This window comes from uncultured Roseovarius sp., assembly GCF_913057115.1.
In the GTDB taxonomy this organism is placed as follows: Bacteria; Pseudomonadota; Alphaproteobacteria; order Rhodobacterales; family Rhodobacteraceae; genus Roseovarius.
Map to the genome: position 1 here is coordinate 1 of NZ_CAJXNN010000029.1, position 44,733 is coordinate 44,733.

General features: G+C 60.6%; 46 protein-coding genes and 2 tRNA genes. 28 read left to right on the forward strand and 20 right to left on the reverse strand.

What is annotated here, in order from left to right:
• Positions 1 to 111: 111 nt before the first annotated feature.
• The 3 genes from QZ498_RS12355 to QZ498_RS12365 are packed head-to-tail and all read right to left on the reverse strand — an operon-like array spanning position 112 to position 3,670.
• Positions 112 to 1,506: a HAMP domain-containing sensor histidine kinase gene (locus QZ498_RS12355; protein WP_294622669.1), complete on the reverse strand. Its 1,395-nt coding sequence runs from the start codon at positions 1,504 to 1,506 to the stop codon at positions 112 to 114.
• 12 nt (positions 1,507 to 1,518) lie between these two features.
• Complete coding sequence (locus QZ498_RS12360) at positions 1,519 to 2,937, reverse strand: FAD-dependent oxidoreductase (protein WP_294622671.1); 1,419 nt, start codon at positions 2,935 to 2,937, stop codon at positions 1,519 to 1,521.
• Between the two features lies 1 nt (position 2,938).
• Positions 2,939 to 3,670 (reverse strand): TVP38/TMEM64 family protein, encoded by a 732-nt coding sequence (locus QZ498_RS12365; RefSeq protein ID WP_294622672.1) that lies wholly within the window; start codon positions 3,668 to 3,670, stop codon positions 2,939 to 2,941.
• 283 nt (positions 3,671 to 3,953) lie between these two features.
• Here QZ498_RS12365 and rpmH point away from each other — a divergent pair, with 283 nt between their 5' ends.
• The 6 genes from rpmH (at position 3,954) to QZ498_RS12395 (ending at position 8,318) form a co-directional block, all read left to right on the forward strand.
• The gene (gene rpmH, locus QZ498_RS12370; RefSeq protein ID WP_005980833.1) at positions 3,954 to 4,088 is read left to right on the forward strand and encodes a 50S ribosomal protein L34; all 135 of its coding nucleotides are present in this window, start codon (positions 3,954 to 3,956) and stop codon (positions 4,086 to 4,088) included.
• 26 nt (positions 4,089 to 4,114) lie between these two features.
• Positions 4,115 to 4,516 (forward strand): ribonuclease P protein component, encoded by a 402-nt coding sequence (gene rnpA, locus QZ498_RS12375; protein ID WP_294622675.1) that lies wholly within the window; start codon positions 4,115 to 4,117, stop codon positions 4,514 to 4,516.
• Positions 4,513 to 4,746, forward strand: a complete 234-nt coding sequence (yidD, locus tag QZ498_RS12380) for a membrane protein insertion efficiency factor YidD (RefSeq protein ID WP_294622677.1) — start codon at positions 4,513 to 4,515, stop codon at positions 4,744 to 4,746. Before rnpA ends, yidD begins: the two co-directional genes overlap by 4 nt.
• A 148-nt stretch (positions 4,747 to 4,894) precedes the next feature.
• The gene (locus QZ498_RS12385; protein ID WP_294622755.1) at positions 4,895 to 5,641 is read left to right on the forward strand and encodes an RNA methyltransferase; all 747 of its coding nucleotides are present in this window, start codon (positions 4,895 to 4,897) and stop codon (positions 5,639 to 5,641) included.
• 63 nt (positions 5,642 to 5,704) lie between these two features.
• Positions 5,705 to 6,844, forward strand: a complete 1,140-nt coding sequence (gene ctaA / locus QZ498_RS12390) for a heme A synthase (protein ID WP_294622679.1) — start codon at positions 5,705 to 5,707, stop codon at positions 6,842 to 6,844.
• 4 nt (positions 6,845 to 6,848) lie between these two features.
• Complete coding sequence (locus QZ498_RS12395) at positions 6,849 to 8,318, forward strand: carboxypeptidase M32 (protein ID WP_294622681.1); 1,470 nt, start codon at positions 6,849 to 6,851, stop codon at positions 8,316 to 8,318.
• Between the two features lies 1 nt (position 8,319).
• On the opposite strand, the gene QZ498_RS12400 is transcribed toward QZ498_RS12395, so the two are convergent.
• On the reverse strand, positions 8,320 to 10,368 hold the full coding sequence (locus QZ498_RS12400; RefSeq protein ID WP_294622683.1) for a nucleoside-diphosphate sugar epimerase/dehydratase: 2,049 nt from the start codon (positions 10,366 to 10,368) through the stop codon (positions 8,320 to 8,322).
• A 182-nt stretch (positions 10,369 to 10,550) separates the two neighbouring features.
• On the opposite strand from QZ498_RS12400, the gene QZ498_RS12405 reads away from it, so the two are divergent.
• A complete protein-coding gene (locus QZ498_RS12405; protein ID WP_294622685.1) occupies positions 10,551 to 11,672 on the forward strand; it encodes a polysaccharide biosynthesis/export family protein in 1,122 nt (373 codons plus the stop codon).
• Positions 11,673 to 11,693: 21 nt separating this feature from the next.
• On the opposite strand, the gene QZ498_RS12410 is transcribed toward QZ498_RS12405, so the two are convergent.
• Complete coding sequence (locus QZ498_RS12410; protein ID WP_294622687.1) at positions 11,694 to 12,416, reverse strand: hypothetical protein; 723 nt, start codon at positions 12,414 to 12,416, stop codon at positions 11,694 to 11,696.
• A gap of 187 nt (positions 12,417 to 12,603) precedes the next feature.
• Complete coding sequence (gene gyrA / locus QZ498_RS12415; RefSeq protein WP_294622756.1) at positions 12,604 to 15,327, reverse strand: DNA gyrase subunit A; 2,724 nt, start codon at positions 15,325 to 15,327, stop codon at positions 12,604 to 12,606.
• Positions 15,328 to 15,572: 245 nt separating this feature from the next.
• Between gyrA and QZ498_RS12420 the strand changes: the two genes are divergently transcribed.
• A complete protein-coding gene (locus QZ498_RS12420) occupies positions 15,573 to 15,842 on the forward strand; it encodes an usg protein (protein ID WP_294622689.1) in 270 nt (89 codons plus the stop codon).
• A 137-nt stretch (positions 15,843 to 15,979) separates the two neighbouring features.
• Here the strand turns inward: QZ498_RS12420 and QZ498_RS12425 are convergent, their stop codons facing one another.
• Both QZ498_RS12425 and hemB read right to left on the reverse strand, forming a co-directional pair.
• Positions 15,980 to 16,540 carry a YSC84-related protein gene (locus QZ498_RS12425; RefSeq protein ID WP_294622691.1) on the reverse strand — a complete coding sequence of 187 codons (561 nt, stop codon included), beginning with the start codon at positions 16,538 to 16,540 and terminating at the stop codon, positions 15,980 to 15,982.
• A 128-nt stretch (positions 16,541 to 16,668) separates the two neighbouring features.
• Positions 16,669 to 17,667 (reverse strand): porphobilinogen synthase, encoded by a 999-nt coding sequence (hemB, locus tag QZ498_RS12430; protein ID WP_294622693.1) that lies wholly within the window; start codon positions 17,665 to 17,667, stop codon positions 16,669 to 16,671.
• Between the two features lie 125 nt (positions 17,668 to 17,792).
• On the opposite strand from hemB, the gene QZ498_RS12435 reads away from it, so the two are divergent.
• From QZ498_RS12435 to QZ498_RS12465, 7 genes are all read left to right on the forward strand, one after another.
• Complete coding sequence (locus QZ498_RS12435; RefSeq protein WP_294622695.1) at positions 17,793 to 18,326, forward strand: component of SufBCD complex; 534 nt, start codon at positions 17,793 to 17,795, stop codon at positions 18,324 to 18,326.
• A 45-nt stretch (positions 18,327 to 18,371) separates the two neighbouring features.
• On the forward strand, positions 18,372 to 21,833 hold the full coding sequence (gene mfd / locus QZ498_RS12440; protein ID WP_294622697.1) for a transcription-repair coupling factor: 3,462 nt from the start codon (positions 18,372 to 18,374) through the stop codon (positions 21,831 to 21,833).
• The gene (locus QZ498_RS12445) at positions 21,826 to 22,416 is read left to right on the forward strand and encodes a GNAT family N-acetyltransferase (protein WP_294622699.1); all 591 of its coding nucleotides are present in this window, start codon (positions 21,826 to 21,828) and stop codon (positions 22,414 to 22,416) included. Before mfd ends, QZ498_RS12445 begins: the two co-directional genes overlap by 8 nt.
• Positions 22,417 to 22,799: 383 nt before the next feature.
• Positions 22,800 to 23,849, forward strand: a complete 1,050-nt coding sequence (locus QZ498_RS12450) for a phage minor head protein (protein WP_294622701.1) — start codon at positions 22,800 to 22,802, stop codon at positions 23,847 to 23,849.
• A gap of 1 nt (position 23,850) precedes the next feature.
• Positions 23,851 to 24,153, forward strand: coding sequence for a hypothetical protein (locus QZ498_RS12455; RefSeq protein WP_294622703.1), 303 nt, complete (start codon positions 23,851 to 23,853; stop codon positions 24,151 to 24,153).
• Positions 24,154 to 24,653: 500 nt separating this feature from the next.
• Entirely contained in the window at positions 24,654 to 25,454 is an 801-nt protein-coding gene (locus QZ498_RS12460) for a phosphodiesterase (protein ID WP_294622705.1), read from the forward strand.
• A gap of 344 nt (positions 25,455 to 25,798) precedes the next feature.
• Positions 25,799 to 26,398 carry an outer membrane beta-barrel protein gene (locus tag QZ498_RS12465; RefSeq protein WP_294622707.1) on the forward strand — a complete coding sequence of 200 codons (600 nt, stop codon included), beginning with the start codon at positions 25,799 to 25,801 and terminating at the stop codon, positions 26,396 to 26,398.
• Between the two features lie 42 nt (positions 26,399 to 26,440).
• Here QZ498_RS12465 and hisG read toward each other — a convergent pair whose 3' ends face one another.
• From hisG to hisS, 3 genes are read right to left on the reverse strand one after another with little or no spacing between them, the layout of a single operon-like run.
• Positions 26,441 to 27,136 carry an ATP phosphoribosyltransferase gene (hisG, locus tag QZ498_RS12470; protein WP_294622709.1) on the reverse strand — a complete coding sequence of 232 codons (696 nt, stop codon included), beginning with the start codon at positions 27,134 to 27,136 and terminating at the stop codon, positions 26,441 to 26,443.
• Positions 27,133 to 28,218, reverse strand: coding sequence for an ATP phosphoribosyltransferase regulatory subunit (locus tag QZ498_RS12475; protein WP_294622711.1), 1,086 nt, complete (start codon positions 28,216 to 28,218; stop codon positions 27,133 to 27,135). Before QZ498_RS12475 ends, hisG begins: the two co-directional genes overlap by 4 nt.
• Complete coding sequence (hisS, locus tag QZ498_RS12480) at positions 28,215 to 29,705, reverse strand: histidine--tRNA ligase (protein WP_294622713.1); 1,491 nt, start codon at positions 29,703 to 29,705, stop codon at positions 28,215 to 28,217. The genes QZ498_RS12475 and hisS overlap by 4 nt, the downstream gene beginning before the upstream one ends.
• A 146-nt stretch (positions 29,706 to 29,851) precedes the next feature.
• On the opposite strand from hisS, the gene QZ498_RS12485 reads away from it, so the two are divergent.
• Complete coding sequence (locus QZ498_RS12485; RefSeq protein ID WP_294622715.1) at positions 29,852 to 30,046, forward strand: SlyX family protein; 195 nt, start codon at positions 29,852 to 29,854, stop codon at positions 30,044 to 30,046.
• 3 nt (positions 30,047 to 30,049) lie between these two features.
• Here QZ498_RS12485 and QZ498_RS12490 read toward each other — a convergent pair whose 3' ends face one another.
• On the reverse strand, positions 30,050 to 30,943 hold the full coding sequence (locus tag QZ498_RS12490) for a hypothetical protein (RefSeq protein ID WP_294622717.1): 894 nt from the start codon (positions 30,941 to 30,943) through the stop codon (positions 30,050 to 30,052).
• Positions 30,944 to 31,143: 200 nt separating this feature from the next.
• Between QZ498_RS12490 and QZ498_RS12495 the strand changes: the two genes are divergently transcribed.
• From QZ498_RS12495 to hisH, 3 genes are all read left to right on the forward strand, one after another.
• Positions 31,144 to 31,218 (forward strand) — tRNA-Gly (locus QZ498_RS12495).
• 144 nt (positions 31,219 to 31,362) lie between these two features.
• Entirely contained in the window at positions 31,363 to 31,950 is a 588-nt protein-coding gene (gene hisB / locus QZ498_RS12500; protein WP_294622719.1) for an imidazoleglycerol-phosphate dehydratase HisB, read from the forward strand.
• 6 nt (positions 31,951 to 31,956) lie between these two features.
• Positions 31,957 to 32,595 carry an imidazole glycerol phosphate synthase subunit HisH gene (gene hisH, locus QZ498_RS12505; protein ID WP_294622721.1) on the forward strand — a complete coding sequence of 213 codons (639 nt, stop codon included), beginning with the start codon at positions 31,957 to 31,959 and terminating at the stop codon, positions 32,593 to 32,595.
• 183 nt (positions 32,596 to 32,778) lie between these two features.
• Here hisH and QZ498_RS12510 read toward each other — a convergent pair whose 3' ends face one another.
• Positions 32,779 to 33,165 carry a DUF2147 domain-containing protein gene (locus QZ498_RS12510; RefSeq protein ID WP_294622723.1) on the reverse strand — a complete coding sequence of 129 codons (387 nt, stop codon included), beginning with the start codon at positions 33,163 to 33,165 and terminating at the stop codon, positions 32,779 to 32,781.
• 138 nt (positions 33,166 to 33,303) lie between these two features.
• Between QZ498_RS12510 and hisA the strand changes: the two genes are divergently transcribed.
• Positions 33,304 to 34,026: a 1-(5-phosphoribosyl)-5-[(5-phosphoribosylamino)methylideneamino]imidazole-4-carboxamide isomerase gene (hisA, locus tag QZ498_RS12515; protein WP_294622725.1), complete on the forward strand. Its 723-nt coding sequence runs from the start codon at positions 33,304 to 33,306 to the stop codon at positions 34,024 to 34,026.
• Between the two features lie 7 nt (positions 34,027 to 34,033).
• On the opposite strand, the gene QZ498_RS12520 is transcribed toward hisA, so the two are convergent.
• On the reverse strand, positions 34,034 to 34,489 hold the full coding sequence (locus tag QZ498_RS12520) for a DUF302 domain-containing protein (RefSeq protein ID WP_294622727.1): 456 nt from the start codon (positions 34,487 to 34,489) through the stop codon (positions 34,034 to 34,036).
• Positions 34,490 to 34,589: 100 nt separating this feature from the next.
• On the opposite strand from QZ498_RS12520, the gene QZ498_RS12525 reads away from it, so the two are divergent.
• From QZ498_RS12525 to QZ498_RS12540, 4 genes are read left to right on the forward strand one after another with little or no spacing between them, the layout of a single operon-like run.
• Positions 34,590 to 35,459 (forward strand): DMT family transporter, encoded by an 870-nt coding sequence (locus QZ498_RS12525; protein ID WP_294622729.1) that lies wholly within the window; start codon positions 34,590 to 34,592, stop codon positions 35,457 to 35,459.
• A 58-nt stretch (positions 35,460 to 35,517) separates the two neighbouring features.
• Positions 35,518 to 36,282, forward strand: a complete 765-nt coding sequence (hisF, locus tag QZ498_RS12530; protein ID WP_294622731.1) for an imidazole glycerol phosphate synthase subunit HisF — start codon at positions 35,518 to 35,520, stop codon at positions 36,280 to 36,282.
• Positions 36,279 to 36,590, forward strand: coding sequence for a phosphoribosyl-ATP diphosphatase (locus QZ498_RS12535; protein WP_294622733.1), 312 nt, complete (start codon positions 36,279 to 36,281; stop codon positions 36,588 to 36,590). The genes hisF and QZ498_RS12535 overlap by 4 nt, the downstream gene beginning before the upstream one ends.
• Positions 36,587 to 36,877 (forward strand): Dabb family protein, encoded by a 291-nt coding sequence (locus QZ498_RS12540; protein ID WP_294622735.1) that lies wholly within the window; start codon positions 36,587 to 36,589, stop codon positions 36,875 to 36,877. Before QZ498_RS12535 ends, QZ498_RS12540 begins: the two co-directional genes overlap by 4 nt.
• A 12-nt stretch (positions 36,878 to 36,889) precedes the next feature.
• On the opposite strand, the gene QZ498_RS12545 is transcribed toward QZ498_RS12540, so the two are convergent.
• The gene (locus QZ498_RS12545; protein ID WP_294622737.1) at positions 36,890 to 37,363 is read right to left on the reverse strand and encodes a CoA-binding protein; all 474 of its coding nucleotides are present in this window, start codon (positions 37,361 to 37,363) and stop codon (positions 36,890 to 36,892) included.
• 200 nt (positions 37,364 to 37,563) lie between these two features.
• A complete protein-coding gene (locus QZ498_RS12550) occupies positions 37,564 to 37,902 on the reverse strand; it encodes a hypothetical protein (RefSeq protein ID WP_294622739.1) in 339 nt (112 codons plus the stop codon).
• Between the two features lie 129 nt (positions 37,903 to 38,031).
• On the opposite strand from QZ498_RS12550, the gene QZ498_RS12555 reads away from it, so the two are divergent.
• Entirely contained in the window at positions 38,032 to 38,904 is an 873-nt protein-coding gene (locus QZ498_RS12555) for a hypothetical protein (RefSeq protein WP_294622741.1), read from the forward strand.
• Here the strand turns inward: QZ498_RS12555 and rlmB are convergent.
• A complete protein-coding gene (gene rlmB, locus QZ498_RS12560; RefSeq protein WP_294622743.1) occupies positions 38,901 to 39,683 on the reverse strand; it encodes a 23S rRNA (guanosine(2251)-2'-O)-methyltransferase RlmB in 783 nt (260 codons plus the stop codon). The genes QZ498_RS12555 and rlmB overlap by 4 nt on opposite strands.
• A 131-nt stretch (positions 39,684 to 39,814) precedes the next feature.
• Between rlmB and QZ498_RS12565 the strand changes: the two genes are divergently transcribed.
• Positions 39,815 to 39,898, forward strand: a tRNA-Tyr gene (locus QZ498_RS12565).
• A 15-nt stretch (positions 39,899 to 39,913) separates the two neighbouring features.
• Here QZ498_RS12565 and QZ498_RS12570 read toward each other — a convergent pair.
• Complete coding sequence (locus QZ498_RS12570) at positions 39,914 to 40,636, reverse strand: DUF3307 domain-containing protein (protein ID WP_294622745.1); 723 nt, start codon at positions 40,634 to 40,636, stop codon at positions 39,914 to 39,916.
• A 31-nt stretch (positions 40,637 to 40,667) separates the two neighbouring features.
• The gene (locus QZ498_RS12575) at positions 40,668 to 41,285 is read right to left on the reverse strand and encodes a MarR family transcriptional regulator (RefSeq protein ID WP_294622747.1); all 618 of its coding nucleotides are present in this window, start codon (positions 41,283 to 41,285) and stop codon (positions 40,668 to 40,670) included.
• 137 nt (positions 41,286 to 41,422) lie between these two features.
• Between QZ498_RS12575 and QZ498_RS12580 the strand changes: the two genes are divergently transcribed.
• Together QZ498_RS12580 and QZ498_RS12585 are read left to right on the forward strand one after the other, a co-directional pair.
• Positions 41,423 to 42,436, forward strand: a complete 1,014-nt coding sequence (locus tag QZ498_RS12580; protein WP_294622749.1) for a hypothetical protein — start codon at positions 41,423 to 41,425, stop codon at positions 42,434 to 42,436.
• Between the two features lie 166 nt (positions 42,437 to 42,602).
• On the forward strand, positions 42,603 to 43,883 hold the full coding sequence (locus QZ498_RS12585) for an O-acetylhomoserine aminocarboxypropyltransferase/cysteine synthase family protein (protein ID WP_294622751.1): 1,281 nt from the start codon (positions 42,603 to 42,605) through the stop codon (positions 43,881 to 43,883).
• Between the two features lie 217 nt (positions 43,884 to 44,100).
• On the opposite strand, the gene QZ498_RS12590 is transcribed toward QZ498_RS12585, so the two are convergent.
• Positions 44,101 to 44,733 (reverse strand): tetratricopeptide repeat protein (locus QZ498_RS12590; protein ID WP_294622753.1); only part of this gene is annotated, 633 nt, incomplete at its 5' end.

Sequence of the window (44,733 nt, forward strand, 5' to 3'; positions counted from 1 at the left end):
CCCCCGACCCCCTGATTCGTAGTCAGGTACTCTATCCAGCTGAGCTATCGGTCCGTGAGGGCGGGATTTAGACCTTGCGGGCGGGTAGCGCAAGGGGGGCTTTGCAAAAAATCACGCTTTTTCAACGCCACCTCTTGGAAGTTCGATCCGGAAGCTGGTGCCGCTGTCATCACTGTCGTCCAGCGTCAGCGTGCCGCCATGACCGCGCACCAATTCGGCGGCGATGGTCAGGCCAAGACCGGTGCCGCCTTTGGTGGCGCCGCCCTGGAACGGCTGAAAGAGGTGTTGCCGGGCCTTTTCGGGCAGGCCGGGGCCGGTATCGGTGACATTGATGATCCATTGATGATCGGTCTCGTAAGCGGACACCGCGATTTCACCCGGTTGGCCGGTGTTGACGATGGCTTGACGTGCGTTGCGCACGAGGTTCGACAGGACGCGGTACATCTGTTCGGAATCGGCACGGATCATCAGTTGATCGGGGATATCCTCGGCAAAGCTGATCTCGGCATCGCCAACGGCAAGGCGTTCGCTTTCGATGACGTCACCCACCACCTCGGCCAGTCGCAGGCGGGTCAGGGTCGGGCCGGGCTCTTCGGCCTTGCCATAGGCGAGGGTGGCTTCGCACAGGTGGACGGCGCGGGTGATCGAATTCACCAGTTTCGGGGCCATGCGTTTCACGGCCGGGTCTTCGCTCATTTCGATGCGGTCGGTGAAGAGCTGAGCCGAGGTGAGGATATTGCGCAAATCGTGGCTGACCTTGGCGACAGCGCCGCCAAGTTGCGCCAGCCGTTCCTTTTGCTTGAGCGAGCCGGTCAATTGGGTCTGCATGAGTTGCAGGGTTTCTTCGGCTTCGCGCAGTTCAAGGATACTGGCTGACGGGCGGATCACGCGGTTGGCATCCTCGGGGGCGGCGGCATAGGATTGCATATGGCCCACGACACGTTTGATCGGTTTGACGAGCGACCAGCGCACGGCCAGAAACAAAAGGCCGGCGGTGACCAGCGAGATCACCAGCGATAGCCAGAGGATACGCAGGCCATAGTCGATCATGGCGGCGCGTAATTCATTGGTATCGAGGGTGATTTCGATCAAGAGCCCGGCGCGGCGTACCGGGTCGCCGATCACGCGGATGACCTCGTTCTCGGTGTTGATCAGGCGGGCCATCGCATCGGCTATCAGGGTGAAGGCGCTTGGATCGCGCAAATCGTAGGTGGCCGAGATGGGTTTGGGCATGGGGGACGACAGCACGAGCTGGCGGGCTTCGTCACGGCGCAGAACCACGTTGTGGGCCCCGGCGTTTTCCAAAAGCTCGACTTCGAGGTCGGGGGTGATGTTTTCATTGACCAGAAGCGCCAGTGAGGCGATTTGCGCCCGTTCCAGCCGTGAAATGAGGAAGTCTTCACGGTAGCGGGCGACCGAGGGCACGAAAATCAGGACTTCGGCCAGCATCACGAAAATCGCTGTCAGAAGCAGAAATCGCCCGGAGAGGGTGTTCAGAAACCGCATGTCATGCCCTAATCACGGAAGCCAGCGTTGCACCAGCCCCACAACTCTTTTGAGCATAGGATTATCAAACAGCCTAGGGGAGAAATAGGCCCCTGCAACGCGCTTGTTGATTTCGGCGATTGTCGGGTAGGGGGCAACCATGGCAGCCACATGTTTCATCTTGAAGCCATTGGCGATGACCATGGACCATAGGGAGATGAGTTCGCCGGCTTGGTGACCTGCAATTGAGACACCCACGGGGCGGCCCTTGACCACCATGAGTTTGATCAAGCCTGTGGTCTGGCGTTCGGCGATGGCGCGGTCATTTTCGGCATAGGTGAAGCGCGCGACCTCAAGGGTGTCGCCGTGAATGTCGCGGGCCTTGGCCTCGGTCAGGCCGACTTGGGCCAGTTCCGGGGCGGTATAGGTGGCCCATGGAATATGCGCGGTTTTCGCCGTGGCGGGCAGAGAGAGCAGGGCTGAGCGGATGACGATGCCTGCGTGATAGCCCGCAACATGGGTGAATTGCAGGCCGCCCGCCACATCGCCAATGGCGTAGACGCGGCGGTTTGTGGTGCGCAGCCCGTCGTCGACCTTGATGCCTGTCTTGGTGGTCTGGATGCCTGCGGCGTCGAGGTTCAGCTTGTCGATATTGGGTTTGCGCCCCACGGCCATCAGAAGGTGGGAGCCAGTGAAGCTGCGGCCATCCTTGCAGGTGACGGTGATATTGCCCGCCTCGCCGGAAATCGTATCGGCAAGCGCGTCTTCGGCCAGGTCCAGACCTTCGGATTTCAGGGCGTCGAGCACCACGGCGGCGCATTCCGGATCGTCGCGGCCAAAGGCCTTGGCGCCTTCGATCACCGTGACCTTCGAGCCAAGGCGCAGGTGGGCTTGGGCCATTTCCATACCGATGGGGCCGCCGCCGATGATCAGCAGGTGATCGGGCTTCTCGCGGAGGTCGAAAAGCGTTTCATTGGTCTCATACGGAACGGTTTCAAGGCCGGGGATTGGCGGTACGAAGGGGGAGGAGCCGGTGGCGATGACGATTCGGCGGGCGGTGATTTCGTGATCACCGGCCCTGACGGTTTTGGCGTCGATGAATTCACCGTATTCGGTGATGACGCGGACGCCGAGGCGCTCGAAGCGTTCAACACTGTCGTGGGGCGCAATGGTGCCGATGACGTCATGGACGTGGTCCTTGGCGGCGGCGTAATCCACCTGCGGTGAGCTGTCGGCGATGCCGAAGTCGTGGGTGTGGTTGGCCTTGTGGGCGGCCTTGCCACTGGCCAGCAGGGCCTTGGAGGGCACGCAGCCGTAGTTCAGGCAATCGCCGCCCATTTTGTGGCCTTCAAGAAGGGTCACATCGGCCCCCATTTGCACTGCCCCAGCGGCGACGGACAAGCCGCCAGAGCCCGCCCCGATGACCAGCAGGTCGGTATCAATCTTGCTCATGTCAGATGTCCTTTTTGCCGCGCAGGGTCTTGATCACGATGGGGAGCGCCGCGAGGGCGCAAAGGCCAAGGATCGGGCCGATGACTTGCGGCTCCCACAGAAGGGAGAGGTCGGGCGATTCACCGCGATCGAAGACCTCACCCAGGCCAACGCCGATCCATGTGAAGACAATGGCCCCGGGAATGATGCCCAAAACGGTGGTGAAGGCAAAGTTGAAGAATTTGACGCCTACGAGTGCGGGCAAGAGATTGGCCACGAAGAAAGGTACAGCAGGCACAAGCCGCATTAGGAAAAGCACGCTGATTTCATGCTCTTGCAGGCCGTTTTTGATCCGCTTCAGGGTGCCTTCGGATGTCTCCATTCGGGCCGCGAGCGTTCGGCCTAGGCCCCAACGCGCGGCCAGAAAGATTGCGAAGGCCCCGAGCGAGGCGGCTGCGACATTGAAGGTGGTGCCAAGGGCAAGCCCGAAGAGGAAACCGCCGGTCACGGAGGCGACAGCGGCCCCGGGCAGGGAAAAGGCCACGATCACGACGTAGACGGCGATAAAGACCGCCACCATCGAAAGATAGTGCGTATCCCTGAAGGCGAGCAACGCCTCGCGATTTTCGCGCAGCGTTTCGAAGGACAGATAGTCGCGCAGGGTAAAAAAGCCGATGATCGCCCCGAGGAGGATCAGGATCAGGGGGGCGTGGCGCCATGGGGTGGCTTTATTGGTTCGGGTCATATCGTTCATGGCTTCGGTCCGTTGGGTTCTGTTGCAACCAAGATGACCATGTAGAACGGTGGTGGCTATAGGCCTCACGCGGGGGTGATGGTTGGTGATGGATTTGCCGCCAAAAAGAGCCTGTTTTACAGCTTTGTAACAGGAATGCTGCGGAATGGTGGGGTTTTTGTTGCAAAAGCCCCGGGCTGGGTTTGACTTGGGGCTTTCGGGCCTCTATAGACCGATTTCGAAATGAATTCGGGCTGGCCGCGATTCCAATGCGTCTGCCCGCCCAAAGACCGGAGACGGAGCGATGAAACGCACCTACCAACCCTCGAACCTGGTTCGCAAGCGCCGCCACGGCTTCCGTGCGCGTATGGCCACAAAAGCAGGCCGCAAGATCCTGAACGCGCGTCGTGCGCGTGGCCGCAAGTCGCTGAGCGCCTGAAGCCTCAAATACAGGATTTACGGATCATGACACCGCCGGAGGCCCCCGACAGAGATGCGGGGAGAACGCCCCCGGCGGTTTCCGTTTGTCTTAAGGTCTTGAAAAATCGCAGTGATTTCCTGTTAGCGGCGCGGGCGCGACGGCAGGGGACCAAGGCGATGATGGTGCAGGGGCGGGACCGGCGTGATGGCGACCCGGCCATTCGGGTGGGCTTTACCTGTTCCAAGAAGGTGGGCAATGCGGTGGCGCGCAACCGGGCCAAGCGGCGGCTGCGCGAGGTGGCGCGGATGGTGCTGCCCGGCAAAGGTAAACCGGGTTGGGATTACGTGCTGATCGGGCGCAAGGATGCGACCGCCGAGCGAGCCTTCGAGGATTTGAAGGGTGATTTACGATTTGCCCTCAAACGATTGCATTCCAACGAAAGATGACCCCCTTGGCGCATATCCTGTCATGGCCGGTAAAAGCCTATCGGCTGATTTTTTCGCCTTGGGTGGGGTTCAATTGCCGGTATCAGCCGACTTGTAGCCAATATGCTTTGGAGGCTTTGGAAAAGCATGGTGGGATCAAGGGCGGGTGGCTGGCCCTCAAGCGGATCGTGCGCTGCAACCCTTGGGGGCAATGCGGCTATGATCCGGTGCCGGAAAAGCGCGAAAAGTAACGTTCAAATGCCTGTCTGTATCGCGTCGGTAAGACGTCGGTATTCTATCGGTGCCTCCGGCGGGAGTATTTTGGGAAAGATGAAGGGGCTTAGGGCTTTTCACGATCCTGCCGGTTGCGTATGACGCGGCAGGAATTGGAGACCCATGATGCCCTCAGACACCCCGCAACCCGCTTTCGTGCTTGTGCGCCCGCAAATGGGCGAGAACATCGGCGCCGCCGCGCGGGCGATGTGGAACTTCGGGTTGGACCGGATGCGGGTGGTGGCGCCGCGCGATGGCTGGCCGAACTCGAAGGCCGTGGCCATGGCCAGCGGCGCGGGGCGGCTTTTGGACGAAGCGCAGATTGTCGGCGATGTGGCCGAGGCGGTGGGCGATTGCCATTTCGTCTTTGCCACCACGGCGCGGGCGCGGGGACTGACCAAGCCGGTTTATAGCCCTGAGGGCGCGATGAGCGAGGCCGCCGAGCGGATTGCGCGGGGCGAAAAGGTGGCCGTCCTGTTTGGCCCGGAGCGCGCGGGGCTTGAGAATGAGGATGTGGCAAAGGCCAACGCCATCATCAATGTACCGGTGAACCCGGAATTTCCCAGCCTGAACCTTGCGCAATGTGTGCTTCTGACGGGTTATGAGTGGCGGCGGGCGCAGGGCAATATCGAAGCGCGACGGGTGGATATGGCCAAGGCCGATTGGGCCGAGCAGATCGAGATTGAAAAGCTGTCGGATCATTACGAAGCGCGTTTGGGCGAGGCCGGGTTTTTCTTTCCCGAGCACAAGGCCGAGGGCATGAAGATCAACCTGCGCAACATGTGGTCGCGGATGCCTTTGACGCGGGCCGATGTGCAGATGTTGCATGGGGTGCTGCGGCAGATGGTCCGTTGGAAAGAGCGCGGCGACTGAGCGCGCTTGAAGGGGCATACAGTGCGCACTACTGTTGCCAGCGCAAAAGGGTAGAGGGCGAGCATGTCAGGCAAACGCAGCATTTTCGAAGAGGTTGGCGAGGCTGAGGCCAAGCGCGAGGCGCCCAAGGGGGGCATGATCGACGCGGGCCGTCGGGGCGCGCGGGGCGCGATCCGGGTTTGGTTGATGATCCTCTTTGCCTTGGTGGTGGTGATGATCGCCGTGGGTGGGCTGACCCGGTTGACCGACAGTGGCTTGAGCATCACCGAATGGAAGCCGGTGACCGGTGCCCTCCCACCGATGAGCGCCGAGGTTTGGGAAGAGGAATTCGACAAGTACCGCGCCATTCCCGAGTACCAATTGCAGAACAAGGGGATGAGCCTGTCGGAGTTCAAGGTCATTTACTGGTGGGAATGGGGCCACCGGCAATTGGGCCGGGTGATTGGCCTTGTCTGGGCCTTCGGCTTCTTCGGGTTTTTGGTGACGCGGAAGATTCCGCCCGGTTGGACCGGACGGTTGTTTTTCCTTGGGGTTCTGGGCGGTGCGCAGGGCGCGATTGGCTGGTGGATGGTCTCCTCCGGGCTGGAAGGCGAGATGCTGGATGTGGCGAGCTATCGGCTTGCCACGCATCTGGGTTTGGCCTTTGTGATCCTTGGCTTCATCGCGTGGTATGCCATGCTCTTGGGCCGCGAGGAACGCGAGTTGATGCAGGCGCGGCGGGCGCGGGAGGCCAAGCTGTTCGGGCTGGGCACTGGCCTGTTGCATTTCGCTTTCCTGCAAATCCTGATTGGCGCGCTGGTGGCCGGGATCGACGCCGGGCGCAGCTATACCGATTGGCCGCTGATGGCCGGAGGCGTTTTGCCCCCCGATTTCTGGATTGCGGAACTGGGCCTTCGGAACTTCTTTGAAAACCCCGGATTGGTACAGTTTATCCACCGGGTGACCGGCTATCTGCTGTTGGTTTTCGGGATCATGGTTTGGCTGAAGGGGCGGCGCAGCACTCATGCTGCCACGCGCGCCGCTTTTAACGCAGCCTTCATCGCGCTTGGTGCACAAGTGGTCTTGGGCATTGTGACGGTGCTTTACGTTGCGGCGTGGCAGGTGGCGATCGTGCATCAGGTTTTGGCCGTGGTGTTGTGGGTGTTGATCCTGCGGGCGCGGTTCCTCGCGCAATATCCGCGCGCCCAATCGGTAAGAGGGTAAGGCAGTGACAGCATATGACGCATTGATGGCGTATGAGCGCGAAACACAGGCCTTGGGCCGGGTGGCGGGGCGCTTGTCCTGGGATCAGGAAACCATGATGCCGCGCGGCGCGGTGGAACAGCGCGCCGAGGAGATGGGCGCGATGCAGGCGATGATGCACGCCCGCAAGACCGACCCGCGGATCGGCGAGTGGCTGGAGGATGCGCGCGCACCGGACGAGGCGGGGGCGGCGCAACTGCGCTTGATTGCGCATCAGTTCGAGCGGCTGACACGGGTGCCTTCGGACCTGACCCGCGCCTTGGCCAGTCTGACAAGCCGGTCGCAGTCGCAATGGGCGGCGGCCCGCGCCGAGGATGACTTCGCCAGTTTTGCGCCGACTTTGGAAGAGGTGGTGCGCCTCAAACGGGAGGAGGGCGCGGCGCTGGCCGATGGCGGTGACGTTTATGACGCGTTGATCGACGATTATGAGCCGGGGGCGAGTGCGGCTCATCTGGCGGCGATTTTTGACGAGATGCGCCCCGGTTTGGTGAAATTGCGGGCGAGTGCCTTGCAGGGCATCGAGCGCGCGCCGGTGTCAGGGCAATTCGCGCCCGAAGTGCAGGTTGCCTTGGCGCGCGAACTGGCCGAGCGGTTTGGCTATGACCTGAATCGCGGTCGGATCGACATGGCGGTGCATCCCTTCAGCTCGGGCTCTGGCGATGATGTGCGGATCACCACGCGGGTGAGTGAGGATGATCCGTTCAATTGCCTTTATTCAACCATCCACGAGGTGGGCCATGCCTGTTACGAGCAGGGGGTCGACCCAGCCTATCACATGACGCCGGTGGGGCAGGGCGTGTCAATGGGTGTGCATGAAAGCCAGAGCCGGATTTACGAGAATCAATTGGGCCGGAGCCGCGCGTTTTGCCATTTCCTGTATGGGCGGATGCGCGATGCCTTTGGCGATATCGGGGTTGCGGATGAGGAGGCGTTTTACGCCACGGTGAACCGTTTGCATCGCGGCTATATCCGGACGGAAGCCGATGAGGTGCAGTATAACCTGCATATCATGCTGCGGTTCGAGTTGGAGCGGGCGTTGATCGCCGGTGACTTGCAGGTGCGCGATTTGGAGGCGGCGTGGAATGACCGGTTCAAGGCCGATTTCGGCTATGATGTGGACCGGGCGTCGAACGGGGTGTTGCAGGATGTACACTGGTCTGTCGGGCTGTTTGGGTATTTCCCGACCTATAGTCTGGGGAATGTTTACGCCGGCTGTCTGCATGCCGCTTTGCGCAAGGACCTGCCGGATTTGGATGACCATCTGGCCGAAGGCGACCCGAGCGCGGCCACTGCGTGGCTACGTGAGAACGTACAGCGCCATGGTGGGCTTTATGAGCCGCGCGAGGTGATCGCGCGGGCCTGTGGGCAAGAGCCTTCGGCCGGGCCCTTGATGACCTATCTGGTGGAAAAATTCGGTGCGCTTTACCCGGCCTGACCTATTCGTTGACAGACACCGGTGCCGGGCTTTCGCTGGGTTCGATCCAATTCATCAGGGTGGTGTCGAGCAACTCGACATTCCGGGTTTCGATGGCTTGCCGAATGGCATTCAGGACGGTGGCCGTTTCGATTTCCGATAGATGGCTTTCCTGCGCGCGCAGGATCTTGGGGTGCGGCGTGGTCAACATGTCGGAGCCGATAAGCAGTTCTTCGTGCAATTTCTCGCCGGGGCGCAAACCGGTGATCTTGATCTCGATATCGCCTTGAGGGTTGTGAGCATTGCGCACCGTTTTCCCGGCCTGTTCGATCATCCGCATGGCAAGATCGCGGATCGGAACCGGCTTGCCCATGTCCAGCACGAAGACATCGCCGCCGCGTGCGAAGGAGCCGGTGATAAGCACGAGGCGGACCGCCTCGGGGATCGTCATGAAATAGCGGGTCACGTCAGAATGGGTGAGAGTCACCGGACCACCTCGCCGGATCTGGTCGGCGAACAGGGGGATCACCGAGCCAGAGGAGCCGAGGACGTTGCCGAAGCGAACCATGGAAAACCGGGTTGAGTTGGAGCGTGAGGCAATGTCTTGGATGACCAATTCGGCGATGCGCTTGGAGGCCCCCATCATCGACGAGGGGCGCACAGCCTTGTCGGTGGAGATGAGGATGAAACGTTCGACTCCCGCGTGCCTTGCCGCATCGGCAACGGTCTTTGTGCCGAAGACGTTGTTGCGCATGCCTTCGAGTTCGTTTCTTTCGACCATCGGTACGTGTTTGTACGCAGCCGCGTGCAGTACGATTTCCACCCCGTGACGGCTCATAACTTCGGCCATGAGTGCAGCATCGCAAACCGATCCGAGAATGCAGACGATATCCAGCGACGGGGCGAGCGCCTTGAGTTCCCGTTCAGCCTTGAAAAGCGAGAGTTCGCAGTGATCCAGAAGGATCAGTTTTTCAGGATCGCAGGCGATGAGCTGCCGGCAAAGTTCGGAGCCGATGGTTCCGCCCGCACCCGTGACCAATACACTGCGAGTACGGTAAGTTTCGGAAACGCCGGGCAGTTCATCCTCCATGATATCGCGTTCCATCAGGTCATGGGGATCGACCGGTTGAGTGTCGCCGATGTCGCGATCGGTATTGGCAACCAGATCAGCGAAGGAGGGGATCATGTGCACCTCGCATCCGGTGGCGCGCATGTGGCGCGCGAGCGCCTGTTGCACGGCGGGCCGCTGGGAGGGCATGGCGAGAACGATGCGCTGGATCTCGTGACACTCGATGAGATCGAGGATGTCCCCCGGGGCATGTACGCGCAAACCGCCGATGGTCAGGCTTTGCAGGCGGCTGTCATCGTCGACGAAGGCGACGGGCTTGACCGAATCGTCGGTCGCGAGCGCAGAGGCCAGTTGCTGGCCGGTTTGGCCCGCCCCGTAAATGAGGATCGGAATGTGCTGATGGTTGCGGCGGTAGATTTGCAGCAAGATGGCGCGCATTCCGAGACGGGCAGCGACGGAAAGCAAAAGGAAAAAGGTGCCCGTGACGATCGCGACCTGCAGCGGAGCACGTAGCGAGGTGAAGACCATCCCGCCGATGACCACAACCGATGCCAGGGCCATGGCAACGCCGGTCGTTCCCAACATGCCTTGCATTTCATATGCATTGAGTTTGACCCTATGCAGGCCTTGCAAGAGGATGAAAACGGCACCGGCAACCATGAGGGCGATTGTCGTGGCCCATGCTTCAAATGAAGTCGGGATTGCCTGCGATGGGCCAAGGATGACCAATCGGGACAAGAGGTGGGCAAGACCTATGAGAAGAACATCAACGGTAAGAAGAATGGCGCGTTTCTGGGCGCGCGTGAGAGACACTGCAAACTTGTGCAACATGGTCCTACCCAAATTGACCGCGGATTGCCTGAATCCTGAAATACCGTACTTAGCGTTAGTAATGTGTTCATTGCACACGTTAAAGGGGAATAATGGCGGAAACAACGCCATGAGAAATATTTTTCCGGTGGTGGCGAAATTTGATGCAGGAGTCGGCAAGAAAACTTGCAATGACTGGTAATTGAGCAGCGCAAACCCTGAATGGCAGAACCACTTGGCGTTATCAAGAGGTGGTGAGAGGCATCACAAACACCAGTCAAGAAGCGCCGGGCTCAATACTCCTTGAGGCGACTTTTCCATTGTTCCCACATCTTTTGCGCGTTAGGAAATGTCAAAACTCTTGGGGATGACGCATGTCCAAAAAAAGACGCCTGCCAGTCTTGATTTCTGCCTTCGCGTTTCTGATGGTCGTGGCGGGCTGTAGTCTGCCGCGCGGGGCCGCCATCCAGTCCGAGGTTCTCAACGAGCAAGAGTCGCAAGCCCCCAGTTTTCAAGTGGTTCCCGTAACCCGGGATGTGACGCCTGCCTTGTCGAACTGGCCGGCGACCGGGTGGCATGGACATTATCACTGGTTCCAACGGGACCGGGGGCCGGATTCAAACGCGATCCAGGTCGGCGACGTGTTGAAGATCGTGGTTTGGGAGTCCCAGGAAAATTCGCTTCTGTCAGCACGCGGGTCGAACATGGTGGCCATGCCAGAGCAGGAGGTGGCAGGTAGCGGTAAGATCTTCTTGCCTTACGTGGGTGATGTGCGGGTTCGCGGCCAAAGCGCGGATGCGGCGCGCAAACGGATTCAGGAAAGTTTCGAGGAGATATCGCCCTCGGCGCAGGTTCAGCTTTCGGTGCTCCCGGGTCGCAACAATTCGATCGACCTTGTGAGTGGCGTCGCCGCACCGGGCCGTTACCCTTTGGACAGCCGCAATACCAAGATCCTGAGCGCCATTGCCAAGGGCGGCGGTGTGTCCAACGCTCTGCGCAACCCGTTGCTGCGCTTGCAGCGTGGGCCGACGACCTATGAAACTCGTTTCGCCGACCTTCTGGCGGATGCGAGCCGCAATGTGCGGCTGCGTGGCGGCGACCAGATTTCCGTGGTCGAGGATGACCGCAGCTTCAACGTGTTAGGGGCGGCAGGCGATCAGACGGTCATGTATTTCGAGAAGGAAAGCATGACAGCCATGGAGGCGCTTTCGGCCATGGGTGGCTTGCAAGCGGCGCGCGCGGACCCGAAGGGCGTTTTGATCCTGCGGGAATACAAGGCGAAGGACCTCAAGCCGGGTTGGGCAGGGCCGGATTTGCAGCAGGTTGTGTTTACTATTGATTTGACAAGCGCGGATGGCCTCTTTGCGGCGCGACAGTTCCAGATTCATCCGCAGGACACCGTTCTGGCCACCGAGTCGCCCATCAACGCGGCACGCACGATCATCGGCTTGTTCGGAACCGTGATCGGGGTGACGAGCACCGCCAACAATTTGTAGTGCCAAGGAGCAGGGGCAATCTTAGCATTCGACGAAGATGTTGGTGATGTCCTTATGGGCAGCCGCCGCTTTGTCGGATGGGGTTCGGCTTTTCTGCTTTGGGCCCGCGTTCAGAGGTTTCGAGTCTGAAACACCGGTCTGCGGCGGTGTTGCCGGAGGCATATTGGGGTTCGGGGCGGTCGTGCGGAGGCTATGGTCGGCCAGGTCCATTGGCTGCGCCATGTCGCCGGTGCCCTGAAGTGGTATGCGATTGGCCTTTGCCTTCGCTGCCTTGCGGGCAACGCTGGGAGGCACCCGGCGCGGGGTAACCTGTTCTGAGGTCTTGACCACGCGTGAGATATAGCGGCGACCGACCAGCGAGGTACGCTGCGTATCCGGGGCCTTCAAGCTGTAATGACTGAGCAGAATACCGCACATCAATGTCAGGTCGCGCCAAAAGGGCGATATGTTTTCTGGCTGAAAGGGCATGAAGTTCTCGGCAATGCTGCTGGTCAAGACAAACACTGCCAGCATCAAGGATGTTGTGCGTAGGAAGAGCCCGGACATAAAGGCGGCGGAGAGCGCGAAGAGGGCCGTGGTGCCAATAAGGTCGCCGGTTGGCAGGCCGACTATCGGCGCGAAAATCGCCCGGTGATCGACCCCTTGAATCAAGCCAAGGGAAATCGCCATGAAATAGGAGCCGGTAATGAGGCGGATCAGGTTCAGGCCGGTATGATCGGCCAAGCGTCGGTTGCTGCGTTCCACGGTTTTTCTTTCCGTTCAATTGACCTCGAGCAGACGTACCAAAACCACTTGTACGGGCCTTCATACAATTGAAAGCAGTCGATCAATCCCATCGAAAGCAGGCAAAACCGGCCCCGAAATATGACAATTCGGGGCCGGTCCAATGTATCGTTATCCGTATGGGGGAGGAGGCGAGGCGCGTGCCTCGTTACTCTTCGGTCTTGGCTTCGGGGCTGGCCACGGCCTCGGCATCAGCATCGTCTTCGTCGCCCTTTTCGGCGATCCATGCGACGCTGACGACCTTTTCGCCCTTGCCGGTATTGAACACCTTGACGCCGCCGGCACTGCGCGACCGGAAGGAGATTCCCTCAACTGGAACGCGGATGGATTGACCCTTGGAGGTGGCGAGCATGATCTGGTCGTCCAGATCCACAGGGAAGGAGGCGACGAGTGTGGCATTGGCCTTGGTGGACCAGGCGTTCACGCCTTGGCCACCGCGCCCACGGGTGGGGTAATCATGGCTGGACGATATTTTGCCGATGCCATCGGTGGTGATCGTCAGGATGAGGTGCTCGGCGGCCTGCATTTCTTCGAAGCGCTCTTGGGAAATGTCTCCTGCGGGGGCCTCTTCATCGTCGTCGGTGCCTTCAAGCTCATCAGCCCCGACCATTTGGCGGCGCATCTTGAGATAGGCGGCGCGTTCTGCCGCCTCGGCCTCGAAATGCCGGATGACGGACATGGAGACGACGGTATCAGCGCCCGCGAGCTTGATGCCACGTACCCCGGTGGATTTGCGACCCTTGAAGACCCGCACATCGGTGGTGGCAAAGCGGATGGCGCGGCCCGAATTGGTGACAAGCATCACGTCATCGTCTTCGGTGCAGATGCGCGCGTTGACCAGTTCCACGCCTTCGGGCAGGTCCATGGCGATCTTGCCGTTGCGCTTGACGTTGGTGAAATCCGACAGCGCGTTGCGGCGCACATCGCCCGCCGTGGTGGCAAAGACGATTTGCAGGTCGTTCCATTGCTCTTCGGGGGCATCGACCGGCATGATCGCGGCGATGGAGACACCGGTGGGAATGGGCAGGATATTGACGATGGCCTTACCCTTCGATGTGCGGCTGCCAAGCGGCAGGCGCCATGTCTTGAGCTTGTAGGCCATGCCATCGGTGGTGAAGAACAAAAGCTGTGTGTGGGTGTTGGCGACGAACAGCGTGGTGACCACGTCATCGTCTTTCAGGCTGCCACCCGACAGGCCCTTGCCACCGCGCTTTTGGGCGCGGAAATCGGCCAGGGGCGTGCGCTTGATATAGCCGCCTTGGGTGACGGTCACGACCATGTCTTCGCGTTCGATCAGGTCTTCGTCATCCATATCGCCGGACCAGTCTACGATCTCGGTGCGGCGGGGGACGGCGAATTGCTCGCGCACTTCGCGCAGCTCGTCGGCGATGATGCCCATGATACGTTCACGGCTGGCGAGGATGGCGAGGTATTCCTTGATTTTGCCCGCCAGCTCTTGCAGCTCATCGGTAACCTCTTTGACGCCCAGTTGCGTGAGGCGTTGCAGGCGCAGATCGAGAATCGCGCGGGCCTGTGTTTCTGACAGATTGTAGGTGCCGTCTTCGTTGGCCTTGTGCGTCGGGTCGTCGATCAAGGCGATATATTCGAGGATATCCCCGGCGGGCCAGCGGCGGGTCATAAGTTTTTCGCGCGCCTCGGTGGCATCGGCGGAGGCGCGGATGGTCGCCACGACCTCATCCACGTTGGACACCGCAACGGCCAGACCGCAGAGGATATGGCTGCGGTCCCGGGCTTTGCGCAATTCAAAGGCCGTGCGGCGCGCGACCACTTCCTCGCGGAAGGCGATGAAGGAGGTGAGGAAGCGGCGCAGGGTCAGTTGTTCGGGTTTGCCGCCGTTCAGGGCCAGCATGTTGCAGCCAAAGCTGGTTTGCATGGGCGTGAAGCGGAACAGTTGATTGAGCACCACATCGGGGGTGGCGTCGCGTTTCAGCTCGACCACCACGCGCACGCCGTGGCGGTCGGATTCATCCTGAACGTGGGCGATGTTTTCGATCTTCTTTTCGCGCACCGTCTCGGCGATCTTTTCGATCATCGAGGCCTTGTTCACCTGATAGGGGATCTCGTCGATGACGATGGCATACCGATCCTTGCGGAGTTCCTCGACCCGCGTCTTGGCGCGGATTATGACGCTGCCGCGGCCTTCGAGGTAGGCTTTGCGCGCGCCGGACCGGCCCAGCATGATGCCGCCTGTGGGGAAATCGGGGCCGGGGACGTATTCGATCAATTGCTCGGAACTGAGATCTGGATCGTCGATCAGCGCCAGCGTGGCATCGACCACTTCGCCAAGGTTATGCGGCGGAATGTTGGTGGCCATGCCCACGGCGATACCGCCCGCGCCATTGACCAGCATGTTGGGGAAACGGGCGGGCAGGACGGTGGGTTCGCGATCCTTGCCGTCGTAGTTGTCCTGAAAATTGACGGTGTCTTTTTCGATATCCGCCAGCAGGGCACTGGCGGGCTTGTCCATCCGCACCTCGGTATAGCGCATGGCGGCGGGGTTATCGCCATCCATGGAGCCGAAGTTGCCTTGCCCATCCAGAAGCGGCAAGGACATCGAGAAATCCTGCGCCATGCGCACCAGTGCATCGTAAATCGCGCTATCGCCGTGGGGATGGTATTTACCCATGACGTCGCCCACGGGCCGCGCCGATTTGCGGTAAGGCTTGTCGTGCGTGTTGCCGGTTTCGTGCATGGCGTAAAGGATGCGCCGGTGCACGGGTTTCAAGCCGTCCCGCAAGTCAGGAATCGCACGGCTGACAATGACCGACATCGCGTAGTCGAGATAGGATGTCTTCATCTCGTCGGCGATGGAAATGCTGGGACCGTCGTGCGCCGGGCGCTCAGGCATCATTTCGTCAGTGTTTTCAGGGGGTTGCGTGTCGTCGCTCACCTTGCTGCCCGTCCTGTTTCTGAGGGTCTATATTTTGTTGCATTCGTTATATCAGAGGCTGGATATGGGGTGCAATGGCTGTCCCGCCGCAGCCGTGGCAGCCAAGGCGTGGCACTGCTAACATACTGTTTTCATTGAAAAGTAATTTCATTCGGGCATCATGGAAGAGCGCAACGCCAAAAAGACGTTCAACAGGAGCAGATCATATGGAAATGAGTGAAACAGAAATGATGCTGAAGGGCTATGGCCTGACCACCGCCGAGATGTTCTATCACATGCCCGATTATGTGCATGTCCTGAACAGTTTTGTCTGGCAGGACTATGATATCGCACCGGACCATCCGCGATTGTTCAAATTCATCGAGTTTTGGCAAGACGAGATCGAGGGGCCGCTGCATTCGGTCAAGTTTACCCATCGCAAGATGATTTCGCCCGGAGAGTGGCGCAGTGTGGTGGGTGAGTTTACGCTTCAATGAGGGATTGCGCCGCCTTTGGCGTCGCTCGGGGCGGGGGGCTTTGCCCCCCACGTTGAAAATCGGGGATTTTCAACGCTCCCCCCAGGATATTTATGGCCAGAAGAAAGGGGGCGTGGTTGCAACGCCCCGCCGTTGGATCAGGGTATGATCCGGGTGTATTTCATGCCTTCGAGTGAGACGCCGGCCAAGGCACCGGCCTGACCGAAGATGACGGCCACGACGGGAGCGGTGGAGGTTGTCGTCTCGGCCCGCAGGTTTTCGCCCTTGTCCCTGAAGACATATTCGATATCCGCGCCTGCGGCCCAGCCCGAGGAACGGCGGAACCCTTCGAGCGCGTCTTGTGTCATGAAGAACAAGACGTGGGCGAATTGTTGGGCGCCGATCTGAAAGCCGACGCTGCCCTTGGTGGCCGAGTAGTAATCGACCGTTACGTTGTTGATGCGCAATGCACCGCGGCCATAGCCACCACCGACGATCAGCCCGCCTTCGGTCACCAGTGGCATGACCAGCATGCCGGTGGATTTCGCGGCCAGATCGCGGGTGTTGGGGTAATTGGTATAAAGGTAGTTCAGCGTGGTATCGACACGGGCGTCGATTTTCTCGGGGCCGCGGCTGCCGACGCCATTGCCGCAAGCGGCAAGAGCGGAGGTGCTGGCGAGAGCGCCGAGTGTGAATGCGCGACGGGAAAAGCTGTTCATGGTTTTGCCTGTTCGTTGCCTGACTTCATGTGCCGGTCTTGTTGAAAATGCCGGTCTGGGCGCAGTATATCAGGCGAAATCGCGCTGTCACGCGCGATATCGAGAACTGGCAAGGGTTCGCGCAGGGATCAGCCGTTGAGGGCGCGGGCCACCTGTGGGGCGAAATAGGTCAGCACCCCGTCGCAGCCGGCCCGTTTGAAACCCATGAGGCTTTCCATCATCGCGCGGTCGCCGTCGATCCAGCCGTTTTGCGCGGCGGCCATGATCATCGCGTATTCGCCCGAGACTTGGTAGGCGAAGGTGGGAGCGGCGAATTCCTGTTTCACGCGCTGGCAGATATCGAGGTAGGGCATGCCAGGTTTGACCATGACCATATCCGCGCCTTCCGACAGGTCACGTGCCACGCAGCGCAGCGCCTCGTCGGTGTTGGCCGGGTCCATCTGGTAGGTTTTCTTATCGCCCTTGAGCGCGCCCGACGCCCCCACCGCATCGCGGAACGGGCCATAGAAGGCGGATGCGTATTTCGCGGCATAGCTGAGCAGCAGGACATCGCGGTGTCCGGCCCCCTCAAGTGCAGAGCGGATCGCGCCGATGCGGCCATCCATCATGTCCGAGGGGCCAATGATATCGACGCCCGCCTCGGCCTGACTGAGGGCCTGTTTGACCAGCGCCTCCACGGTTTCGTCATTGATGATCTCCCCATCCACCACGAAGCCGTCGTGGCCGGTGTCGGAATAGGGGTCGAGCGCCACGTCGGTCATAATCGCGATGTCGGGCACGGCGGATTTGATGGCGCGGGTGGCGCGGTTGCTGAGGTTTTCGGGGTTCCAGGCCTCGGCGCAGTCGGCGGTGCGGTTTTCGTTGCCGGTATAGGGAAAGAGACAAATCGCCGGGATGCCAAGCGCGTGGGCCTCTTTCGCCGCCTCGACGACCTTGTCGACGCTACGCCGAACAACGCCCGGCATCGAGGGCACGGGTTCTTCCACACCCTCGCCGTCGCGCACGAACACGGGCCAGATCAGATCGCCCGGCGAAAGCGTGTTTTCCGCCACCATGGCGCGAATGGCGGGGCTGCGCCGGGTGCGGCGCAGGCGGGCGGCGGGAAAGGGCGCTTGGGGCATGGTCATTGGCGAACCTTGGCTTATCATTATGATCCCTTGTGAGTGGCACGGAAATTCCCGCATCTCAAGGGTAGGAATTGCCGCGTGGCGGCGTTAAGAGGGACGAGGCACATTTTGAAGGTCTTCGAGCAGTGGACTGGTACGAAACCGTTTTCGAATTGATTGACATGCGCAGTTTCAGCAACCTTTGGTTCTGGATTGCGCTGGCTGTCATGTGGTCATCGGTCAGCCATTGGGTGCTTGGCGTGCCTTGGGACATGGTTCTACGTGCCAAGAAAAAGGACGCCAGCGAAGACGCCGTCCGCGATCTGGAGGATATGGTCCGGATCAATACCAACCGGATTCTTTACATTATCCGTGAATCCGGACTGCTGTTGGCGGGCTTTGCCTGTTTCATCCTGACGGTTCTCTTCATGGTAGGGTTCATCTATGGAAAGGAATTCGCGCAAGCGGTATTCCTGCTGGGTTTTCCGATGTCGCTTGTCGGACTGTTGTCATTGCGGACGGCGCGGGCGATCCGGGCGCAAGGCTTGGCCGGGCAAGACCTTTACAAGCGTATGTACCGGCATCGCCTGATGACGCAGGTCATTGGCATGATCTCGATCTTTGTCACCGCGATGTGGGGCATGTTGCAGAACATGCAGACCGGGGTGCTGGGCGGGTGAGTCATGGCTTGCGCGCATGGGGGCGCGGCGCTAGGTGGCAGCGGCATGAATAAAGCTGATCATATCACGGTAGGGGGCGCGCCCGAAGGCTTTGACGCGCGTTTGATCCTGGAAGAGGTCGCCCGCAAGGGCGGCCCGATGGTGCATGTGGCGCGCGATGACAAGCGGGCCGAAGCCATGGCCAATGCCTTACGGTTCTTTGCCCCGGATATGCCGGTGATGCGTTTTCCGGGGTGGGATTGCCTGCCCTATGACCGGATGTCGCCCAATGCCGATATTTCGGCGGCGCGCATGGCGACGCTGGCCGGGTTGGTGCATGGCATGCCCGGGCAGTTCGTTCTGCTGACGACGCTCAACGCGGTGACGCAGAGGGTTCCGGCGCGCGAGGTTTTGCGCGAGGCGGCTTTTAGCGCGCGGGTCGACTACCAGATCGACGAAGAGGCTCTGAAGGGATTCTTGGTCCGTATGGGGTTCAGCCAGGCGCCCACGGTGATGGAGCCGGGCGACTACGCGGTGCGAGGTGGGATCATTGATATTTTTCCGCCGGGGGAAAGCGGCCCGGTGCGGTTGGACTTGTTCGGGGATGTTCTGGACGGCATTCGCCGGTTTGATCCGGCCACGCAGCGGACGACCGAGAAACTTGAGCAGATCGAACTCGCCCCGGTGAGCGAGGTGATCTTGGACGATGCCGCCATTACCCGGTTTCGGCAAAACTACCGCATCGCTTTCGGTGCGGCGGGCACAGATGATCCGCTTTACGAGGCGGTGAGCGCGGGGCGCAAGCATGCTGGCATAGAGCATTGGCTGCCGTTTTTCCACGAGCGATTGGAAACCCTTTTTGATTACCTGCCCGAGGCAACCGTGTCGTTGGACGATCAGGTTTCTGCGGCGCGTGCGGCGCGTTGGGACACCGTGGTCGACCAGTATGAAGCGCGCGAACATGCTTTGAAGCAGAAAAGCCGGGAAGACACGGTGTATAAGCCGGTGGCGCCCGAGTTGCTTTATCTGGACGAGGCGGCGTGGCAGGCGGCTGTCGCGGGCCGCCGGGTGATGCAATTCGCGCCACTTCCGCAGGCCACTGGCCCTGGTGTGATCGATGCCGGTGGGCGCATTGGCCGCAATTTCGCGCCAGAGCGGCAAAGCGAGTCCTTGAGCCTTTTCGGGGCTTTGAAGGATCACATTCAAGTTAAACTCGAGGGTGGTCCGGTGCTGGTGGCCAGCTATTCGGAGGGGGCGCGGGAGCGGCTGGAAGGCCTCTTGGAAGATGAAGGCTTGCAAGGGGCTGTTGGTGTCACCGATGCCACGCGCATTGGCAAACGGGGGCTGCACCTGGCGGTCTGGCCATTGGAGCATGGGTTCGAGGCCCCCGACCTGACCGTGATTGCCGAACAGGACGTTCTGGGGGATCGGTTGATCCGGGCGCCCAAGAAACGCCGCCGGGCCGAGAATTTCCTGACCGAGGCGCAGAGCCTGACGCCCGGTGATCTGGTGGTGCATGTCGATCACGGGATCGGGCGGTACAGGGGCCTTGAGGTGGTCACGGCGGCGGGCGCGGCGCATGAGTGCCTGCTTTTGGAATATGCCGAGAATTCAAAACTGTACCTGCCGGTCGAAAATATCGAGCTGCTGAGCAAATACGGCCACGAAGAGGGGCTGTTGGACCGGCTTGGCGGCGGGGCGTGGCAGGCCAAGAAGGCCAAGCTCAAGGAACGCATTCGCGAGATGGCCGACCGCTTGATCCGGATCGCGGCCGAGCGCGAGTTGCGCCGCGCGCCGGTTCTGGAGCCGGAACATCACGCGTGGGAAGCGTTCTCGGCGCGTTTCCCTTATACCGAAACCGACGATCAGTTGCGCGCTATCGAGGATGTGATGGAGGACATGGAGGCGGGCCGCCCGATGGACCGCCTGATTTGCGGCGACGTGGGCTTTGGCAAGACGGAAGTGGCGATGCGCGCGGCCTTTGTCGCGGCCATGTCGGGCGTACAGGTGGCGGTCATCGCGCCCACGACCCTTCTGGCACGGCAACATTACCAGAGTTTTGCCGAACGGTTCCGGGGCTTCCCGGTGACGGTGCGGCCGCTGTCGCGCTTCGTCAGTCAGAAAGAGGCCAACCTGACGCGCGAGGGGCTGGCCAAGGGAACGGTGGATATCGTTGTCGGCACCCATGCGCTTTTGGCCAAGGGGGTGAGGTTCAAGAACCTTGGGCTTTTGGTGATTGACGAGGAGCAACGCTTTGGCGTGACGCATAAAGAGCGGCTCAAGCAGCTGCGCTCGGACATTCACGTGTTGACGCTGACCGCCACGCCGATCCCGCGAACATTGCAACTGAGCCTCTCGGGGGTGCGTGATTTGTCGATCATCGGTACGCCGCCGGTGGACCGCCTGTCGATCCGCACCTACGTCAGCCCATTCGATGCGGTAACGATCCGTGAGGCGCTGTTGCGCGAGCATTATCGCGGCGGACAGAGTTTCTATGTGGTGCCGCGTATCGAGGACCTGCGCGAGATTGAAGATTTCCTGCAAAATCAGGTGCCTGAAATCAGTTACGTGGTGGCGCATGGGCAGATGGCCGCGGGTGAGTTGGATGACCGCATGAACGCCTTTTACGATGGCAAATACGATGTACTGCTGGCCACGACGATCGTGGAATCCGGCCTCGATATCCCGACCGCGAACACGATGGTCATTCATCGGGCGGATATGTTTGGGCTTGGGCAGCTTTACCAGATCAGGGGCCGGGTCGGTCGGTCGAAAACCCGCGCCTATGCATACCTGACAACCAAACCACGGGCGCGTCTGACCCCGGCGGCGGAGAAGCGGCTACGCGTTCTTGGGTCGCTCGATACGCTGGGGGCGGGGTTCACACTGGCCAGTCAGGATCTGGATATTCGTGGGGCGGGCAACCTTTTGGGTGAGGAACAATCCGGCCAGATGCGCGACGTGGGCTATGAACTCTATCAGTCGATGCTGGAAGAGGCGATTGCCAAGATCAAAGCGGGCGAATTGGAGGGCCTCACCGAAAGCGATGAACAATGGGCGCCGCAAATCAACCTCGGCGTATCGGTTTTGATCCCCGAGGATTACGTTCCCGATCTGGACGTGAGGTTGGGATTGTATCGCAGGCTCAGTGGGTTACAGAGTAAAGTTGAACTTGAAGGCTTTGCCGCCGAACTGATTGATCGCTTTGGCAAACTGCCCAAGGAAGTGAATACCCTGCTGCTGGTCGTGCGGATCAAAGCGATGTGCAAGAAGGCGGGCATTGCCAAGCTGGATGGTGGACCGAAAGGCGCGGTTATCCAGTTCCACAATGACAAGTTCGCCTCACCTCAGGGCTTGGTGGACTTCATCAAGGCGCAGAATGGCTTGGCCAAGGTCAAGGACAACAAGATCGTGGTGCGGCGCGACTGGCGCAAGGACAGCGACAAGATCAAAGGCGCCTTTGCGATTGCGCGGGACTTGGCGGAAAAGGTCGTGGCCGAGAAGAAGAAGGCAAAGGGCAATGCTTGAGGATGGAATGCACGGGGTGCCAGCGGGGCACACGGCCTCAGTCGTGACGCATCTTGAGATGAAAACCAAGCCTAATCAAAGGGGTGAGGCGGATTTGGCCCTTGAGCTGATCCATGTGCCAGAGCCTGATCCGGACTGGTATTTGAACCTGTTTCGCCAAGTGGGCGCGCCGTGGCTTTGGTTTGGGCGTTTGGTCCTGCAACCCTCTGATTTAAAGGACATTTTATCCGATCCGAAGGTGCATGTTTACGCCCTTCGCGATGGTGCCGAGGAGGTGGGCCTGCTGGAGTTGGACTTCCGTCAGGACGGTGAATGTGAACTGGCCTATTTCGGTCTGACCGCTGGCATGGTCGGAACCGGGGCGGGCCGGTGGTTGATGAACCGGGCAATCCAATTGGCTTGGGCAGAAAATATCAAGCGATTTCATGTTCATACCTGCACTTTGGATCACCCGGCAGCCTTGGGTTTCTACCACCGCAGCGGGTTCACGCCTTACAAACGTGAGGTCGAAATCGCGCCTGACCCTCGCCTGTCGGGGTTGCTGCCGCGCGATGTAGCGCCGCATGTGCCGCTGATCGGCTAGGGCCAAAATTTCCGTACAAGTTGTACGTTTTGTACGCGAGTTTTGTACGAAACTCAGGGCCGCCTCGGACCCATGTGTACGTTTTGTACAAAAGTCAGTCGGATTGGGGAGCGAGGGCAAGCTCACAGTTGCGAATAGTGCGTGCCGCCATGGGCAGGGAGGGGCCTTGGAACGTTTGGTTTGTTTTCCGAAAACGGTAATTGGTTAAGAGTGCAGCGAATACCGGATTCGAGCCCTTTTCGACCGATGCTGCGGAACGCATGAATGTCTGGTTCTGACGCGCGCGGGGTGAGTTGCTTTCCTCAAGAGCGTTGCGAACGGTGATGTTAGGCTTTCTTTACCAATTGTGAATAGAACCTGCTCCACACGTGTTCGGAGGTTCCGTGCAACACAGTTTCAGCGACTTCCTCAGACACGGCGGCAACGGCAATTATGTTCTTGCACGGCACGATGGCCGCATCGTTGGCCGCCGCGCGGGGCTATCGCTCAAATCGACTTTCCCAAACTATTCCGCTTTACGGGCCGATTTCAGCGAACGCTTCGATCCGGTGATATCCGAAAACACCCGGATGCTCCTGAACGCGCTGACACCGCCCGACACGGTCCCAACTGTCACCGAAGCTGATCTGCGAGATGTATCAGACGCAAAAGCCGAGGCACTCGAGGAATGGGACGCGCGCCTTGAGACCATTTTCAAACAATACCAAAACCACCAGCAACGATTGCGGCCACTTCGAACGGCCATGGAAGAACGCCTTTTGCGGGCCTTCGCAGGGCTGATCAACCAGCTTCGGCAGGAAGACCTCGGGATTGAGCAGTATATCTGGCGCTCGCAAGATGATGCCAAAGTTCGTGACAGCCACGCTGCATATGATGACCGTGTATTCCGATGGGATAATCCCCCAGAAGGCGGGCATCCAGGCGAGGCACACAATTGCCGGTGCTATGCGGAACCAGTTGCGCCAGCCCTTCAAGACAACGTAATTCTAGCCGATTTTGACGGCAGCGTTCCCCCCCAAGACCTTTCAATTCATGAAGCGGGCGGGGGCCATACCATCGCCTTGCATGTCGGGAAGAGCGAAGCCTTCCTAATCGGATCGGTCAGCACTCCACGTGGAAGAACACTTTTCGTCAGCCAGTATCGTTGGCGGCACGGGACTTTCCCGTCACTTGAAGCGGCTGAAAAGTTGACGGATTCCAATCTTGCGAGAAACTTGGACGTTGTGAGCGCTGTCGCCAGTGGGAGAGTGCGTCGAGCTTTCATAACAAGTGATTTTGGTTCAACAACAGGCTTTGAAGCATACCGAACCACTCGGCGTGCTTCATCCCCGATACGGCTCCGGCGAACATTTGGAGTGGGAACCGTTATCGAGCACGCCCCGGACATGCCGGATGGGTTTATCATTATCACATCCTATCCAAGGATTGACTGACATGACGCCGCCGAAATCATTCTACGACTTCACCTTGCAATTTCATCAAGACCTAGATGTCGTTCATCCTGGTTGGGCCGAAACCCCAGACGGGCGTAACCAAATCTATGAAGACTTTCGGCAAGGCTATGGCGATCAAGCCGTGCGGGAGCTGGCCACATTCTGCGAAAAACTCTTAGCTGACAAAGAGATTGATCTTGGCTCGCTTTGGTTCAAAGAATCCAAAGCCGACTGGGTTATTCAAGATGAGGGCGTTCGTTTCCTATTCAATGACTTTTTGCGTTGGAAAACTTCCTTGTCCTGAAGCACTGCCGAACCTTGGAACTCTAAAAGCAGCCATTCGTGCAAAAGCGGCGAAAGCTGACTCTGTCCCGCATACTACCAGTTCTCGGTCCAAGCGGCGAAGGTCTGCTATCGCAGGTTATAAAGCGTTCCGCCTTTAACCTGAGAAACGGCTAAAGGCGGAACGCGTGCAACGATTAAGCGAAGCACTGCGTTTCGCAAAAATCTGTGTGTCAGGTTTTTCGCGAAACGCTTTAGCCAAGGGTTTTTGATCCACTCCCGGCTGACAGCAGTCATCCCACAAAGCGTACGAAACCCACGTACGTTTCGTGCCAAACCCACCGCGCGCCGAGTTAACCCGCAGGGTATCGGTAACAAAAACCGACGCGATACCGACGTTTTGCCGACATGTTACAGATCACGGATTTCCTTGTTAACCAAGGGCTTGGGGCCGATTCGCCCCGGCCCTTTCACAATCCGTGAAATCGCCTAACCTGCCAGCAGCCAAGATGGACGAATCCGATGCAAAAACTCCTCATCTTCACCGATTTGCACCTTTTGCCCAAGGGCGAAACCCTGATCGGGCTCGATCCCGGCGCGCGGCTGGCCCAGGGCCTCGCCCATGCCACCGAACGCCACCCCGATGCGGCCCGGATCATCCTCACAGGGGATCTGACCCATAACGCCGATCCGGCAGAATACGCCCAGCTGCGCGGGATACTGGACACCCTTTCAATTCCCGTCGCGCTCATGGTCGGCAACCATGACCGGCGTGCCCCCATGCTCGCCGAAATTCCCCAGACGCCCACCACATCCCAAGGCTTCGTCCAACAGGTGATCGACCTGGGCGATCACCGCCTGATCCTGCTTGACACATTGAACGAAGCGGCGGCCGATACCCACTCCGGCCTGCTCTGCGAGGCCCGGCTTGAATGGCTGGAGGAGCGTCTTGCCGAGGCGCCTGACAAGCGCTGTGTCCTGTTCACCCACCACCCTGTTTTTGCCACTGGTTTCAAGGGGATGGACTGGATCGGATTGAAATCCATACCCGAACTATCCGCTCTTTTGGGGCGCCATCGGAACGTCGTGCAGGTGATCTCCGGCCATATCCACCGCACCATTCAGGGCACCATAAACGGTATCCCCGCAGCAATCTTCAAAAGCCCCTGCCATCAGATGCCCATGGCCCTCGGCTATCAGGACCCACGCCTTTCGGTGGCCGAACCCGGCGCCTATGGTATCGTGTTGTTGACCGACGACGGAATCGTCATCCACACCGAGGACTTCACCCTCCCCGATCTCGACTCGACGCTCTACGATTGAGGCGGCCATCCCTTGATGGCTCAAGGATCAGGCCGCCCATGGCCCGCTGCCTGACGCGCCAGAAACAGCTCCAACTTACAAAAACTCAATAATAATGGGTATTTGCGCGATCACGTTCTCGCGCGCCACAAGCCAGACCGAAGTCACTTTTCCGTGCGTGGCATTATCTGGCTCATGGCAAATGGCCCACTCGGCGGCATGCCGCCGTATGTTGGCGTCTCGCTTGTTGTACCGCCCGAATGTTCCAATTTCACCCCTGTGTCCCTCATGATGGGGGTCAATGACCTGCGCGCATCCGATGCGTCAGACTGCATAACGACAGGACAAAGAACAGGAGTCAAAACATGAGCAAAACGATAGCGTTTCCTCTGCTCGCCGCCGTAAGCCTTGCCGCGGTCCCCGTGCTTGCGGGCTCGCCCGAACCCGCGCCCTCGGAGCCGGCCATCCAGCCCGCAGCCCCGGCCCCCGTGGCCCCGGCATCACCCAACTGGACAGGGTTCTATGCGGGGGGTCAACTTGGCTATGCCAACGTCGACACCAATGTTCCCGGCCTCGATGGGGATGGCTTCATCGGCGGCCTGACCGCCGGCTACGATTATGACCTTGGCAACTGGGTGATCGGGGCCGGCCTCGATTACGATTGGACGGACATCGGCCTTGGTGGCGGCAACAGCCTTGAAAGTGTTTGGCGTGCCAAGCTGCGCGGCGGGTACAAGATCGGCAATGGCCTGCTGTACGGGACCGGCGGTTATGCCGAAGCGGACGTCAATACCTTGGGTAGCGACGATGGCTATTTCGTCGGCGCAGGTTACGAACACGCCGTGATGGAAAACTTTACCGTCGGCGGCGAAGTCCTCTACCACGAGTTCGACAACTTCGGCGGCGGTGGCGGACCCGACGTTGAAGCAACCACCGTGCAACTGCGCGGCACCTTCCGCTTCTAAAAACGGGCTTTCAGGCTCTCGCGCTCATGCGCGGGGGCCGCCTTAATCGACGGACAGCTTTTCCAAAAGCCCCTTGAGATTGCCCCGGTCGGCATCCGAAAGCACAGCCTTGCGTGACTTGAACAGCGTCGCCTGGCTCCGCAAAATCATACCATCTTCCAATATTTTCAGATGGTTGGCCCGCAGGGTATCCCCGGTCGAGGTGATATCGGCAATCGCTTCGGCGGTTTCATTCTTGACCGTGCCCTCGGTGGCGCCTTGGCTATCCACCAACTGGTAATCCGCGACGCCATTCTCGCGCAGAAAATCCCGCACCAGCCGATGATACTTCGTTGCCACGCGCAGGCGAAACCCATGCGCCTTGCGGAAGGCCGCAGCGGCGGCGTCCAGATCATCCAGTGTATTCACATCAACCCAAGCACCCGGCACCGCCAGCACCAGATCGGCATGCCCGAACCCAAGCTCGGCCAGTTCCTGTACTTGGCCGTCCCACTGGCCGAGCTTTTCCCGCACAAGGTCGGTGCCGGTGACGCCAAGGTGAATACGCCCGGCGGCCAGTTCACGCGGGATTTCCCCGGCCGACAGCAGAATAAGCTCAACGTTATCAACGCCTTCAACGAAACCCGCATATTCGCGGTCCGATCCCGCGCGGCCAAGGGTCACCCCCCGCGCGCCGAACCAGTCAAAGGTCTTTTCCATCAGCCGCCCTTTTGACGGCACACCCAATTTGAGGCTCATGTCAGCCCCCCCAATTCCACCACCAGCCCGGGCCGGATCACCCCGCCCACGGCCGGAATTTCGCGCCCCAGCCCCAGCTGCCGGGTCAGGGCGTCATAGCGCCCGCCGGTCGCCACGGGGGGCAGATCGGGACGCGCCTCGGCGTAAAAGCCAAAAACGAACCCGTCGTAATATTCCATATGCGTGCGGCCATAGCTGGCCTCGAAATCCAGTGCATCCACGTCGATGCCGAAGTCCTGCATGGCCTCAAGCCGCCTTTGAAGCCGCTCCACGGCGGGGCGGATGGCCGGCAAATCGACCGCAATATCAAGCAGATGCTCCAAGGCATTCGGGCAGGTTTCGCGCACCGAAAGGATCGCATCCAGCAGCGCCACCTCGTTTTCCGAAATCGGCGCGGCCTCGGCATCTTCGCGCAGGGCCTTGATGCGCGCCTCGATCTCGGCCCGGCTGCGCAGCCCGATAAGCGGGCCCGCATCGGCCATCGGGTCGGTACTGGCCAGCAAGGCCGCACGGCTTTCTGGCACAGACGCACGGCCGGAGAACCTGTCGATCAAGGCGCGGAATCGCCGGGGCCGCCAGATATGGCGGCGCAGCGCAGCCTTGCGTCGCTCGGTGGTTTGCAGGCCTTCGACGGCGGCCATCAGGATACCGATATCCCCCGTCGCCGCCCGCAGGCCCAAGGGGGCCAAGGTGTTGAACATCAAAGCGAAAACACGGGCATCCGCCGCCTCGGGCGCGTTGCGCTCAAACACCTCGAAGCCGACCTGCATGTATTCATTGGCGCGGTCGGGGTCATCCTCCTGCCGCCGAAACACCTCACCGGAATAGGTGTAACAGGCCGGTTCGGCCCCATGCTCCATATGCATCTGCACCACCGGCACGGTGAAATCCGGGCGCAGCATCTGTTCACCGCGCAGCGCGTCCGAGGTGACATAGGCCCGCGCGCGGATATCCTCGCCATAAAGATCCAGAAGCGTTTCGGCGGGTTGCAGGATGGCGGTTTCAACGGGCTGTGCACCCTCCCCCTCGAACGCCACCCTCAGGCGCGCGGCCTCGGCGCGAACCTCAGTCCGATCCGTCATTGGCCCTGTCCGTCGATGATCTCGCGCACTTTGGCAACCAGTTCGGAGCGCGCCACCTCGAATTGGTTCGAGCGTTCTTTCCATTCCTCAAGCGTGGCGTTTTCGGCGATCTTCGCGCCAAGGATCAGGTCCTTGATCTGCACAACGCCACGCTCGAACTCATCGCTGCCCGCGATCACCGCCACCGGGCTGCCGCGCTTGTCGGCATATTTCATCTGGTTGCCGAAGTTCTTGGGATTGCCAAGGTAGACCTCGGCCCGGATCCCGGCGCGGCGCAACTCGCCCACCATGTCCTGATAATCGGCCATACGGTCGCGGTCCATCACCGTGACCACCACGGGGCCTTGCACGGTGCTGCCGATCCGCCCCTTTTCGCGCAGCGCGGCCAACAGGCGATCCACACCGATCGACACACCCGTTGCTGGCACGGCCTGCCCGGTGAACCGCTTCACAAGGTCATCATAGCGCCCACCGCCCGCGACGCTGCCGAACTGCCGCTTGCGGCCTTTTTCGTCGAAAATCTCGAAGGTCAGTTCCGCCTCGAAAACCGGCCCGGTGTAGTATCCAAGCCCGCGCACGACACTGGGATCAATCACCACCCGATCCGCGCCATAACCTTGGGCGGCCATCAATTCGGCAATGGTTTCAAGCTCTTGCACGCCTTCTTGGCCGGTTTGCGACTCACCCACAGCGGCGCGCAGGTTTGTAAGGGTATCGGCCGTCACCTCGCTTTTCGAGGTCAGGAAGGCCAGAACCGGCCCGGCCTGTTCTTCGCTCAGGCCCACCCCGTCAATGAACGCGCCCGAGGCATCCTTGCGGCCCGTGGTCAAAAGCTGGCGCACGCCCTCCTCGCCCACTTTGTCGAACTTATCGATGGTACGCAGCACGGCATCGCGCGCCTCGCCTTCCTCAAGGCCCATGACCTCAAGAACACCATTGAGAACTTTCCGGTTATTCACCCGCACGATGTAATCCCCGCGCGGAATGCCCACCTCTTCCAAGGTATCGGCCAGCATCGCGCAAATCTCGGCGTCCGCCGCCACCGAAGGCGCGCCCACGGTATCTGCGTCACACTGGTAAAACTGCCGATAGCGCCCCGGCCCCGGCTTTTCATTGCGCCAGACCGGCCCCATGGCATAGCGCCGGTAGGGCGTGGGCAGATCGTTGCGGTGTTGCGCATAGACCCGCGCCAAAGGCGCCGTCAGGTCATAGCGCAGGGCCAGCCAATCGCCCGGCTTGTCGCCCTCGGTATCCTCCTGCCATGCAAAGACGCCCGCGTTGGGCCTGTCGACATCGGGCAGGAACTTGCCAAGCGCCTCGACGGTCTCGACCGCGCTGCTTTCAAGCGCGTCAAATCCATAGCGATGATAGACCTCGGCGATCCGGCGCAGCATCTCGGCGCGCTCGGTCACCTCTTGGCCGAAATAATCGCGGAACCCCTTGGGCGTTTCGGCCTTGGGGCGGGGCTGTTTCTTGGGCTTGGCCATGTCGCTTGTCCCGTGCATTGGCGTTCGCCGCGGGGTCTAGCGGATGGGGCCACCGGGGGCAAGCTATGGCATGTCCTTGCCGGTTGTCGCTACGTCACCTGTAGTGCCAGTTGACCCATGGTAAGCAAGTTCGTAATCGTGAACGCATGAGCGCGATCGAAGAAACCCTTGCCCACCTCAGCCGCACGGTCGATGAATTGTCCGAGATCATCGCCCGCCAAGAGGGCGAGATCGAAATGCTCACCCGCCGGGTGCAATTGCTGATGGAGCGCGAGGCCGAGCGCGAAAGCGACTTGGGAGGCCAGTTACTGATGGGCAACGAACGTCCGCCGCACTGGTAAGCCTCAGCCGCCCTTTTTGTCCTTCGCCACCATTTCGCCTGAGTGCAGTAGCAAATTCTTCCACTCGGAATTGTCGCCGAACCGCTCGTAGATACTCAGGAAAACCGTGTCATCGGAAAGCCGGCCAACACGCGCGCCGCAGGGTGTCTTGCGCGGCACGCGGCAGACTCGCGATTTGACCTTTTCATAGGCCTCATCGGTGGCGCTGTAGGGTTGCACCTTGGCAGGCAGGCCGTAGCGGAGGCGTTCATGCATCTCGACTGAGCCGAACATCGCCAGCGACGCAGTGAATTGCCGGGCACAGCCATCATCGAAACCCGTCACGTAAAAGGTATGCGGGGCCGTGTTGCCCGGATCGCTGTCATAGACCTCATGAATCGGGCGGCGGTCAGGATATTGTGCCACCATCTTGCCCATTTGGCCTTTGCGAACCCCGCAAATGCGCTTCACCTCGCCATAGGGCAGAAGCTCACCAAAGGCGACTTCGCTCACGGCCCCGGTTTCCCCGGATGCGTCATCCGCGTTGAAACCACCAAGCAAGCTGGCCAAGAGCCCTTTCCTCTTGCCTGTCTCGGCCGCCGATGTTTCGGAAACCGTGCCAGACGTGTCTTGGCTCTCCTCCAAAGCCTGCTCCGCGTCCAAAGGAAGCGAGGTCGTCATGGCTTTGGCCTGCGTCCCCCCCGGATCACCAGCAACCGCTCCGTCCTCCGAGGGCGCGGCATCACGCCCGCCCAAAAGCCGGGCAAACAGGCCGACGCGCTCATCCGCCGGCGGCTCAACTGCTGGCACGGCATCCAGCGTCGGGGCATCATCGGCCACGTCCTGATCGGCCAACCGCGCCACGTCCTGCATCGGATCGCCGCAGCCCGCCAAAACAAGGACCAATGGCACAGGCAATAAACATCGTAAGCTCAACAGCCTTAACCCCACTGGCTTTTTTCGTGTCATACCGCAGGCGGCCAGGGTCAGTCCACCAGAACCGCGCGATACAGACGAAAACGCCAAACTTCGCCAGTTTGGAACTTTTTTGGCCCCAAGCGCAATTTTGGGCTTGCAGCCCCGCGCCAGAATTTATATCTCCCGCCCTACCCAAGGAAGCGGGTGTAGCTCAGGGGTAGAGCGTTACCTTGCCAAGGTAAATGTCGTGAGTTCGAATCTCATCACCCGCTCCATTTTCTCTCCCCCAACTGAAAGTCGGCCCGTGTAACCGGGGGTGATGCGCCTTTGGCACGCGGCAATTCTCTTGTTGCGCCAACCCCTTGGCCTGCCCTGCCCACGCGCCTATAAGGGCGCGGCAATCACCGAAGGGGTCCGCCATGCGCAACGCCACGATCACCCGCAAGACAGCCGAAACCGAGATCACCGTCGAAATCAACCTCGATGGCACCGGGGCCTATGACAATGAAACCGGGGTTGGTTTTTTCGATCACATGCTGGATCAATTGGCGCGGCACTCGCTGATTGACATGAAGGTGCGTTGCAAGGGTGATCTCCATATCGACGACCACCACACGGTCGAGGATGTGGGCATCGCGCTTGGGCAGGCCCTGACGCAAGCCCTTGGCAACAAGACGGGTATCCGCCGCTATGGGGCCTGCCTTTTGCCGATGGATGACGCGCTTGTGCGCGCGGCGCTTGATTTGTCGGGGCGGCCTTTCCTGATTTGGAACATGGACCTGCCCACCCCCAAGATCGGCACATTCGACACCGAACTGGTGCGCGAGTTCTTCCAGGCGCTCGCCACCCACGGCGGGATCACCCTGCACGTCGATGCCCTGCATGGCTTCAACAGCCACCACATGGCCGAAGCCGGTTTCAAATCCGTGGCCCGCGCCCTGCGCGAGGCTGTGGAAACCGACCCGCGCAAATCCGATGCGGTGCCCTCGACCAAGGGGGCGCTGTAAGGGCTCATGAGCACCGTCATCGTCGATTACGAATCCGGCAACCTGCATTCGGCGGAAAAGGCCTTTCAACGCATGGCCGCCGAGGTGGACGCGGGGCCGGTCACCGTTACCTCCGACCCCGAGGTGGTGCGCCGGGCCAGCCGCGTCGTCCTGCCCGGCGACGGGGCCTTCCCCGCCTGCCAAAAAGAGCTTTACGATCACCGCGGGCTCTTTGAAGCCATAAAAGAAGTGGTCATCGACAAGGGCCAACCCTTCTTCGGCATCTGCATCGGCATGCAGATGCTGGCCACACGTGGCATGGAATACTCCGAGACCCCCGGCTTTGACTGGATCGGCGGCACGGTTGAGCGGATCAATCCCAAAGATGACACCCTCAAGGTGCCGCATATGGGCTGGAACGATCTGGTGATCGACCATGCCCACCCGGTGTTCGACGGTCTCTCAACCGGCGATCACGCCTATTTCGTACATTCCTATCACTTCCGCGTCGATGATCCGGCGCATCTTCTGGCACATGTCGATTACGCAGGCCCGATCACCGCCGTGGTGGGCCGAGACAATATCGTCGGCACGCAGTTCCACCCGGAAAAAAGCCAATCCACCGGCCTGCGCCTGATTGCCAATTTCCTGACCTGGACCCCGTAACGTGAATGAGCGCCTTCGGCGCGCTTTATATCTCGGATCTCGCCTTTGGCGATCCCCTCGGGATGCCTCCGGCGGGGATACTTGGGAACAGAAGAAGGGATAAACCGCGCTTCTTCTGTTCGTAAATATCCTGGGGGAGTCGCCCGTAGAGCGGCGGGGGCAAAGCCCCCGAACACCCGGTGATTATTCCACTCGAGTCCAGTTCTGCTTGGCGCAGATCAGGCCGCCTGCGACGCAGCCGCGCAGTTTCAGGCTATTGCCCTGCACGTCCATCTTGCCGATGTAGATCTTGTTGTTGGACGGGCGCCAGACCTTGCCTTCATAGCTGCCGCCGCCCTTGGGCGACATGTTCCGCACCAGCATCTTGCCAATGTTCTCGGATTTGTATTCGGCACCATTCTTGAAGGTCCGCGCAATCGTGCCGCAAACATTGCTGCCGCATTGGGCAATTTTCACATGCGCATAGGCCCCATCGTCCACTTCGGTTTTCCATGTGCCCAAGGCCGGTTCGGCCATTGCCATGCCCGTGCCCATCACCACAGCCACAGCGGCCACTGCAAAGCGTTTCATTTTAAGTCCTCCCTAGCGTGTCTGGCAAAACGCTGCCCTGCAAACTGGCGTGAAATCAAGTGTAACGTCGGGTCGCGTTGCATTCGCCCTGCACTCATGCCAAAGGGCCGTAAGCCTACGAAGCCAAGGAATAGCTCCATGATCCTCTATCCCGCCATCGACCTCAAAGACGGTCAGGCCGTGCGCCTGTTCAAAGGCGAAATGGAAAAAGCCACCGTGTTCAATGACGACCCCGCCGCGCAAGCGATGGAGTTTGTCGAGGCGGGCTGTGAATGGCTGCATCTGGTCGACCTCAACGGCGCCTTCGCCGGAGAGCCGGTCAATGCCGCCCCCGTGGAGGCGATCCTTGAGCGCACGAAAACACCTGCGCAACTGGGCGGTGGCATCCGTGATATGGCCACCATCGAGCGGTGGCTCTCCAAGGGCTTGGCCCGGGTGATCCTTGGCACCGTGGCGGTGGAAAACCCCGCGCTCGTGCGCGAGGCCGCAAAAGCCTTCCCCGGTCAGGTCGCCGTGGGCATCGACGCCCGCCAAGGCCGCGTCGCCACCAAGGGCTGGGCCGAGGAGACCGATGTTCTGGCCACCGATTTGGCGCGGTCTTTCGAGGACGCGGGCGTGGCGGCCATCATCTATACCGACATCAACCGCGACGGGGCCATGCAGGGCCCCAATATCGAAGAAACGGCGGCTTTGGCCCATGCGGTCTCGATCCCGGTCATCGCCTCGGGCGGGGTCAGTTCCATCGACGATCTCAAGGCGCTGAAATCCTGCGGCGCGCCCTTGAACGGGGCAATCTCGGGCCGCGCGCTTTACGACGGGGCGATTGACTTGAAAGAGGCACTTGCGGTCATGAAGGCCTGACCGTGCGCTACTTACCCGCTGCTTTTTCGGTCAGCTTGCCCAAGGCCATGCGCATTTTGGCGATATAGTCTGCGTCGTCACTGATCCCCGGCAGGTCATCCAGGGTTTCTTCGGGGTCTTCATAGGCCAGCCATACACGGCCATCGCCGCCCTCGTAGACCAAAACTTTCAACGGCAGGAAGAGCCCGGCCAGTGCATCGTCCTGCATGGCAGGCGTGCCCAATTTGGGATTGCCGAAGATCAAGAGCTGCGACGGGGCAAGCTCCATGCCCGCGGATTCGGCTCCACCGGCATGATCGACCCGGGCAAAGACCGTGGCCCCGGCCCCTTCGACTGCCGCTTGCAGAGCGTCCATGGTGCTGGCCACATCGCCCTTGGCCGCCACCCGCATGATATCATCCTCCGAGGCCTGCGCGCCCTGCGCCATCACGGCCAAGGCCACTCCCGCCAATAGCTGTTTCATCGCAATTCATCCTTTTTGCCAAATCCATTGTTTGCATCCTCTGGATGCTGCGCCGCTTTGGCCATAAACAAATCCGTGAACCGCGAAAGTCAGCTTTTTGATGCCCAAAGCCACTCCAATCGCCGATATCAGTTTCTGGATGACCCTCACCATGGTCGTCCCGGCGATGTTCTGCATCGTGGCGGGTGACACGGCGGGCAAGGCCCTGACGCAGGCGGGTGCGCATCCCTTTTTCGTGGCTTGGGCGCGGTTTGCCATGGCCGCCCTTGTGCTTTTGCCGCTGAGCGGGCTCCGCCGGGACGAGATTCCGCAGCTGGCCAATTGGCGCATCCTGTTGCGCGGGGCCCTTGTGGTGGGCGGCATCGCCTCGATCCTTACCGCGCTTAGCACCGAACCCATTGCCGATGTCTTTGGGGCCTTTTTCGTCGGGCCGATCATCTCGTATATTTTGGCCGCGCTTTTGCTCAAGGAACATGTCACCCCGGCGCGCAGTCTGCTTTTGGCCTTGGGGTTTGCGGGCGTGCTCTTGGTGGTCAAACCGGGCTTCGGCGCGGGGCTTGGCATGGGGTTTGCCGTCCTTGCCGGTGTCTTTTACGGTAGTTTCCTGACCGCCACCCGCTGGCTTGCCGGAGGGTTTCGCCCAAGGTTCCTGCTCATCTCGCAACTTCTGGTCGGCTCGGTCCTGCTGGCCCCCTTGGCCTTCGCCGTGGGCGCACCTGCCATGACGCCCGTTATCTGGCTACTTCTCGTCGGCAGCGCCGCAGGGTCAGCCATGGGAAATTTCCTGCTGGCCATGGCGAACCGAAGCGCGCCCGCCTCGGTCATTGCCCCCTTGGTCTATACCCAACTCATCGCCGCCACTGTGCTTGGCTATCTGGTCTTCGGCGACTGGCCCGATGCCCTGTCGCTCACCGGGCTGGCGGTGATCCTTGCCTCGGGGCTTCTGTCGCTGCGTCTGGCCCGGCGCTAGGCGCATTTCCGCCGCAAAAGACCTTCACAATGCTGCGCTTACGCGCTACCTGACCCCCATGTTGAAAACCCGCATCATTCCCTGCCTCGACGTCGCCGATGGCCGCGTGGTCAAAGGCGTGAATTTCGTCAACCTGCGCGACGCGGGCGATCCTGTCGATGCCGCCAAGGCTTATGACGCCGCCGGGGCCGATGAGCTGTGCTTTCTCGACATCCACGCCACCCATGAAAACCGGGGCGTGATGCTGGATGTGGTTACCCGCACCGCCGAGCAATGCTATATCCCGCTCACCGTGGGCGGCGGGGTGCGCACGGCGGAGGATGTGCGCAAATTGCTTCTGGCGGGGGCCGACAAGGTGTCGTTCAACTCCGCCGCCGTGGCCAACCCCGATGTGGTGCGCGAGGCCGCCGACCAATTCGGCAGCCAGTGTATCGTCGTCGCCATCGACGCCAAAACAGTTTCCCCCGGCAAATGGGAAATCTTTACCCACGGGGGGCGCAAACCCACGGGCATCGACGCCGTGGAATTCGCCAAACTGGTCGAATCCAAGGGCGCGGGGGAAATCCTGCTGACCTCGATGGATCGCGATGGCACCCGTGCAGGCTTCAACCTGCCTCTCACCCGCGCCATATCCGACGCGGTTGATATCCCGGTGATCGCCTCGGGCGGCGTCGGGACGCTGGACCACCTTGTCGATGGTGTCACCAAGGGCGGGGCCTCTGCCGTGCTGGCCGCCTCGATCTTCCACTTTGGGGAGTTTACCATTCAACAGGCCAAGGACCACATGGCCACCCATGGTATCGCGGTGAGGACAGGCGCATGACCCTGCAAGAGCTGGAAGAGATCATCGCCACCCGCGCCAAATCCGCGCCCGAGGACAGCTGGACCGCCAAACTACTGGCCAAAGGCCCCGAAAAAGTGGCCGAGAAATTCGGCGAGGAGGCCATCGAGGCGGTGATCGAAGCGGTCAAAGGCGACGCCAAGGGCCTCACCTCCGAGGCCGCCGATGTGCTCTTTCACCTGCTTGTCATGCTGCACAGCCGGGGCGTCGGCCTTGAGGATGTGCTAAGCGAACTCGCCCGCCGCCAATCGCAATCCGGCCTTCAGGAAAAAGCATCGCGCCCGAAATGATCCGCCATATCGTGTTCTTCACCGCCCGCGACCAAGCCGACCTCGACCGTATCCGCGAAGGTCTGGAAACCCTGTCGCAAATCCCCCACGCCCGCCATTTCGAGGTGGGTCGGAACCTGCATGCCGACCGGCTGACCGGGGCCGAGGTGGATTTCGTGGTCTATGCCGAGTTCAACAGCCAGGATGATCTGGACGCCTACAAGGCCCACCCGGTCTATGCCCGCGCCATCGAACTGGTGAAGCCGCTGCGCGACATGCGCATAGCCGCAGATATTCAAAGCGGCTAAACCTCTGAAACCTTACAATTTCGAAGAAATAACCCCGGTATTGAATCCGCCCATGCGCAGCTCTCCAAAGAGGCGCTGATACTCGATCTTGGGGCAGCGGTTCATCACGACATCCACGCCCCGCGCCCGCGCCATCTCGGCGGCTTCTTCGTTGACCACCCCGATCTGCATCCAGACGGTCTGTAGCTTGGGAAAGCACTCCAAAGCCTCTTCCACGATGGGCGGCACATGTTCCGGACGGCGGAAAACATCCACCATGTCCACATGCCCTTCGATATCGCTTAACGACGCGACCACCTCCGTGCCAAAGGCGGTTTTGCCCGCATGGCCCGGATTGACCGGCACCACATCAAACCCCTTCAACTTGAGGTAGCGCGCCACGTAAAAACTCGGCCGCACTTCGTTCAACGACACCCCCACCACGGCGATACGCTTGGTGCGGGTCAGGATCTTGCGCAAATACGCGTCGGAATAGTCTTGGCTCATGGCCGCACTCTAGACAGGGTTTGAGAAAGAAAAAAGCGCCCAAGGGAAACCCTTGGGCGCCAGTCGCGGAACGAGGGACAGTGAAGTGAAACGCCGGTGTTCCATTCCGACGTTTCTGAACAATAGATAGGGACGCGATTCAAAATAAAAAGCCTTGGTAAACGCCTTGTGACCATGCCCGGCTTATCGGCGGATTTCTGCTAATCGAAAATATCCTCGATCCCGTCCCAAAGCTCATCCATCACACGGTACGCCAATGATTTGCGTGGCTTACGGCGCTTTGTTCGCTTTCGCTCACCGCCGAGCGCATGGGCACGTTCGGCGGCCCAATCCACCTTGACCCGCCGCCGCGCGCCGGGCCGCTTGGGCGCTGTCGCCGCAGGCGCGCGCTTGCGCGGGCTCTGCGTGGCCTTGGGCAAGGCCTTCATTTCATGCAAGGGCGCGCCACAGGCCGAACACATCAGCTCATGCCGCCCCTGATCCAAAATCAGGGCCGCGCGCGTCCCGCAATAGCAGCATGTGGCAATTTTTGGTCCCATTCGGCCCCGCGTTGTCCGTTAGAGGTCAAGATATTGGCATGACCGCGTTTTCCAAGCCCCGCATCAGCCAAGTTTTCGCGATTCCCGCGATACGTGTTATTCTATCCTCAAATTCTAAGGAGGATTGGCATGCCCCAGCCCCCCAATGCCGCCCTACCCGATGACCTACCCTTCGCGCTTAGCCTAAGGCGCGTCAATCGCGGCGTGGGCTATGTGGCGCTCTTCCTGCCGGTGATCCTGATCGCGCTGACGATCTTCACCAATACCTGCTTCAACCAATCCATAAGCCATTACTACTATAGCCGCATCGGTGGCGATATTTTCGTTGGCGCGCTCACCTTAATCGGCCTGCTGTTGACCTTTTTCTACAGCTTCCGCACCAAGACGGTCGATGGTTACCTGCGGCACTATTGGTACGATATCTGGCTGATCAAGCTGGCCGGAGTTTCGGCCTTTCTTATTGCCTATTCCCCCACCACCGGGTCTGGCTGCGATTATAACGGGGCCGAAGTGGCGCGCACGTTTCTCACCTCGGCCAGCGGTTTTGCCCCGCCAGCCTCGGGTGTCACCGGCGCGCTGTCTTACGACATGTGGGCCACCTTCCCGGTCTTTGGCGCGCCCGAAAACGTGCCGATCCTCCTGCAATCGCTGCATTTTGGCGGTGCAGCGGTGATGTTCACGATCCTTGGCTATTTTTCCTACTTCGTTTTCACCCGAATCAACTCCTTCGCCTCGGTGATCGAAGGCAGCCGCAAAGGATTTCGCAACGTCTGGTATCGCGCGCTTGGCGTTCTGATCTTTGCCTGCGTGGCGATCATGGGCGGGGCGGCCATCCTGACCAAGCTCATCCTGTCGCCCGAGGCGGCACAGGCCTTTCTTGAGGTCTGGAACCACTGGCGGCTGACCTTCATCCTCGAATCCGTCGCCTTGATGAGTTTCGGCTTAAGCTGGATGATCAAGGGCCGGTTTATCAAATCCTTTGAAGATGGAGCTGAACACTAGGGCCTTGCCGCATAAAGCGCCACGGCGGCGGCATTGGAGACATTGAGCGAGCCGAAGGCACCGGCAAACTCGATCCGCACAAGCGCATCGCAGGTCTCGCGCGTCTTTTGCCGCAAGCCCGGCCCCTCGGCCCCCAGAACCAGCGCCACGGGCCTATCGCGCCGGCCTTCCATGGCCTCTTCGATGGTCTGCTCGGCCTCCCCCGCCAGCCCAAGCACAAGATAGCCCATGCCCTGCAATTCCTTGATCGCATCGGCCAGATTACGCACCTGCACATAGGGTTGCCGCTCAAGCGCGCCACTGGCGGTTTTGGCCAAGGCCCCGGTTTCGGGCGCGGAATGGTGGCGCGGGGCCACGACGGCGCAGGCGCCGAACACCTCGGCCGAGCGCAGGATCGCGCCCACGTTATGCGGGTCGGTCACCCGGTCCAGCATCACGACACGCGGCACGCCTGCCGCCCCGCCAAGCGCCAACTCCGACAATGGCCCCCAGTCGAGGGGCTTCACCTCCAGGGCCGCCCCTTGATGCACCGACTGTGGGTCAAGCGGCGCGGTGAACTTGCGCGGGTCGGCCATCTCGGGCGCGATCCCGGCCTGCGCAATCGCCTCGGACAGTTTGTCGGCAGCGTTCTTGGTGACAATCAACCGCAGTTTTTCACGTGCTGGATTCATCAGCGCATCGCGCACGGCATGCAGCCCGAAAAGCCAAACTGTTTCCCGCGTATTCTCGCGCTTTGCCTGTTCTTTTTCGATCACCCATTTGGGTTTTTTCGCTGCCATTTGCCACCTCTCGTACCAAGCGCCGACAATGCGTGCCGGCGCGCCGCACCGCAAGGCATTTTCGCCTTGACGCCCCACGGCACGATCCCTAAATACGCCCCCACGCCACGGGTCAAGGCCCGATGGAAAGTGGGCGACAGGCCGCAAGGTGTGGCAGGGGACTGTAACTCCCTCGCGGAGACGCACGCTAGGTTCGATTCCTAGGTCGCCCACCACTTTCCCCCGGTAAATCAGGTCACAAGCCGAAACAGCGCCATGGTCGCCGTGCTCATCCCCAAGGCCCAGCCAAAGGATGTCAGCGTGCCGATGATGACGTATTCGCTGGCCTTTTGTTGCTTGGTGGCCTCGAAGCGCAAAAGCGATTTGGCCGCGATGAGAAAGCCGACTCCCGTTGGCTCGCCCATGGCGATCAGCAGGAAAATCACCGCCCGTTCCAGCCGCCCGATCATTTGCCCCGCGTTTGCAAGGCCCTGCGCCTTGAAGGCTTGGGCATAGGGGGCGGTGATCAGGCCCACGGCATACCCCCCGGCAATCACCGTCAGGATCAAACCGGATATAACCACGGCAGGCCCTACCAAGAGGTCAAGCCACGGTGCCCACAGGCCGCCTGCTACGGCCTCGGGCCAGATCAAGACCGCCGCCGCAAGGCTGACCAAATGCGCCAGTTGATCCACGGCAAACGCGGTGAACGATCTGCGCCAGCTTTCGGGCAAGGCATAGGTCTTGATCCCGTCAATCACCAAATGCGCCACGGCGACCGTCGCCGCCACATGGGCCGCCCCGCCCAGCGCCGCAAGGCTCAGGCCAAAGACGACCCCGATATGCAGAATGAACACGCCCGGATGGCGCTTGGAGTCGACCATGCCCTTGGTCTGACACACAAAATCGGCCAGCACATGCGCCAGCAGAAGCGCAATGAACCCTGCGGTCATCTCGGGCGTGAGAGCAATCATATCGGCTTGCCTTGAAAAAAAGAAAGCATGTTCACTTGCCCTCCTCCAAAGCCTCAAGCGCCGCCTCGATCGCCGGATACCCTGCCGCCCAAAGCGCCTGATCCACCGCTTGCCGGGTGATGCCCAAGCGCGCGGCGGCCTCGGACCGCGGCCCCGATCCGGGTGGCAATTGCTCGGCCATGGCGCGGGCCTGCGCGGGAGTCCAGCCCTGCGCGATATGATCGGCCAGCCGCGCCGCCGCCGCCGAAGCACCTCCGCCCGCATCGTCAAGATACCGCCCCGAAGGCAGCTTTTCCAACAACCGCCCCGAGGCGGTGAACCCCGCCCCATGCGCCGTGTTGGGGTCTTTCCCCGGCATCTGCCCCGGCCCCACGGCCAAGGCAATGCGCGTGGCGCGGGTTTTGCCCAAGCGCCGCAGACAGGCCGTGATATAAAGCGCCGCCCGCAAGCCCAGCGCAGGCGCATCAAATGCCAACTGCCACGCATCCCCGCCCCGACGGGCAAAGCCCCACTGGCTTACACCCGGCCATGCGCGCACGTCTCGCGACGCCAAGGCCACCGCCTCAAGCGTCGCCTCCAGCGCCTCGACCTCCAAATCCGAGGACTCCACGATATCGCCAGTCAAAACCACAAACATGCGCGCAAGCATAAACGCTTTCTTGCTTTAAAAGCAAGCAAAATAACTTGCTCGCCAATTAGACCTGTATTTGCCCAAACTCTCCCCTTCTGCCACTGCCGCATCCCCCCTATACTGCCCGCAAATATAACGAGGGTCAGAGGGTGAGCATGGCCAAAAAGGCGAAACAGGCAAAGCCGACACAGCCATTCAACATCGTCATCGTCGGCCAAGGTGGACGGTTGCAATACGAGGCGGTGATTTTCGCCGCCTCCCTGCGCGAGACAAGCCCCGGGTTCAAAGGCCGCCTGATCGTGGCCGAGCCGCAAAATGGTCCGCTGTGGGGCAAAGACCCCAGCATGCGCGGCGGTCAGACCCGCAAGCTTTTGGAAGACCTAGGGGCCGAGATCATCCCCTTTCAATCGCGCCATTTCGGGGCCAGCTATCCCAACGGAAACAAGATCGAAGCCCTGCTGGCCATGCCCGAAGGCGAACCATTCGTGTTCTTCGACACCGACACGCTTGTCACCGGCGATATAACCAGCGTGCCCTTTGATTTCGCCCGCCCACAGGCGTCGATGAAGCGTGAAAACACATGGCCCGAGATCCAGCTTTACGGTCCCGGGCTTACCGCCACGTGGAAATCGCTATACGACAAGTTCGGCCTCGATTTCGAAAGCTCGCTCGACACCTCCTACCCGGATGAATTCTGGCGGCGCTATCTCTATTTCAACGCCGGGTTCTTCTACTACCAATGCCCCCGCGCCTTCGGGCAGCGTTTCCTGGACTACGCCCTTGCCATCCGCGATGACGCGCCGCCCGAACTGGTTTGTCAATCGCTTGACCCATGGCTCGATCAAGTGGCCCTGCCCTTGGTGATCCACAGTTTTGGCGGGGGCTACGGTTGCCTGCCCGATGGCTATCTCGACGGCGACATCACCTGTCATTATCGTTTCCTGCCGCTGCTGTACGCCCGCGAATCCGACCACGCGGTCGAGGTGCTGGAACGAGTGACCGCGCCCAATGGCGTCAAAAAGGTTCTCAAGAACCACGATCCGATGAAATTCATGATTTACCACGGTCGCGGACATAAGGTGCGGGACCTGTTTGACCGCGATGACTTGCCTCGCAAGGAGCAAGCCATCCGCAACCGCATCCGCCGCAATGGCTTCTGGATGCGCTGAGCCTGCGCCGCAAAGACGATATTCCCCTGCCAAGCCCGTATCGCGAATACCCGACTACGAAACCACCCCCTGGCGGAACGCCATCCCGCGCCTTGCAGGGCCAGTTGTTCCCCTCCCCTGAATGGCCTAGACAGATGGCAACACATTCCAAGGGAGAGATGATCCAATGGCCTATGGCTTCGATACATTGCAAATCCACGCGGGCGCACGGCCCGATCCGGCCACCGGCGCGCGGCAGGTGCCGATCTACCAGACAACGGCCTATGTTTTCCGCGATGCCGAGCATGCGGCGGCGCTCTTCAACCTGCAGGAGGTGGGCTATATCTATTCGCGCCTCACCAACCCCACCGTCGCCTCGCTGCAGGAGCGTATCGCGACGCTTGAGGGCGGGGCCGGGGCGGTGTGCTGCTCCTCGGGGCACGCGGCGCAGATCATGGCGCTCTTTCCGCTGATGGGTCCGGGCCTCAATGTGGTGGTCTCGACCCGGCTTTACGGCGGCTCGATCACGCAATTTTCCCAAACAATCAAGCGCTTCGGCTGGTCGGCGAAGTTCGTGGACTTCGACGATCTTGACGCCGTGGAAGCCGCAATTGACGACGATACGCGCGCCGTTTTCTGCGAGTCCATCGCCAACCCTGGTGGCTATATCACTGATCTTGATGCGATTTCCGCGATTGCCGACAAGGCGGGCCTGCCACTGATCGTCGATAACACCTCGGCCACGCCGTACCTGTGCCGCCCGATTGAGCATGGCGCGACGCTGGTGGTGCATTCGATGACCAAGTTCCTGACCGGCAATGGCACCGTCACCGGCGGCTGCGTGGTGGATTCGGGCAATTTCAACTGGTCGGCCTCGGGCAAATTCCCCTCGCTGAGCGAGCCGGAACCGGCCTACCACGGCCTCAAGTTCCACGAGACCTTCGGCCCGCTGGCCTTCACCTTCCACGGCATCGCCATCGGGTTGCGCGACCTTGGCATGACCCTCAACCCGCAGGCGGCACACTATACGCTGATGGGGATCGAGACCCTTTCCTTGCGGATGGAGCGCCACGTGGCCAATGCCGAAAAGGTCGCCGGTTGGCTGGAAAAACATGAGGCGGTAGAAGGGGTTACCTATGCGGGCCTGAAATCCTCGCCCTATCACGACCGGGTTGAACGCATTTGTCCCAAGGGCGCGGGCGGGCTCTTTACCGTGGCGCTCAAGGGCGGTTATGACGCCTGCGTGAAACTGGTCGATAGCCTTGAGCTGTTCAGCCATGTGGCCAATCTGGGCGACACCCGGTCGCTGATCATCCACTCGGCCTCGACCACCCACAGGCAGCTGACAGAGGAGCAACAGGTCGCCGCCGGGGCCGCGCCCAACGTGGTGCGGATTTCCATCGGGATCGAAGACGCCGACGACATCATCGCCGATCTGGAACAGGCCTTGGCGAAGGCCTCGGCCTGAAGAGGTTAACAGGTTGTGAATAGCGAACGGGCCCCGAGCGATTCGGGGCCCGTTTTGCTTTGTTGACAAGGGCGAGGCGCGATTTTGGGCGGGCTGTAACACGTCGGTATTTTGTCGGTATTGCGTCGGTGTCAGCGCTGCGCGGGGTGCGGATTAACAAGGCGCACGGTGGGCAAGCGTACGAAACGTACGTGGGTTTTGTACGTTTTGGCTTTGGTTAAGTGAGAACGGCGATGCGCCTTTCAGTCTCGGCAATATGCGGATGATCAGGCGGCAGGGTCGCGCGGAAAATCTCTAAGGCTTGCTCCAGCATCTCACGCCCTTCTTCAGCGCGATCCATCTGGCCCAAAAGCTGTCCGAGGTTGCCGAGCCGTATGGCATAGTCCGGATGCCCCTCCCCAATCGTCGCACGGCCAATCTCAAGCGCCTCGCGGTAGAGCCCCTCGGCCTGCTCATAGCGCCCCTGCGCCTGCACCACCCCGGCGAGGTTGTTGAGGTGGATGGCATAGTCCGGATGCGCCTCCCCAATCGTCGCGCGGTCAATCTCAAGCGCCTTGCGGTAAAGCCCCTCTGCCTCCGCATACCGCCCCTGCGCCTGCACCACCCCGGCGAGGTTGTTGAGGCGGGTGGCATAGTCCGGATGCCCCTCCCCAATCGTCGCACGGGTAATCTCAAGCGCCTCGCGGTAGAGCCCCTCGGCCTCCGCATAGCGCCCCTGCGCCTGCACCACCCCGGCGAGGTTGTTGAGGCGAATGGCATAGCTCGGATGGCCTTCCCCAATCGTCGCACGGCCAATCTCAAGCGCCTCGCGGTAGAGCCCCTCGGCCTGCTCATAGCGCCCCTGCGCCTG

Bases quoted from the DNA above. Each gene is read 5' to 3' on its own strand.
- mfd (WP_294622697.1), top strand. From the start codon at position 18,372: ATGAATAAAGCTGATCATATCACGGTAGGGGGCGCGCCCGAAGGCTTT.
- hemB (WP_294622693.1), bottom strand. From the start codon at position 17,667: ATGACCATGCCCCAAGCGCCCTTTCCCGCCGCCCGCCTGCGCCGCACC.
- QZ498_RS12570 (WP_294622745.1), bottom strand. From the start codon at position 40,636: ATGATTGCTCTCACGCCCGAGATGACCGCAGGGTTCATTGCGCTTCTG.
- QZ498_RS12455 (WP_294622703.1), top strand. From the start codon at position 23,851: ATGACGCCGCCGAAATCATTCTACGACTTCACCTTGCAATTTCATCAA.
- QZ498_RS12445 (WP_294622699.1), top strand. From the start codon at position 21,826: ATGCTTGAGGATGGAATGCACGGGGTGCCAGCGGGGCACACGGCCTCA.
- QZ498_RS12485 (WP_294622715.1), top strand. From the start codon at position 29,852: ATGAGCGCGATCGAAGAAACCCTTGCCCACCTCAGCCGCACGGTCGAT.
- hisS (WP_294622713.1), bottom strand. From the start codon at position 29,705: ATGGCCAAGCCCAAGAAACAGCCCCGCCCCAAGGCCGAAACGCCCAAG.
- hisF (WP_294622731.1), top strand. From the start codon at position 35,518: ATGTTGAAAACCCGCATCATTCCCTGCCTCGACGTCGCCGATGGCCGC.
- QZ498_RS12535 (WP_294622733.1), top strand. From the start codon at position 36,279: ATGACCCTGCAAGAGCTGGAAGAGATCATCGCCACCCGCGCCAAATCC.
- QZ498_RS12510 (WP_294622723.1), bottom strand. From the start codon at position 33,165: ATGAAACGCTTTGCAGTGGCCGCTGTGGCTGTGGTGATGGGCACGGGC.
- hisB (WP_294622719.1), top strand. From the start codon at position 31,363: ATGCGCAACGCCACGATCACCCGCAAGACAGCCGAAACCGAGATCACC.
- QZ498_RS12545 (WP_294622737.1), bottom strand. From the start codon at position 37,363: ATGAGCCAAGACTATTCCGACGCGTATTTGCGCAAGATCCTGACCCGC.
- QZ498_RS12420 (WP_294622689.1), top strand. From the start codon at position 15,573: ATGGAAATGAGTGAAACAGAAATGATGCTGAAGGGCTATGGCCTGACC.
- QZ498_RS12585 (WP_294622751.1), top strand. From the start codon at position 42,603: ATGGCCTATGGCTTCGATACATTGCAAATCCACGCGGGCGCACGGCCC.
- hisH (WP_294622721.1), top strand. From the start codon at position 31,957: ATGAGCACCGTCATCGTCGATTACGAATCCGGCAACCTGCATTCGGCG.
- QZ498_RS12385 (WP_294622755.1), top strand. From the start codon at position 4,895: ATGCCCTCAGACACCCCGCAACCCGCTTTCGTGCTTGTGCGCCCGCAA.
- QZ498_RS12555 (WP_294622741.1), top strand. From the start codon at position 38,032: ATGCCCCAGCCCCCCAATGCCGCCCTACCCGATGACCTACCCTTCGCG.
- QZ498_RS12475 (WP_294622711.1), bottom strand. From the start codon at position 28,218: ATGACGGATCGGACTGAGGTTCGCGCCGAGGCCGCGCGCCTGAGGGTG.
- ctaA (WP_294622679.1), top strand. From the start codon at position 5,705: ATGTCAGGCAAACGCAGCATTTTCGAAGAGGTTGGCGAGGCTGAGGCC.
- QZ498_RS12405 (WP_294622685.1), top strand. From the start codon at position 10,551: ATGTCCAAAAAAAGACGCCTGCCAGTCTTGATTTCTGCCTTCGCGTTT.
- QZ498_RS12575 (WP_294622747.1), bottom strand. From the start codon at position 41,285: ATGCTTGCGCGCATGTTTGTGGTTTTGACTGGCGATATCGTGGAGTCC.
- rlmB (WP_294622743.1), bottom strand. From the start codon at position 39,683: ATGGCAGCGAAAAAACCCAAATGGGTGATCGAAAAAGAACAGGCAAAG.
- QZ498_RS12465 (WP_294622707.1), top strand. From the start codon at position 25,799: ATGAGCAAAACGATAGCGTTTCCTCTGCTCGCCGCCGTAAGCCTTGCC.
- QZ498_RS12460 (WP_294622705.1), top strand. From the start codon at position 24,654: ATGCAAAAACTCCTCATCTTCACCGATTTGCACCTTTTGCCCAAGGGC.
- gyrA (WP_294622756.1), bottom strand. From the start codon at position 15,327: ATGATGCCTGAGCGCCCGGCGCACGACGGTCCCAGCATTTCCATCGCC.
- rnpA (WP_294622675.1), top strand. From the start codon at position 4,115: ATGACACCGCCGGAGGCCCCCGACAGAGATGCGGGGAGAACGCCCCCG.
- QZ498_RS12365 (WP_294622672.1), bottom strand. From the start codon at position 3,670: ATGAACGATATGACCCGAACCAATAAAGCCACCCCATGGCGCCACGCC.
- rpmH (WP_005980833.1), top strand. From the start codon at position 3,954: ATGAAACGCACCTACCAACCCTCGAACCTGGTTCGCAAGCGCCGCCAC.
- QZ498_RS12425 (WP_294622691.1), bottom strand. From the start codon at position 16,540: ATGAACAGCTTTTCCCGTCGCGCATTCACACTCGGCGCTCTCGCCAGC.
- QZ498_RS12580 (WP_294622749.1), top strand. From the start codon at position 41,423: ATGGCCAAAAAGGCGAAACAGGCAAAGCCGACACAGCCATTCAACATC.
- yidD (WP_294622677.1), top strand. From the start codon at position 4,513: ATGACCCCCTTGGCGCATATCCTGTCATGGCCGGTAAAAGCCTATCGG.
- QZ498_RS12525 (WP_294622729.1), top strand. From the start codon at position 34,590: ATGCCCAAAGCCACTCCAATCGCCGATATCAGTTTCTGGATGACCCTC.
- QZ498_RS12520 (WP_294622727.1), bottom strand. From the start codon at position 34,489: ATGAAACAGCTATTGGCGGGAGTGGCCTTGGCCGTGATGGCGCAGGGC.
- QZ498_RS12550 (WP_294622739.1), bottom strand. From the start codon at position 37,902: ATGGGACCAAAAATTGCCACATGCTGCTATTGCGGGACGCGCGCGGCC.
- QZ498_RS12355 (WP_294622669.1), bottom strand. From the start codon at position 1,506: ATGCGGTTTCTGAACACCCTCTCCGGGCGATTTCTGCTTCTGACAGCG.
- QZ498_RS12540 (WP_294622735.1), top strand. From the start codon at position 36,587: ATGATCCGCCATATCGTGTTCTTCACCGCCCGCGACCAAGCCGACCTC.
- QZ498_RS12360 (WP_294622671.1), bottom strand. From the start codon at position 2,937: ATGAGCAAGATTGATACCGACCTGCTGGTCATCGGGGCGGGCTCTGGC.
- hisA (WP_294622725.1), top strand. From the start codon at position 33,304: ATGATCCTCTATCCCGCCATCGACCTCAAAGACGGTCAGGCCGTGCGC.
- hisG (WP_294622709.1), bottom strand. From the start codon at position 27,136: ATGAGCCTCAAATTGGGTGTGCCGTCAAAAGGGCGGCTGATGGAAAAG.